The 57671-nt window shown below is 71.0% G+C and carries 46 protein-coding genes (2 of these 46 only partly in view); 28 read left to right on the top strand and 18 right to left on the bottom strand.

Translation table 11 applies throughout. From position 1 onward, the window contains the following. The 3 genes from ACR68M_RS15660 to ACR68M_RS15650 form a co-directional block, all read right to left on the bottom strand. Nucleotides 1–891, bottom strand: the 5' portion of a protein-coding gene (locus tag ACR68M_RS15660; protein WP_441251111.1) for an FAD-dependent oxidoreductase. Its footprint begins 597 nt before the window's first position; only the first 891 of its 1488 coding nucleotides appear in the window; the start codon lies at nt 889–891; its stop codon lies off the left edge, out of view. Between the two features lie 138 nt (nt 892–1029). Then, complete coding sequence (gene paaN, locus ACR68M_RS15655) at nt 1030–2730, bottom strand: phenylacetic acid degradation protein PaaN (RefSeq protein WP_441251110.1); 1701 nt, start codon at nt 2728–2730, stop codon at nt 1030–1032. 107 nt (nt 2731–2837) lie between these two features. Further along, the gene (locus ACR68M_RS15650; protein ID WP_441251109.1) at nt 2838–4103 is read right to left on the bottom strand and encodes a hypothetical protein; all 1266 of its coding nucleotides are present in this window, start codon (nt 4101–4103) and stop codon (nt 2838–2840) included. 173 nt (nt 4104–4276) lie between these two features. On the opposite strand from ACR68M_RS15650, the gene ACR68M_RS15645 reads away from it, so the two are divergent. Continuing rightward, complete coding sequence (locus ACR68M_RS15645) at nt 4277–5281, top strand: glycosyltransferase family 2 protein (protein ID WP_441251108.1); 1005 nt, start codon at nt 4277–4279, stop codon at nt 5279–5281. Between the two features lie 70 nt (nt 5282–5351). Continuing rightward, nucleotides 5352–5936: a TetR/AcrR family transcriptional regulator gene (locus tag ACR68M_RS15640; protein WP_441251107.1), complete on the top strand. Its 585-nt coding sequence runs from the start codon at nt 5352–5354 to the stop codon at nt 5934–5936. Between the two features lie 3 nt (nt 5937–5939). Here ACR68M_RS15640 and ACR68M_RS15635 read toward each other — a convergent pair whose 3' ends face one another. Next, on the bottom strand, nt 5940–6404 hold the full coding sequence (locus ACR68M_RS15635) for an Lrp/AsnC family transcriptional regulator (RefSeq protein ID WP_441251106.1): 465 nt from the start codon (nt 6402–6404) through the stop codon (nt 5940–5942). A gap of 220 nt (nt 6405–6624) precedes the next feature. Here ACR68M_RS15635 and pdhA point away from each other — a divergent pair, with 220 nt between their 5' ends. The 4 genes from pdhA (at nt 6625) to ACR68M_RS15615 (ending at nt 11801) form a co-directional block, all read left to right on the top strand. Further along, on the top strand, nt 6625–7767 hold the full coding sequence (gene pdhA, locus ACR68M_RS15630; protein WP_441251105.1) for a pyruvate dehydrogenase (acetyl-transferring) E1 component subunit alpha: 1143 nt from the start codon (nt 6625–6627) through the stop codon (nt 7765–7767). After that, the gene (locus tag ACR68M_RS15625) at nt 7764–8786 is read left to right on the top strand and encodes an alpha-ketoacid dehydrogenase subunit beta (protein WP_441251104.1); all 1023 of its coding nucleotides are present in this window, start codon (nt 7764–7766) and stop codon (nt 8784–8786) included. The genes pdhA and ACR68M_RS15625 overlap by 4 nt, the downstream gene beginning before the upstream one ends. Beyond that, nucleotides 8786–10078, top strand: a complete 1293-nt coding sequence (locus ACR68M_RS15620; protein WP_441251623.1) for a dihydrolipoamide acetyltransferase family protein — start codon at nt 8786–8788, stop codon at nt 10076–10078. Before ACR68M_RS15625 ends, ACR68M_RS15620 begins: the two co-directional genes overlap by 1 nt. Before the next feature lie 430 nt (nt 10079–10508). Continuing rightward, nucleotides 10509–11801 (top strand): globin domain-containing protein, encoded by a 1293-nt coding sequence (locus ACR68M_RS15615; protein WP_441251103.1) that lies wholly within the window; start codon nt 10509–10511, stop codon nt 11799–11801. Between the two features lie 55 nt (nt 11802–11856). On the opposite strand, the gene ACR68M_RS15610 is transcribed toward ACR68M_RS15615, so the two are convergent. Continuing rightward, nucleotides 11857–12384 carry an NUDIX domain-containing protein gene (locus ACR68M_RS15610; protein ID WP_441251102.1) on the bottom strand — a complete coding sequence of 176 codons (528 nt, stop codon included), beginning with the start codon at nt 12382–12384 and terminating at the stop codon, nt 11857–11859. Nucleotides 12385–12827: 443 nt separating this feature from the next. On the opposite strand from ACR68M_RS15610, the gene ACR68M_RS15605 reads away from it, so the two are divergent. Next, nucleotides 12828–13628 (top strand): IclR family transcriptional regulator, encoded by an 801-nt coding sequence (locus ACR68M_RS15605; RefSeq protein WP_441251101.1) that lies wholly within the window; start codon nt 12828–12830, stop codon nt 13626–13628. 193 nt (nt 13629–13821) lie between these two features. Further along, nucleotides 13822–14247: an SsgA family sporulation/cell division regulator gene (locus tag ACR68M_RS15600; protein WP_441251100.1), complete on the top strand. Its 426-nt coding sequence runs from the start codon at nt 13822–13824 to the stop codon at nt 14245–14247. Between the two features lie 84 nt (nt 14248–14331). Here the strand turns inward: ACR68M_RS15600 and ACR68M_RS15595 are convergent, their stop codons facing one another. Beyond that, nucleotides 14332–14712, bottom strand: coding sequence for a phage holin family protein (locus ACR68M_RS15595; RefSeq protein WP_441251099.1), 381 nt, complete (start codon nt 14710–14712; stop codon nt 14332–14334). Between the two features lie 110 nt (nt 14713–14822). On the opposite strand from ACR68M_RS15595, the gene ACR68M_RS15590 reads away from it, so the two are divergent. The 4 genes from ACR68M_RS15590 to ACR68M_RS15575 all read left to right on the top strand — a co-directional run bounded on the left by ACR68M_RS15590 (nt 14823) and on the right by ACR68M_RS15575 (nt 17125). Then, complete coding sequence (locus tag ACR68M_RS15590; RefSeq protein ID WP_441251098.1) at nt 14823–15140, top strand: cupin domain-containing protein; 318 nt, start codon at nt 14823–14825, stop codon at nt 15138–15140. 58 nt (nt 15141–15198) lie between these two features. Next, nucleotides 15199–15867, top strand: coding sequence for a thiaminase II (gene tenA / locus ACR68M_RS15585; protein ID WP_441251097.1), 669 nt, complete (start codon nt 15199–15201; stop codon nt 15865–15867). Nucleotides 15868–16046: 179 nt separating this feature from the next. Continuing rightward, nucleotides 16047–16247, top strand: a complete 201-nt coding sequence (locus ACR68M_RS15580; RefSeq protein ID WP_441251096.1) for a DUF5326 family protein — start codon at nt 16047–16049, stop codon at nt 16245–16247. Nucleotides 16248–16441: 194 nt separating this feature from the next. Beyond that, complete coding sequence (locus ACR68M_RS15575; RefSeq protein WP_441251095.1) at nt 16442–17125, top strand: VC0807 family protein; 684 nt, start codon at nt 16442–16444, stop codon at nt 17123–17125. 99 nt (nt 17126–17224) lie between these two features. Here the strand turns inward: ACR68M_RS15575 and ACR68M_RS15570 are convergent, their stop codons facing one another. Both ACR68M_RS15570 and ACR68M_RS15565 read right to left on the bottom strand, forming a co-directional pair. Continuing rightward, entirely contained in the window at nt 17225–18682 is a 1458-nt protein-coding gene (locus tag ACR68M_RS15570; RefSeq protein ID WP_441251094.1) for an SPFH domain-containing protein, read from the bottom strand. 141 nt (nt 18683–18823) lie between these two features. Continuing rightward, a complete protein-coding gene (locus tag ACR68M_RS15565) occupies nt 18824–19042 on the bottom strand; it encodes a hypothetical protein (RefSeq protein ID WP_441251093.1) in 219 nt (72 codons plus the stop codon). Between the two features lie 226 nt (nt 19043–19268). On the opposite strand from ACR68M_RS15565, the gene thiC reads away from it, so the two are divergent. Continuing rightward, on the top strand, nt 19269–21092 hold the full coding sequence (gene thiC / locus ACR68M_RS15560) for a phosphomethylpyrimidine synthase ThiC (protein ID WP_441251092.1): 1824 nt from the start codon (nt 19269–19271) through the stop codon (nt 21090–21092). Between the two features lie 117 nt (nt 21093–21209). Beyond that, nucleotides 21210–22085: an acyl-CoA thioester hydrolase/BAAT C-terminal domain-containing protein gene (locus ACR68M_RS15555; protein ID WP_441251091.1), complete on the top strand. Its 876-nt coding sequence runs from the start codon at nt 21210–21212 to the stop codon at nt 22083–22085. Between the two features lie 62 nt (nt 22086–22147). Here ACR68M_RS15555 and ACR68M_RS15550 read toward each other — a convergent pair whose 3' ends face one another. Next, the gene (locus tag ACR68M_RS15550) at nt 22148–23062 is read right to left on the bottom strand and encodes a BRO-N domain-containing protein (protein ID WP_441251090.1); all 915 of its coding nucleotides are present in this window, start codon (nt 23060–23062) and stop codon (nt 22148–22150) included. Nucleotides 23063–23217: 155 nt separating this feature from the next. Here ACR68M_RS15550 and ACR68M_RS15545 point away from each other — a divergent pair, with 155 nt between their 5' ends. Continuing rightward, nucleotides 23218–24894 carry a DUF885 domain-containing protein gene (locus ACR68M_RS15545; RefSeq protein WP_441251089.1) on the top strand — a complete coding sequence of 559 codons (1677 nt, stop codon included), beginning with the start codon at nt 23218–23220 and terminating at the stop codon, nt 24892–24894. A 16-nt stretch (nt 24895–24910) separates the two neighbouring features. Here the strand turns inward: ACR68M_RS15545 and ACR68M_RS15540 are convergent, their stop codons facing one another. The 7 genes from ACR68M_RS15540 to ACR68M_RS15510 all read right to left on the bottom strand — a co-directional run bounded on the left by ACR68M_RS15540 (nt 24911) and on the right by ACR68M_RS15510 (nt 33201). Continuing rightward, nucleotides 24911–26398, bottom strand: coding sequence for an ABC transporter substrate-binding protein (locus tag ACR68M_RS15540; RefSeq protein ID WP_441251088.1), 1488 nt, complete (start codon nt 26396–26398; stop codon nt 24911–24913). Between the two features lie 35 nt (nt 26399–26433). Beyond that, on the bottom strand, nt 26434–28503 hold the full coding sequence (locus ACR68M_RS15535) for a hypothetical protein (RefSeq protein WP_441251087.1): 2070 nt from the start codon (nt 28501–28503) through the stop codon (nt 26434–26436). A 123-nt stretch (nt 28504–28626) separates the two neighbouring features. Beyond that, complete coding sequence (locus ACR68M_RS15530) at nt 28627–29142, bottom strand: Pycsar system effector family protein (protein WP_441251086.1); 516 nt, start codon at nt 29140–29142, stop codon at nt 28627–28629. Between the two features lie 78 nt (nt 29143–29220). Beyond that, nucleotides 29221–29709: a hypothetical protein gene (locus ACR68M_RS15525; protein WP_441251622.1), complete on the bottom strand. Its 489-nt coding sequence runs from the start codon at nt 29707–29709 to the stop codon at nt 29221–29223. Between the two features lie 38 nt (nt 29710–29747). Further along, the gene (locus ACR68M_RS15520) at nt 29748–30584 is read right to left on the bottom strand and encodes a hypothetical protein (RefSeq protein WP_441251085.1); all 837 of its coding nucleotides are present in this window, start codon (nt 30582–30584) and stop codon (nt 29748–29750) included. 178 nt (nt 30585–30762) lie between these two features. Then, complete coding sequence (locus tag ACR68M_RS15515) at nt 30763–31917, bottom strand: metallophosphoesterase (RefSeq protein WP_441251084.1); 1155 nt, start codon at nt 31915–31917, stop codon at nt 30763–30765. A gap of 126 nt (nt 31918–32043) precedes the next feature. After that, a complete protein-coding gene (locus tag ACR68M_RS15510) occupies nt 32044–33201 on the bottom strand; it encodes a LacI family DNA-binding transcriptional regulator (RefSeq protein ID WP_441251083.1) in 1158 nt (385 codons plus the stop codon). A 336-nt stretch (nt 33202–33537) separates the two neighbouring features. Between ACR68M_RS15510 and hisC the strand changes: the two genes are divergently transcribed. Continuing rightward, nucleotides 33538–34617 carry a histidinol-phosphate transaminase gene (gene hisC / locus ACR68M_RS15505; RefSeq protein ID WP_441251082.1) on the top strand — a complete coding sequence of 360 codons (1080 nt, stop codon included), beginning with the start codon at nt 33538–33540 and terminating at the stop codon, nt 34615–34617. Nucleotides 34618–34650: 33 nt separating this feature from the next. On the opposite strand, the gene ACR68M_RS15500 is transcribed toward hisC, so the two are convergent. After that, on the bottom strand, nt 34651–35220 hold the full coding sequence (locus ACR68M_RS15500; RefSeq protein ID WP_441251081.1) for a Uma2 family endonuclease: 570 nt from the start codon (nt 35218–35220) through the stop codon (nt 34651–34653). Between the two features lie 129 nt (nt 35221–35349). Next, entirely contained in the window at nt 35350–39666 is a 4317-nt protein-coding gene (locus ACR68M_RS15495; RefSeq protein ID WP_441251080.1) for a ricin-type beta-trefoil lectin domain protein, read from the bottom strand. A 541-nt stretch (nt 39667–40207) separates the two neighbouring features. Here ACR68M_RS15495 and ACR68M_RS15490 point away from each other — a divergent pair. The 12 genes from ACR68M_RS15490 to cydD form a co-directional block, all read left to right on the top strand. Further along, a complete protein-coding gene (locus tag ACR68M_RS15490; protein ID WP_441251079.1) occupies nt 40208–46732 on the top strand; it encodes a polymorphic toxin-type HINT domain-containing protein in 6525 nt (2174 codons plus the stop codon). Continuing rightward, nucleotides 46732–47112 carry a hypothetical protein gene (locus ACR68M_RS15485; protein WP_441251078.1) on the top strand — a complete coding sequence of 127 codons (381 nt, stop codon included), beginning with the start codon at nt 46732–46734 and terminating at the stop codon, nt 47110–47112. Before ACR68M_RS15490 ends, ACR68M_RS15485 begins: the two co-directional genes overlap by 1 nt. Before the next feature lie 263 nt (nt 47113–47375). Further along, nucleotides 47376–48764, top strand: coding sequence for an efflux RND transporter periplasmic adaptor subunit (locus ACR68M_RS15480; protein ID WP_441251077.1), 1389 nt, complete (start codon nt 47376–47378; stop codon nt 48762–48764). Beyond that, nucleotides 48764–49546, top strand: coding sequence for an ABC transporter ATP-binding protein (locus ACR68M_RS15475; protein ID WP_441251076.1), 783 nt, complete (start codon nt 48764–48766; stop codon nt 49544–49546). The genes ACR68M_RS15480 and ACR68M_RS15475 overlap by 1 nt, the downstream gene beginning before the upstream one ends. Before the next feature lie 11 nt (nt 49547–49557). Further along, nucleotides 49558–50748: an ABC transporter permease gene (locus tag ACR68M_RS15470; RefSeq protein WP_441251075.1), complete on the top strand. Its 1191-nt coding sequence runs from the start codon at nt 49558–49560 to the stop codon at nt 50746–50748. 17 nt (nt 50749–50765) lie between these two features. Beyond that, nucleotides 50766–51392, top strand: coding sequence for a hypothetical protein (locus tag ACR68M_RS15465; RefSeq protein ID WP_441251074.1), 627 nt, complete (start codon nt 50766–50768; stop codon nt 51390–51392). A gap of 148 nt (nt 51393–51540) precedes the next feature. Further along, nucleotides 51541–52227: a VC0807 family protein gene (locus ACR68M_RS15460; RefSeq protein WP_441251073.1), complete on the top strand. Its 687-nt coding sequence runs from the start codon at nt 51541–51543 to the stop codon at nt 52225–52227. A 130-nt stretch (nt 52228–52357) separates the two neighbouring features. Beyond that, on the top strand, nt 52358–53116 hold the full coding sequence (locus ACR68M_RS15455; protein ID WP_441251621.1) for a response regulator transcription factor: 759 nt from the start codon (nt 52358–52360) through the stop codon (nt 53114–53116). Between the two features lie 31 nt (nt 53117–53147). After that, on the top strand, nt 53148–54638 hold the full coding sequence (locus tag ACR68M_RS15450; RefSeq protein ID WP_441251620.1) for a sensor histidine kinase: 1491 nt from the start codon (nt 53148–53150) through the stop codon (nt 54636–54638). Between the two features lie 209 nt (nt 54639–54847). Further along, a complete protein-coding gene (locus ACR68M_RS15445) occupies nt 54848–56389 on the top strand; it encodes a cytochrome ubiquinol oxidase subunit I (protein WP_441251072.1) in 1542 nt (513 codons plus the stop codon). Between the two features lie 11 nt (nt 56390–56400). Continuing rightward, a complete protein-coding gene (gene cydB / locus ACR68M_RS15440; RefSeq protein ID WP_441251071.1) occupies nt 56401–57411 on the top strand; it encodes a cytochrome d ubiquinol oxidase subunit II in 1011 nt (336 codons plus the stop codon). Continuing rightward, on the top strand, nt 57411–57671 hold the start of the coding sequence (gene cydD / locus ACR68M_RS15435) for a thiol reductant ABC exporter subunit CydD (RefSeq protein WP_441251070.1). Its footprint extends 3189 nt past the window's final position; only the first 261 of its 3450 coding nucleotides appear in the window; its start codon is at nt 57411–57413; the stop codon falls past the right edge of the window. Before cydB ends, cydD begins: the two co-directional genes overlap by 1 nt.

The raw sequence follows: 57671 nt of genomic DNA, 5'->3' as shown, positions 1-57671 counted from the left end.
CATGCCCTGGCCGCCCGCCGGGGAGTGGCAGTGCGCGGCGTCGCCCGCGAGCAGGACGCGGCCGGAGCGGTAGGTCGGCACCTGGCGTTCGTCGCTGTGGAAGCGGGACATCCAGCGCGGGTCGTGCAGGCCGTGGTCGACGCCGAGCACCGAGCGGGTGACGTCGACCAGCTCGGAGAGCACCACCGGTGCGCTGTCCGGGAGTTGGCGGTTCCGGTCCCAGGCGATCACCCGGTACCAGCCGTCGCCGAACGGGACGAGGAAGGCGAAGCCGCGCTCGGTGGCGCCGACGGTGAGGGTGTCGGTCGGCGGCCGCTCCAGCCGGACGTCGGCCAGCATCACCGAGCTGATCACCGACTCGCCCGGGTACGGGATGCCGAGCAGGTCGCGGACGGTGCTGCGGACGCCGTCGGCGCCGACGGCGTACCGGGCGCGGTGCGAGGTGAGCCGGCCGTCCACGTCGGCCTCGAGGTCGACGCCCCGGGCGTCCTGCCGCAGGCCGACCAGCCGCGCGCCGCGCAGGATGCTCACGCCCTCCTTCGACGCCCGCTCCTGGAGCAGGCGTTCGGTGTTGGACTGAGGGGTGATCAGCACGAACGGGAAGCGGCTCTGCAACCCGGCGAGCCGCACGTCGAGCTGCCCGAAGAACTGCAGCGAGTCGAGCGCCGTGCCGGTGGCGATCAGGTCGTCGGCCAACCCCCGGGCGTCCAGCGCCTCCAGCGTCCGGGCGTGCACCGCGAACGCCCTGGTCAGGTTGGACTCGGCGGCGCGCTTCTCCAGCACCGTCACCTTCAGCCCGGCGGCCGCGAGGTCACCGGCCAGCAGGAGCCCGGTGGGCCCTGCCCCGACGACCACGACATCGGAGGTCAGCTGCTGCGGCGTCTTGGCCATCGGCCCTCTCCCGGGTGCTCTGCTGGCTTCACCAGGTACGACCCCAGGGGCGCAGTCGCCTGCGCCCCTGGACTGTTCATGGTTGCCCAGCCTGCCATCTTTGAACGCTCACCGGGAGTGTTTGCGCAGGCAGGCGGATCAGTTGTGGCGGCGGACCTCGACCGAGCGGAACCGGCTGGCGACGAACGCGCCGTCGCAGTAGGCGGAGTTGGCGGCCGGGTTGGCGCCGGTGCCGTGCAGGTCGGAGAAGGCGGCGGTCTGGTTGGCGAAGACGCCGCCGGTGAGGTTGAGGGAGAGCGAGACGCCGGCGTCCAGGCAGGCGTCGACCAGGGCGGCCTCGACCTCCTCGGAGATGGTGTAGGCGGCGGCGGTCATCGCGCCCTGCTCCTTGACGGTGCGGCGCAGCAACTCGACGGCGGCCTCGGGGGATTCGACCGCCACCGCGAAGGTGATGGGGCCGAAGCACTCCTCCAGGAAGGCGGCGCGGTCGTCCGGCTTGTCGGAGTCGGCCTTGACCAGGGCGGGGGTGCGGATGACGGCGGCCGGGTACTCGGTCGAGGTGACCACCCGGGGGGCGAGTGCGAGGTCGCCGTACTCGCCGCTCGCGGCGGCGACGGTGCGCTGCAGCACGCCGGGGTTGACGACGGCGCCGAGGATCGCGGAGGCCTTCGCGTCGTCGGCCAGCAGGCCGGAGATCGCGGCGGCGAGGTCGGCGACCACCTCGTCGTAGGTCTTGCTGCCCTCGTCGGTGCGGACGCCGGTGCGGGGGATCAGCAGGTTCTGCGGGGTGGTGCACATCTGGCCGCTGTAGAGGGACAGCGAGAAGGCCAGATTGCCCAGCATGCCGCGGTAGTTGTCGGTGGAGTCGATCACGACCGTGTTGACGCCGGCCTTCTCGGTGTAGACCTGCGCCTGGCGGGCGTTGGTCTCCAGCCAGTCACCGAAGGAGGTCGAGCCGGTGTAGTCGATGATCCGGATTTCGGGCCGGACGGCCAGCGTCGCCGCGACGGTCGAGCCCTCGTGCTCGGCGGCCAGGCAGACCAGGTTCGGGTCGAATCCGGCCTCGGTCAGCACCTCGCGGGCGATCCGCACGGTGAGGGCGAGCGGCAGGGTGGCGCGCGGGTGCGGCTTGACCAGCACCGGGTTGCCGGTGGCGAAGGAGGCGAACAGGCCCGGGTAGCCGTTCCAGGTCGGGAAGGTGTTGCAGCCGATCAGCAGCGCCAGGCCGCGCGGCACGGCGGTGAACTCCTTGACCATGCTCAGCGGGTCACGCTTGCCCTGCGGCTTCGTCCAGCTTGCCTTGCCGGGCAGCCGGGTCTGCTCGGCATACGCGTACGCGACGGCCTCGAGGCCACGGTCCTGCGCGTGCGGGCCACCGGCCTGGAAGGCCATCCCGTACGCCTGGCCGGTGGTGTGCATCACCGCGTGCGCGAACTCGTGGCTGCGGGCGTTGATCCGGGCCAGGATCTCCAGCGAGACGGCCGCGCGGGCGGCGGGCCCGGCGGCGGCCCAGGCGGGCTGGGCGGCCTGCATGGCTGTGATCAGCTGCTGCGGCTCGGCGTGCGGGTAGGTGACGCCCAGCACCGGCCCGTACGGCGAGGTCTCCCCGCCGACGTGCTCGCCGTCGCTCGGCTGCCCGTCGATCGCGAACGGCGAGCCGAGCAGGGCGTCGAAGGCGGCCTTGCCGTCGTCGAGGCCGGTCTCGCCGTACGCCTTCGGGAACTCCGGGTACGGGGACCAGTAGTCGCGGGAGGCGGCGGCGGCGAGTGCGCCGGCCAGCGTCTCCTGGTGACGGTCGATCAGTTCGGCGACGAAGGGGTGGTCGGCCGCTGCAGTCATGGTGCGCTCCTCTAAGGGGCGGACGGGACATACCCCAGCGTAACCGAACGATCGGTCGGTGCAAGACCCTGGGGTGGACCGTTGCGGGCTCACGGGCCGTCGGCGGCTTACGGGATGCCGAGCTCGAAGATGACGTAGCCGGCGTACCAGCCGGAGGCTACGGCGGCGGTGCCCAGGACGGCGACCAGCGAGGGCGTGCTGAGGCGGCGCAGCGCGACGGCGAGCGGGACGAAGAGCGGGAAGGCGGGGAGCAGGTAGCGGGAGGTGTTGCCGAAGATCTGCTGGCTGCCGAGCACCAGGACGGCCGTGACGAGCGTGTAGACGATCAGGAAGGCCGGGACGCGCAGCCGCACCAGCAGGAAGAGCAGCACCGGGAGGGCGGCGACCAGCAGGAGGCCGATCAGGTCCTCGGTGGGGTAGGCGAAGAGGTAGTCGGCATGGCCGAAGAGCAGGCCGCGCAGGACCTCCGTGGTGTGCTGCCCATAGTCGAAGAAGTGCAGCCAGGCGCCGCGCTGGAGGGTGAAGTAGCCGGTGAGGTCGCCCATCCGCCAGCCGACCCAGGCGATGTACCCGAGCAGGCCGAGCGGGGCGAGGACGAGCGCGCCGAGCGGGCGCAGGAGCCCGTCCTGGCGGCGGTACAGGGCGAGCAGCGCGGCGATGCCGAGGGCGGCGACGAGGGCGGTGGCGGTGGGGCGGTTGAGCCCGGCGACCAGGGTGGTCAGCCCGGCGGCGAGCCAGCGGTGGGTGAGCACGGCGTAGCAGGCCCAGGCGGCGAGGGCGACGAAGAGGGAGTCGGAGTAGACGGCCCACTCGGCGCCGGAGCCGGGGAAGACGCCCCAGACCGCCGCGGCGAGGATTCCGGTGCGGTGGTCGGTGAGCCTGGCGGTGACGGCGTGGACCCCGGCGGCGGCGGCGAAGGAGGAGAGGACGGAGACGGCCATCCCGGCGCCGTAGGTGCCGAGGCCGGTGCAGTCGGAGACCAGCCGCATCAAGCCGGGGTAGAGCGGGAAGAAGGCGGCTGAGTTCTGGTCGTGGGTCATCCACTGGCCGGCGGGCAGGGCGACGAGGGCGGGGTGGTAGCCGTTGGTGGCGACCTGCTGGTACCACCAGCCGTCCCAGCTCTGCAGCACGTCCCAGGCGTGGGCGCCGCCGCCGTAGCGGGGCTCCTTGTGCTTGAAGTCGCCGGAGGCGTTGAGGAGGTACATGAAGACGGTGAAGCCGATCAGCTTCACGGCGCCGTACACGGCCAGGGACGGCCCGAACCGGGCCGCGGCCCGGCGTGCCCAGTGGTCTGGACCGGTGCCCGCGGGGGTGCTCCCGTCGTCGCCCGACGGCAGACGTTCATCCACCGGACAACTGGATATCGCGCTCATAGGATCCGATCCCCGCCCGCAGTTGATTTTCTGGACTCGAAGGACGCCGCACCGACCCCCAAGAGCCTAGGTCATCGACCGTCGGAGGGGCCTTCGGCTGTAAGCCCGCCCTCAGATGGCGCGTGTAAAATCCGACCAGCTCATTAACGACGCCTGCGGCGGGGAAAACCCTGATGACTTCAGCACGTACCGAGATCACGCTCTCCGTGGTCATCCCGATGTACAACGAAGAAGAAGCCCTCCCCGCCCTGGTCGCGCGGCTGCGCCCGGCCATGGACGGCATCGGCGTGCCGTACGAGGTCGTCGCGGTCGACGACGGCAGCCGGGACAAGACCGCGGCCGTCCTCAGCGACCTCCGCGACGGCTGGGCCGAGCTGCGGGTGGTCAAGCTGCGCCGCAACTCCGGCCACCAGGCCGCGCTCACCGCCGGCCTGCACAGCTCGCGCGGCGCGTACGTCGCCAGCATCGACGCGGACCTCCAGGACCCGCCGGAGAAGATCGCCGAGATGCTGGAGCTCGCCCAGCGCGACGGCCTCGACATCGTCTACGGCGTCCGCAACGACCGCAGCACCGACACCGGCTTCAAGCGCCGCACCGCCGGTGCCTACTACGGGCTGATGCGCCGCCTCGTCGGCAAGCAGATGCCCTCGCACGCCGGTGACTTCCGGCTGCTCAGCCGGGAGGCCGTCGACGCGCTCAAGGCGCTGCCGGACCAGCAGCAGGTCTACCGCCTGCTGGTGCCGTGGCTGGGCTTCCCGAGCGGCGAGGTCTTCTACCAGCGCGACGAGCGCGTCGCGGGCGAGACCAAGTACCCGCTCAGCAAGATGATCCGGCTCGCCGTCGACAGCATCACCGGCTTCTCGGCCGCACCGCTGCGGATGGCCACCTGGCTCGGGGTGACGAGCTTCTTCGCCTGCATCGGGCTGCTGATCTTCACCGTCGTCGCGTACGTCGCGGGCAAGACCGTCCCGGGCTGGACCTCGCTGTTCGTCGGGATGCTCTTCATCGGGGCCGTCCAGCTGATCTGCGTCGGCCTGCTCGGCGAGTACATCGGCCGGATATACACCGCCGTGCAGCGGCGCCCCACGTACTTCATCGGCTACGACTCGGCGAACGACGCACCGGCCGCCGGCTCGCTGGTCACCCCGCGCGCCGAGAGCGAGCGGGCCTCCGTCTGAGCCCCTCCGTTCCGCCGCATCCCCGGCCCCCGGCTGACGCACAGCCAGGGGGCCGGGGATACTCGGTCGTATGGCCGAGAACACCACCCGCACCGCGTACACCGTCGAGTCGCTGCTCGCCGTGACGGTCGAGGTCTTCAACGAGCGCGGGTACGACGGCACCTCGATGGAGGACCTCTCCCGGGCGGCCGGGATCTCGAAGTCCTCGATCTACCACCACGTGCGCGGCAAGGAGGAGCTGCTCCGGCTCGCCGTGGGCCGGGCGCTCGACGCCCTCTTCGCCACCCTGGACGAGCCCGCCGCCTGCACCGGCCGCCCGGTGGACCGGCTGGAGCACGTCGTCCGCCGGACGACCGAGGTGCTGCTCGCCGAGCTGCCGTACGTCACCCTGCTGCTCCGGGTGCGCGGCAACACCGCGACCGAGCTGTGGGCGCTGGAGCGCCGCCGCGACTTCGACCACCAGGTCTCCGAGCTGCTGCGGGCCGCCGTGACCGCCGGTGAGCTGCGCTCGGACGTCGAGCCGAGGCTCGCCACCCGGCTGCTCTTCGGCATGATCAACTCGATGGTGGAGTGGTACCGCCCCGGCCTGAAGGCCGCCGACGGCGTCGCGCAGGCGGTCGTCCACCTGGCCTTCGACGGCCTCCGGGCCCGGTAGCCGCTACACCGGGGGCACCTGGTCGGTCTCCTCGAAGACCAGCATCGTCTGGGTGGAGAGCACCTCCGGAATGGACTGGATGCGGCCCAGCACCAGCTCCCGCAACGCCTGGTTGTCCGGCGTGTGGACCAGCAGCATGACGTCGAACTCGCCGCCGACCAGCGCGATGTGTGCGACGCCGGGCAGGCCCAGCAGCTGCTCGCGGACCGTCCGCCAGGAGTTCTGCACGATCTTCAGTGTCAGGTACGCCGTGGCGCCCTGACCCGCCCGCTCGTGGTCCACCCGGGCGGTGAAGCCGCGAATGACGCCGTCCTCGACCATCCTGGATATCCGGGCGTACGCGTTCGCCCGGGACACGTGCACCCGCTCGGCGACCGAGCGGATCGAGGCCCGGCCGTCCTGTTGGAGCAACCGAAGGATGGCACGGTCCACCCGGTCCATCCGGTCCACCCGGTCGGACCTGGACATCTGTTCACCTGACATAGTCCCCCACCCTCCGGAAATGGACGTACTGCCACCAGTCGACCGCCGCTCGGGCCGATTGTCCACCACCTCGACGCCACTCTGGTCAGAATGACCAGACGACCGAACAATCGGTAGGGAGGATCGGCCTGGCGACGGCCACCGGCACCCCTCGCCCCACCCACGGCTCCCCTGCCGCACCCCACACCCCCCGGAGGTGCCCGAGATGACCGTCCTCGACCACAGACAGCCGGACACCGTCCCCGGTTGGCTGCCCGGCGCGACCGGACCGCGGACCGACCCCGCCCCGCTGTTGCCGGAGACCTCCCCCCTGCGCATCCTCGGCACCGAGGCGGCCGGCAAGACCGACCCGGCCCTGCTGCGCGAGCTGTACCGCCGCCTGGTCGTCGGCCGTCGCTACAACCAGCAGGCCACCACCCTCACCAAGCAGGGCCGGCTCGCCGTCTACCCCGCCTCCACCGGCCAGGAGGCCTGCCAGGTCGCCGCCGCGCTGGCGCTGCGCCCGCAGGACTGGCTCTTCCCCAGCTACCGCGACACTCTCGCCGTCGTCTCCCGGGGCGTCGACCCGCTCGAGGCGCTCACCCTGCTGCGCGGCAACGCCCACACCGGCTACGACCCCGTCGCCACCCGCACCGCACCGCTCTGCACCCCCCTCGCCACCCAGGCCCCGCACGCCGTCGGCCTGGCCCACGCCGCCCGGCTGCGCGGCGAGCCGGTCGTCGCGCTCGCCATGCTCGGCGACGGCGGCACCAGCGAGGGCGACTTCCACGAGGCGCTCAACTTCGCCGCCGTGCTGCACGCCCCCGTGGTCTTCCTGGTGCAGAACAACGGCTACGCCATCTCCGTCCCGCTCACCCAGCAGTCCGCCGCGCCCAGCCTGGCCCACAAGGCCGTCGGCTACGGCATGCCCGGCCGCCTGGTCGACGGCAACGACGCCGTCGCGATGCACGCGGTGCTCAGCGAGGCTGTCGAGCGCGCCCGCAGCGGCGGCGGCCCGACGCTCATCGAGGCGCTGACGTACCGCGTCGAGGCGCACACCAACGCCGACGACGCCACCCGCTACCGCAAGGCCGACGAGGTCACCGCCTGGCTGGACCACGACCCGATCGTGCTGCTCGACCGCCACCTGCGGGCCGCCGGACTGCTCGACGACGAGCTCGCCCGCTCCGCCTCCGACGAGGCCGAGGCGCTCGCCGCCCGGATGCGCGCCGAGTTCCACGCCGAGCCCGAGCTCGACCCGCAGTCGCTCTTCGCCCACGTCTACGCCGAACCGACCAGCCAACTGCGCGAGCAGTCGGCCCAGTTGGCGGCCGAGCTGGCAGCCGAGCAGGAGGCCGACCAGCGATGAGCTCGCTCACCACCGCATCCTCCGTCGCACCCTCCGTGCGGACCAGCACCATGGCCCAGGCCCTCAACTCCGGCCTGCGGGACGCCATGCGGGCCGACCCGACCGTGCACGTCCTCGGCGAGGACGTCGGCGCACTCGGCGGCGTCTTCCGGATCACCGACGGCCTGACCGCCGAATTCGGCGAGGACCGTTGCCTCAACACCCCGCTCGCCGAGGCGGGCATCCTCGGCACCGCGATCGGCATGGCCATGTACGGACTGCGGCCCGTCGTGGAGATGCAGTTCGACGCCTTCGCCTACCCCGCGATGGAGCAGCTCTTCTCGCACGTCGCGAAGATGCGCAACCGCACCGCGGGCAAGCTGCCGCTGCCGATCACCATCCGCATCCCCTACGGCGGCGGCATCGGCGGTGTCGAGCACCACAGCGACTCCTCCGAGGCGTACTACACCCAGACTCCGGGCCTGCACGTCGTCACCCCCGCCACCGTCGCCGACGCGTACGGGCTGCTGCGCGCCTCCATCGCCTCCGACGACCCGGTCGTCTTCCTGGAGCCCAAGCGGCTCTACTGGGGCAAGGACGCGTGGGACTCTGCCGAGCCGGTCGCACCGATCGGGCGCGCCGAGCTGCGCCGCACCGGCCGGTCCGCCGTCCTGATCACCTACGGCCCCTCGCTGCCGGTCTGCCTCCAGGCCGCCGAGGCCGCGAAGGCCGAGGGCTGGGACCTCGCCGTGCTCGACCTGCGGACGCTGGTGCCCTTCGACGACGAGACGGTCTGCCAGGTCGTCCGCTCGATCGGCCGGGCCGTTGTGGTGCACGAGGCGACCGGCTTCGGCGGGGTCGGCGCGGAGATCGCCGCCCGCGTCACCGAGCGCTGCTTCCACCACCTGGCGGCGCCCGTGCTGCGCGTCGCCGGCTTCGACATCCCGTACCCGCCACCGATGTTGGAGCACCACCACCTGCCCGGCGTGGACCGCATCCTGGACGCCGTCGCCCGGCTCCAGTGGGAGGACGGACGATGATGCCGGTCGTACGGGAGTTCAAGCTGCCCGATCTCGGTGAGGGGCTCACCGGGGCCGAGGTGGTGCGCTGGATGGTCGAGGTCGGCGACGTCATCGCCGTCGACCAGCCGGTGGTCGAGGTCGAGACCGCCAAGGCGGTCGTCGAAGTGCCCTGCCCCTACGGCGGGGTGGTCACCGCGCTGTTCGGCGCGGAGGGCGAGGAGATCGCCGTCGGCGCCCCGCTGGTGACGGTCGCGGTGGCTGGGGCGGCGGGTTCGGCGACGGGCTTGTCGAGCGGCTCGGACGAGCCCGACGCCGCTGTCGAGCGGCCGTTGGTCGGGTACGGCGTCGCGGAGCCCGCGAAGGGCGGGCGGCGTGCCCGGGTCGGGGGCGCCTTGCCTGTGGCGGTCGCTGCTGCTCCGGTTGCGGCTGCTGTTCCGGTGGCTGCCGTGCCGGTGGTCGTACCGGTGATCTCGCCGCTGGTGCGGCGGACGGCCCGGGAGCACGGGATCGACCTGGCGGCGCTCACCGGGAGCGGCCCGGACGGGCTGATCATGCGGGCGGACGTGGAGCGGGCGGTGGCGCTCGCCGACGCCCCTGCCGCTGCGGCGCCGACCGCCGTCGGCGGGGAGGTGGTGCCGCTGCGCGGGCTGCGGCGGACGATCGCCGAGAAGCTCACCCGCAGCCACCAGGAGATCCCCGCCGCGACCTGCTGGGTCGACGCGGACGCGACCGGACTCATGGCACTGCGGGCCCAGTTGAACCGTACGGCCGGCCCGAAGGTGAGCGTGCTGGCGCTGCTCGCCCGGATCTGCACGACCGCGCTGGCGCGCTTCCCCGAGCTGAACTCCAGTGTGGAGCCGGATGGTTCGGGCATCCGGCGGCACGCCGGAGTGAACCTCGGCTTCGCGGCGCAGAGCGACCGTGGACTGGTGGTGCCGGTGGTGCGGGAGGCGCACCTGCTCGGCACCGAGCAACTCTCGGTGGAGCTGGCTAGGTTGACCGAGTCGGCGCGGGCCGGGCGGCTCACCCCGGCCGAGCTGACGGGTGGCACCTTCACGCTCAACAACTACGGCGTCTTCGGTGTCGACGGCTCGACCCCGATCCTCAACCACCCCGAGGCCGCGATGCTCGGCGTCGGCCGGATCGTCGCCAAACCGTGGGTGCACGAGGGTGAGTTGGCCGTCCGGCAGGTGACGCAGCTGTCGTTCACCTTCGACCACCGGGTCTGCGACGGGGGCACGGCCGGTGGCTTCCTGCGGTACGTCGCGGACTGCGTCGAACAGCCCGGGATGCTGCTGCGGCAGCTGTGATCGACCGGCCGTAGCGGAGGCGGTGCGTTCGGTTCCGGCCATGAGTCGGGCGAGCGTAGCGCCTGCGCGGGCCGGGTGTCCGGGCTTCCCGTGATTTGTCGGATCAGCTGTTTGGGCGTGCCACGCTACCGAAGGCGTCGAGCCAGACGTGGTCAACGGGACGACCGGAAGCGAAGCGATTCTCTTGGGCACTCGTCAAGTAGCGGTGAAATCACCATCGTTGAGGGTCCGAGCGGGCCACGGATCGGCTGCGGTGGCGGCGGTTCCCGGGTTGGGGATGCCGGTCGTCGCGCCGCCGGAACCGGCCTCGGTGGAGCCGGAGCCTGTTGCAGTACCGGAGCCGGTACAGGGGGTACAGCCGGTTCAGCCGGCGCTGCCGGTTCCGGTGCAGCAGGAGTTGGTGATCCCGCCCCGGCCGAGCCTGCCTCCGGTGGTGCCCGGACCGCCGATCGAGTCGATGTTCACCACGGCCCCCGGCCTCAACTGGGCCGGGCCCGGCGACCACTGGAGCCGGGCATGGGCCACCGAGACCCTCGGCGGCACAGCTGCACCCCCGGCAGCTGTGTCGTCGAGCCCCGGAAGTGCTCAGGCCCCCACCCCACGCGACATCCAGCTGATCAGGGCCAGCCTGGCCGTGGTGGAGCCGGTCGCGGACCGGGCAACCGCGCACTTCTACGCGCTGATCTTCCTGCACCACCCCGAGGTGCGGGCGCTCTTCCCCGCCGCGATGGACGTGCAGCGGGACCGGCTCTTCCGGGCGCTGCTGGCCGCCGGGCGCAACGCCGACGACCCGGCGGGCCTGACGGAGTACCTCTCCGGGCTCGGCCGGGGCCACCGCAAGTACGGCACGCTCACCGGCCACTACGGCCCGGTCGGGGAGTGTCTGATCGCCGCGCTGGAACGTTTCTGCGGCAGCCGGTGGGACGGTGAGACCGAGCTGGCCTGGCGCCGGGTCTACGGGCTGATCTCGAAGATCATGATCGAGGCGGCCGAGAGCGCGGCGAAGACCTCACCGCCCTGGTGGCAGGCAGAAGTCGTCGAGCATCGGCAGTGCACACCGGAGATCGCCGTGCTGACGCTCCGCCCCGACCAGGCCTACCCCTACCGGGCCGGGCAGTACGCCACCGTCGAGACCCCCTGGTGGCCCCGGGTCTGGCGGCACTTCTCCTTCGCCTCCGCCCCTCGCCCCGACGGGCTGCTGACCTTCCACGTGAAGGCCGTCCCGGCGGGCTGGGTGAGCAACGCCCTGGTGCACCGGGCCGCCCCCGGGGACGTCCTGCGGATCGGCCCGGCGGCCGGCGAGATGGTGGTGGACCACGCGAGCGGGGCCGACCTGCTCTGCCTCGGCGGCGGCACCGGCATCGCACCGATCAGCGCGTTGGTGGAGGAGGTCGCCGAGCACGGTGCGGCCGGCCGCTCGGTCGACGTCTTCTACGGGGCGCGGCGGCGGGGCGAGTTGTACGAGCTGGAGGCGCTGCGGCGGCTCGCCGGGCGCCACCCGTGGCTGTCGGTGCGGGCGATGGTCTCCGAAGAGCGGGTCTCCTCGCCGGAGGCACTGGCCGGAGAGCTGCCCGAGGTGATCGGCTGCCACGGGCCCTGGGCCGGTCGCGCGGCGTACCTGAGCGGGCCGGCGGCGATGGTCCGCCGGGCCTCCGGCGCACTGCTGCGCGCCGGAGTCGCCCGGGAGGCGATCCACCACGACCTGGTGGGGGAGCTGGCCTAGGGCCTGGTCCGACCTGGCTGGTCTGACCGGCGGCGCTCCAGGTCAGCAGCCCAGGTCAGGAGCCCAGGTCGGGGGCGAGGCTGGCCCGGATGCCCTCGATGTTGGCGGCGAGGTAGGCGCGGAGGCTGGGAGGGACGACGTTGACGGCGGTGACGCCTTCCCGGGTGAAGGGGAGCCGGACGATCTCGTACTCGCCCTGGGGCTGGTCGATCTCGGGGCCGTGGCGGCGGGACGGGTCCATCGCGGCGAGGCGGCAGACGAAGAAGTGCTGGATCTTGACGCCGTGCGGGTGCGCGAGGGTGCCGTCCTGGTGGTGGGAGTGCGCGACGGTGTCGACGAAGGCGTGGACGATGTCCTCGACCTTGGCGCCCAGCTCCTCGTCGAGTTCGCGGTGCAGCGCCGCGAGGACGGAGACGTCCTCCGGTTCGACGCCGCCGCCCGGGGTGATCCAGTACGGGTGGGCGCCCGGTCGGGTGCGCTTGATCAGCACGATGTTGGCCGGGGCGTGCGGATCGCCCGGCTCCAGCTCCAGCAGGATCGCCCTGGCCGTCCTTTTGACGACAGGGCGGACGGGGCCGGTCATGGCCACCTCCGGGTCGCGGGCGTTGTGCGGGATTCTCCCGCGCCGGGGACCTGCCGAAACTCCCCCGACCCCTCCCGGAGGGTGGTCCGGCTGGGCCGAACGGCTGATTCGGCGTGTCCCGGTGCGTTGTCGGCCGGTCGGGGGAGGGCAGGTAGTGGATCTTTGATGGAGAGGTGTCGGGCCGCGATAGACGGTAAAGCTATGGAAAAGGAATGGACATGCCTTGGAACTCAAGGTGTTTCGCACAGTGTGCGTGTCTTAATGATTGCGGGCGTCCCTGCCCTGTGCTGCAATGAGCGCCAGTCGGGCTAAATGGAGCGGATTACTCCGAAAGCCCTCTTGTGTGACGACTCGGCTGGGGGCTGGACATCGCCATGGATCGCACTGACCGGACCGTGCAGCGGCAGGACGCGGCGGGTACGCGGCATTCCGGCGCCGAATCCATGGGTATACGAAATGTCCGACCGCCGAGCAGATCCCCGGCCCGGCCGAGCCGGACGCCCGACCGGGAGCCGACGCTGATCACCTCCGTGCAGCGCGCGCTGCGGCTGCTCGAAGCCGTCGGGAGCCAGCAACGCGGCGCCACCGCCAAGCAGTTGGCGCGCACGGCGGGCCTGCCACTGGGCACCACGTACCACCTGCTGCGCACCCTCACCCACGAGGGCTATCTCCGGCGCCTGGAGGGGAAGTTCTACTTCGGGGAGTCGGTCGACGGGATCAGCCGTGCGGACGACCGGCAGGCCGGGCGGGCGGATCTGGCGCGGCGGATGGCGCAGCTGGGTGAGGAGTTGGACGCGCCGGTGTACTTCGCGGTCTACCAGGACGGCGAGGTGCGGGTGGTCGACGTCGCGTCAGGTCCGGGGCGCCCGCCGGTGCCCGAATGGGCAGACTTCCGGGCCACCGCTCATGCCCACGCGATCGGGCTGTGCCTGCTCGCGCAGTTGGGCGAGGAGGGGCGGCGCGACCACCTCGCCCGTCACCCGCCCGAGGGCCTGACCCGCTCGACCTTCACCGACCGTGCGGTGCTGCTGCGGCGGTTGGCCTCGGCGGAGCCCACCAGGCCGGTGCTGGAACAGCAGGAGTACCTGCTCGGGACGGTCTGCGCGGCCGTCCCGATCACCGTCGGGTCGGTGGTCGCGACGATGGCGGTGTCGTTGCCGCTCGCCCAGGCGGCCCGGCTGCCGGACGTCGCCGAGCGGCTGTGGTCGCGGGTCGGGGCGATGGCTCCGGCGTTTGTCCTCTAACGGCGCGCGCGTGTTCGTTCACCATTTGAAAAAGCACACCTTGTCCACTTCGTCCCCAAACGGGGACGATGGTGTCAGAACGGGAAGCATGAACACGCCCGGTGAGGGTGCTGTTCCACTACAGCGAACTGCATGCCCGGCCGCCTGCGACCCTCAGCACGCAACGGCCGGGCAGAACGAGAGGTACTGGCGCATGCACAGCACAGTCCAGGGGCACGTGGTCATGAACCTCGTGGTCTCGAACGAGCTCTCCTTCCGCATCGTGGTCGATCTCGAGTACGACCCGGAGGACCCGTACGCGGTCCGCTTCACCTTCCACCTCCCCGGGGACGCGCCCGTCACCTGGGTCTTCGCGCGCGAGCTGCTGCTCGACGGGATCAGCCGGCCGACGGGCGAGGGTGATGTGCACATCCACCCGGTCGGGGGCGAACTCTCCGACGTCTGCATCGTGCTGCACTCCCCCGACGGGGACGCGCTGCTGCGCGCGTCGGCGCCGCCGCTGATCGCCTTCCTGGCGCGGACGGACCGGCTGGTGCCGATGGGGCAGGAGCTGACCGGCGGCGAGATCGACGCGCAGCTCGCCGACATCCTCAGCCGCGGGTGCGAGAACGCGGGTTGAACTCTCCGGCATGCTGACGGGCCCCCGCCGGGATTCGGCGAGGGCCCGTCAGGTCTGTGCCGGTCAGGTGTTCGGCTGCGGCGGTCAGTCCTTGTCGTCCAGGGCCAGGTGCAGGCCCCAGGAGACCAGGCTGATGATCAGCGAGCCCAGCAGTGCGGGCCAGAAGCCTGTGACGTGGAAGTCCAGGTCGAGCTTGTCGGAGGCCCACGAAGTCAGCCACAGCATCAGCGCGTTGATCACGAAGGTGATCAGCCCGAGGGTGAGGATGAACAGCGGCAGTGAGAACAGCTTCACCACCGGCTTGATCAGCCAGTTCACCACGCCGAAGATCACGGCGACGGCGAGCACGGTGATCGTCTTGTGCTGCCAGGTGTCCTTGCCGGAGATGTCGATGCCGTCGACGATCCAGGCGGCGACCCAGATGGCGGCCGCGTTGATGAGCGTTTTGATGACGAAACTCTTCATATCGCAGATCGTTGCAGCTCAGGTGGGCCCGGGGGAAGTTCTCCGACCGGATGATGTTCAATGTCCGTTGGCCGCCGACGCGGTGACGACGAGGTGGAGGGGAAGCTCCGATGAAGCTCTTCCGGCTTGACCAGCTGGATGCCGAACGGGCCGCCAACCAGGGCGCCTATCTGCGTTTCCTCAAGGAGCGGCAGATGTCGGCGGGCCTCTACGCGCTCGCGCCGGGGGAGACCGACACCCAGTCGCCGCACGCCCAGGACGAGATCTACCAGATCATCAGCGGCCGGGCGGAGTTGACCGTCGGCGACGACACGGCGACGGTCGGGCGGGGCTGCGTGGTGTACGTACCGGCGGGGGTGCCGCACCGCTTCCACCACGTCACCGAGGAGCTGCGGGTGCTGGTGATCTTCTCCCCGCCGGAGGACTGACCGGAGCCCGGCGGGTACGGTCGGCTGCGGCACACCGCTACCCGGAGGGACCTCACCCATGGCCGTACGTCTGACCGAAGAGCTCTGGGCCGCCGCCGAGCCGATCTACACCGAGATCCTCGCCCACCCCTTCATCGGCGGCCTGACCGACGGCACCCTGCCGCACCGGGCCTTCCGCCACTTCGTCGTCCAGGACTCGCACTACCTGCGCGACTACGCCCGCGCCCTCGCCGTCTGCGCCGCCAAGGCCCCCGGCGAGGAGGACGTCCGGGCTTTCGCCGACGACGCCGTCGGCGCCCTCGCCGCCGAGCAGGGCATGCACGCCGAGTTCCTGACGGCCTTCGGCGGGACGGCCGCCGAGGCCGCCGCCGAACCGGTGCTGCCCACCACCCGCGCCTACACCAGCTACCTGCTCGCCACCGTGTACGGCGGCTCGTTCGCGGAGGCCGTCGCGGCGGTGCTGCCCTGCTACTGGATCTACGCCCGGGTCGGCGAGCAGCTGCTCGCCGAGTCCTCCCCCGACCCGCTCTACGCGAAGTGGATCGCCACCTACGGCGACGAGAACTTCCAGTCCGTGGTGCGGCGGGTGCTGGCGCTCACCGACCGCCTCGGCGAGGAGATCTCCCCCACCGAGCGCCGCCGGGCGGTCGAGCACTTCACCACCACCTCGCGCTACGAGTGGATGTTCTGGGACGCCGCCTGGCGTGGGGAGACCTGGCCGGTCTGAGGCTGCTGAGGACCCTGGTCCGGGTTGTCCCCGGGGCTGCGTCTAGGGGGGATCTCCGGGTTCTCTCGGGGGCCGGAACCCTCGTTTGCCAGGCACGACGCCCGTACGATCGAAGTATCGAAAGCAACGGGACGCGGCGGAGAAGCCGGCGCTAGCCCGAGGGGAGAGAAGGAACCGACATGGCTGAGCTCTGGAAGTCGCTGCCCTCCTGGGTGCGCAACATCGTGGTCCCGATTCTGGTGCTGGTCCTGGCCTGGAACCTGATCTGGTTCGTGGTCGGCGTCGTCAGCACGCTGCTCGGGATGCTGATCAAGGCGCTGGTGGTGGTCGGCGTGGTCGCCGCCGTGGTGATCCTGGTGAAGAAGGCCGCGAAGAGCTGACGCTCCGCCGCCCGCCGAAGCCCCGTTCTCCCTTCCGGGAGGGCGGGGCTTCGGCGTGCGACGGCCGTCCGGAGTGCGTCCGGGTATGACATCCGTCAGGCGGGTTGGTGGACGGCAGACACTGCTGCCGGGGCGGTGCCGCGCGGGAGAGTGAGGTCAACGGCAGGCAAGCGGATCCGAAGGGGCGGGACACCATGGCAGTCATCACTCGCAAGGCGGCGGTTCGGAACTCGGGCGACGGCCGGGCAGCGGCGCTCCGTCCACTGGCCGTCGACGTGGCGCTCCCGGTGGCGACGTACTGGGCGGCGCACTCGCTGCTCGGGCTGAGCCTGGTGGTCTCGCTGGGGCTGGGCAGCGTCGTCCCGGCGGTGCGGACGGCGCAGCAGTTGCTGCGCTCGCGGTCGGTCAACGGGCTGGCGCTGCTGATGCTCGTGGTGAACCTCGCCGGGGCCGGGCTCTCGCTGCTCTCCGGCGACCCCCGGCTGATGATCGCCAAGGATGCTGTGGTCAGCAGCGTGATCGGTCTCGGCATGTTGGTGTCGGCCTTCACGGGTCGGCCGATCATGTCGGCCGGGATGCGGCCGTTCATCGTGAAGGGGAAGGCGGCACGGGACGCCGCCTGGGACCGGCTGGCTTCCGGCTCGGCTGCCGGGTCGGTGGCCTTCCGGCGGCACGAGCGGAACTTCACGCTGGTCTGGGGCACGGTGCTGGCCGCCGAGTGCGTGGTGAAGGCGGTCGCGGCGTACACCCTGCCGGTGGAGACCATGGCGTGGCTCGGGACGGTCATGCTGGCCGGGGCGGTCGTGCTGGGGATCTCGTTCGGGAACCCGTTCGCCGGCCGGGTCGCCGAGCTGGTGGTCCGCGAGGCGGCCGAGTAGCTCGGCCGGACAGGTCGGTCGGCTACCGAGCCAGGGGCGCGGAGAGCTGCGCGGAGGGAGCCCCCCTTCGCGCAGTTCCCCGCGCCCCTGGTGGTGCAACTAGCCCTGGACGGGGATGTGCTGGGCCACGGGCTCGGTCGCAGCCTCGGCCGGGGCATCCGCCGGGGCGGTGTTCATCGAGCTGAGGAGCTGGCGGGCCAGGCCGAGGCCGGTGCCGCCCATCGTCAGGGCCTTGGCGAACATCTCGCCCATGCCCTCCGCGCCGTTCAGCAGGACCATGTGCTCGACGTTGCCGAAGGCCTCGGCGCCGGCCCGGACGATCTCCGGCCAGTTCTCGGCGAGCTGCTGGGCGACGACGGCCTCCTGGTTCTCCGCCAGGGCGGCCGCACGGGCCTTGATCGCCTCGGCCTCGGCCAGACCCAGCGCGCGGGCCGCCTCGGCCGTCGCCAGACCCTTGGCCTCGGCCGCTGCCGCCTCGGCCAGACCGGTGGCCTTGGTCGCCTCGGCGCCGGCCAGACCCCGGGCCCGGGTGGACTCGGCGTCGGCCGCCGCCGCGATCTTCACCCGGTTCGCCTCGGCGATCGCCTTGAGCTCGGTCTCCCGGGCCTGGGCCTCCGCCGCCGAGATCCGGGCGTCGCGGTCGGCCTCGGCCTTCGTCCGGGTCTCGTACGCACGGGCGTCGGCCGGCTTGCGGACGTCGACCTGGAGCTGCTGCTCCTTGCGGTGCGCCTCCAGCTCGGCGACCTTCGTCTCCTGGACGACGACCTCCTGCCGCGCGGCGGCCTGGGCCAGCGGCCCCGCCTGCATCGCGCGGGCCGTCGCGGTCTCCATCTCGGCCTGGTAACCGGCCTGCTGGATACCGGAGTTACGCGTCGCCTGGGCCTTGCGGGCGTACGACTCCTGCTCGGCCTCGGTGGCGTGGCGGTCCGCCTCGGCGGCCGCGATGCGGGCGTCCCGCTGGACGGCGGCGGCGTGCGGCGCGGCGAGGTTCTGGATGTAGCCGGTCGGGTCCAGGATCTCCTGGATCTGCAGCGAGTCGATGATCAGCCCGAGCTTCTCCATCTCGGTGCCGGAGGCCGACCGGGTCTCGCCCGTCAGCCGCTCGCGGTCGCGGATCATGTCCTCGACCGTCAGACTGCCGACGATGGACCGGAGATGACCGGCGAAGACGTTGTGGACGCGCGGGCCCATCATCTGCTGCTGGCCGAGGAAGCGGCGGGCGGCGTTGGCGATCGACACCATGTCGTCGCCCACCTTGAAGATGACAACTCCCTTGACGTGCACGGGAATTCCCTGCGAGGTCACGCACTCGACGTCCAGGTCGGCCTCGTTGAGGTCGAGCGAGAGTCGGCGGACCACCTGCAGGCCCGGGGTCACGAGGGTGCCGCGCCCGGTGACGATGCGGAATCCGAGCCCCTCGCCGACACCCTCGGTGCGGTGCTTGGAGCCGGAGATGATGAGTGCCTCGTCGGGCTCGGCGACACGCCACATCATCTTGAACAGCAGGACAGCGAAGACGAGGGCGGCCAGAGCGGCGCCCGCGATGCCGATGAACATCGGCTGATTCCCCCTTCAGGGCACGCCGCGTCCCGTGGCTGCGCTCGGTTGTGCAGGATGGCGCGGAAAGCGGCGGCAGAGCGAGATTCTGCGCCTGTCCGGCGCTCTTGTGAAGTCCATTCCGGGAAGTGCCGCTCCGGCTCAGCCCAGCAGTGGCGCTACGTACACGGTGCGTGGCGGTTGGTACTCGACCACGACCACCTGCGAGCCCACCGGCAGCGGATCGCCCGGCACCGCGAGGTACGCGAGGAACGCCTCCGTCCCCTGCCGCTCGCGGACGTGCACGAGCACCTCACCGACCAACCCCGCGCCGGTCTTCCCCGTCACCCGGCCGGTACTGCCCACCAAGCTCCCCGTCATACCCAGGAGTCTGCCACCTGCTCACTGGCTGGAACCCTGCTGGACCAGCACGGCCGGGCCCGCTACGGTGTTGGACGTCTTGTCGCAGGCAAATCCGCCTGCCGACACGGGAGCTCGGAGCACCGGGCTGAGAGGGCGCTGAAAGGTACGTGTGCCACGTACCGACCGCTGCGCCGACCGCAGGAACCTGACCGGGTAATGCCGGCGTAGGGAGATAGAGGGTCAGATGACCACGTTCGACGCACCGCACACCCCTGCCCTGAACGGCTCGGAGACCGTCACCAGCGCCTCCTCCGGCTACCCCACCCCCGCCTGGCGCAAGGCCTACCGCGAGGGCTCCCGGCCCGACCTGCGTGTCCCCTACCGCGAGGTGCAGCTCACCAACGGCAAGGTCGTGCCGCTGTACGACACCTCCGGCCCGTACACCGACGCCGAGTTCGAGGCGGATGTCCGGCGCGGCCTGCCGCCGCTGCGCGACTCCTGGATCCGCCAGCGCGGCGACGTCGAGGAGTACGACGGCCGCGAGGCCCGCCCCGAGGACGACGGGATCAAGCACACCTCGCCGCGCGGCGGGAACCTGCGCAACCTGGACGCCGTCTTCCCCGGCCGCCCGCGCCGCCCCCTGCGCGGACGTGACGGAGTCGCCGTCACGCAGCTCGCGTACGCCCGGCAGGGCGTCGTGACGCCCGAGATGGAGTTCATCGCGCTGCGCGAGGGGCTGGACGCGGAGTTCGTCCGCAGTGAGGTCGCCGCCGGCCGGGCCGTCATCCCGCTGAACGTGAACCACCCCGAGGTCGAACCGGCCATCATCGGCACGAACTTCCTCGTCAAGATCAACGCGAACATCGGCAACTCCGCCGTCACCTCCTCGATCGAGGAGGAGGTCGAGAAGATGACCTGGGCCACCCGCTGGGGCGCCGACACCGTCATGGACCTCTCGACCGGCCGCAACATCCACACCACCCGCGAGTGGATCCTGCGCAACTCCCCCGTGCCGATCGGCACCGTGCCGCTCTACCAGGCCCTGGAGAAGGTGGACGGCCGTGCGGAGGACCTGAGTTGGGAGGTCTACCGCGACACCATCATCGAGCAGTGCGAGCAGGGCGTCGACTACATGACGGTGCACGCCGGCGTGCTGCTCCGGTACGTGCCGATGACGGCCCGCCGCAAGACCGGCATCGTCTCGCGCGGCGGCTCGATCATGGCGGCCTGGTGCCTGGCGCACCACCAGGAGAACTTCCTCTACACGAACTTCGAGGAGCTCTGCGACATCCTCGCCGCCTACGACGTCACCTTCTCGCTCGGTGACGGCCTGCGGCCCGGCTCCATCGCGGACGCCAACGACGAGGCCCAGTTCGCCGAGCTCCAGACGCTGGGCGAGCTCGGGCGGATCGCCCGTTCGCGCGGCGTCCAGGTGATGATCGAGGGCCCCGGCCACGTCCCGATGAACAAGATCAAGGAGAACATGGATCTCCAGAAGGAGATCTGCGACGAGGCGCCCTTCTACACCCTCGGCCCGCTCACCACGGACGTCGCGCCCGGCTACGACCACATCACCTCCGGCATCGGCGCCGCGATGATCGCCTGGTGGGGCACCGCGATGCTCTGCTACGTCACGCCCAAGGAGCACCTGGGCCTGCCGAACCGGGACGACGTCAAGACCGGCGTCATCACGTACAAGATCGCCGCCCACGCCGCCGACCTCGCCAAGGGCCACCCCGGCGCCCAGGCCTGGGACGACGCCCTCTCGGACGCCCGCTTCGAGTTCCGCTGGCAGGACCAGTTCGACCTGGCCCTCGACCCGGAGACGGCCCGCGCCTTCCACGACGAGACGCTCCCCGCCGAGCCCGCCAAGACCGCGCACTTCTGCTCCATGTGCGGTCCGAAGTTCTGTTCGATGAAGATCTCCCAGAAGATCCGCGACGAGCACGGCGACGGCTCCACCGCCGTCGCCACCGAGTTCGACGCGGAGGCGGTGGCCGGCATGGCCGCCAAGTCCGAGGAGTTCGCCGCTTCGGGCAACCGCGTCTACCTCCCGCTGGCCGACTGACGGCCCCTGTGACCGCGCTGCTCCGGGAGACGGAGGGGGATTCCCGGGGCAGCGCACCGGCACGCGCGACTTCGTGCCGTCGACGTTCGAACGGTCCCCCGCAGAGGGGTTGACGCCATGGCCACCGAGATCACCGAGTGCGAGCTCAGCGGCCCCTGGGAGGGCTTCCTCGCCGAACCGGCCACGGACAGCACCGGTGCAGGCGTCCTCGTACTGTCCGGATCCAGCGGCCGGATCGAGCGGGAGCGGTGCCGGCTCCTCGCCCGTGCCGGGGTGACCGCAGTGTCCGTCCGGTGGTTCGGCGGGTCAGGGCAGCCACCGGGCATCTGCGAGGTCCCGCTGGAGACCTTCGTCGCCGCGACCGGGCTGCTGCGCGAGCGCGGCGTCGAGCGGGTCAGCATTCTCGGCGTCTCCAAGGGTGCCGAAGCCGCGCTGTTGGTGTCCGCTCTCCCGGCCTGCGCCGACGCCGTGATCGCAGTCGCCCCGACATCGGTCGTCTGGGCCAACGTCGGCCCCGGGCACGACGGTCGGCAGCAGCCGTACCGCTCCAGCTGGACCTGGCAGGGGCAGCCGCTGCCCTTCGTCCCCTACGACGACTCCTGGACCCAGGCTGAGCCGGAAGGTGCTCCGGTCGCCGTGCTCGGCTGGTACGAGCGCAGCCTTGCGACGTACGCCGACCGGCTCGCCGCCGCGACCATCCCCGTGGAGCGGGCAGCTGCCGACCTGGTCCTGATCGCGGGCGGCGCGGACCGGATGTGGCCGTCCCTGCGCTTCGCCCGCGAACTCGCGGACCGCCGCACGGCGGTCGGCCGCAGCACAGCTGTGATCACCCAGGCCGACGCGGGCCACCGGATCGTCTTCCCGGGCGAGCTGGCACCGTCCCCGTCCACCACCTTCGACCACGGCGGCACCCCGGAGGCCGACGCGGAGCTCGGCGCGGCCGCCTGGCCGCATGTGCTGGCAGCCGTCCACGGTTGTACGACGAGCACGTGACGGCTCCACCGGCACGGCCGCTGCCGGATACCGCGCCTCGGTAGCACGCGCGAGGTTGTCGGCTACAGCGCGCCGCGTTCGATGTCCTGCGCGACCAACTGGCGCATGATCATGACGCCTTGGGGCAGGACGAGTGGCTGGTAGTGGTGAGTGCAGGGCCAACCCTGTGCGGCGCCGCCGATGCGGCGGACCATGAAGAGACCCGACAGTCGCGGGTCGGTGAGCGTGTTGCCGCTGTACGGTGCGGTCAGCTGTCGCAGCAGCCGGGCGTCGCGGGCGATCGCGAAGAGCTGGTCGCGGCTGATCCCGGGCCGGTCGAACTCGCAGCTGAGGATTTCCGCCAGAGCGCAGAAGGGGATGGCGTTCTCGGGGATGCGCGGGTGCCAGAGCGGTTCCGGGGCTGCCCGTTGCGAGGGGACTTCGGGGGGCGCGGGTGGCTCGGGATCGGGGCCGAGCAGAAGACTCGACGCGATGGTTGCTGCCTGGCCGCCACCCGCCTGGTGCAGCGCCTCGGCGATGACGGTGGCCGCGTCGCGAGAGTCGGCGCGGGCCAGGGCGAGAAGTGCCTCCAGGCCGGCGCGGGCTACGGATCTGAAGACTGTGGCGGTCTCGGAGGGCAGAGCCGAAGCGGTGTGATCTTCGACTGCGTACCGGCCGGTCTTCCGGATGGTGGGGAGCACCTCGTGGGTGACCCAGCGGCGGAACCTCTTGGCGTCGGGCTTCCGCGAGCGAAGCACCAACGAGTAGAGACCGGACTCGCTGATGATGGAAAGCTGCTGGTCACCGCCAAGGGTGCGCATAGTATGCGCACCCTTTTCGTCGTCGTCGAGCCCGCGCACCGCACTGTGCACACGCGCGATCTGGAGCACCGCGGCGACATCTGCGGCCACCCACCAGGGCTCCCCGTCGATGGTGATCACACGGACCTGGTGACCTTGGAAATCGAACTGGGCAAGGGCGCTGCTTCGTATCGTCATGCCCCGTCCAACGAGTCACCCGGGTGGTGGATACGGCTGCGTAATTTCACTCGTACGCGGGACTTCTGGTGACTGCGGACGCGTCGGCTCGTACAGCTCCGGGCGGGTCCGTGAGAACGTCCGCGCGGTAGCCGAAGGTCCGTCAGGATGACGGTATGGATCACGAATCGACCACTCCGCGCGGCATAGCCGACGGCCACCTCGACCAGGTCGCCGTACTTAGCCCGCTGTACGCCGCCTGGCTCGGCCTGAACCCGGGTGACGACGCGCAGTCGGATCTCTCCCCCGAGGGCTTCGAGGCGCAGGCCGAGCTCGCCCGCCGGACGCTCGCCACGCTCGCCGCCGCCCCTGCCACGAGCGACCCCGTGGACCGGGCCTGCGCCGGGCTGCTGCGCGAGCGCCTCACCGCCGAACTCGTCGTGCACGAGAGTGGGGAGAACTACCGTCAGCTGCGCAGCATCAGCGGGCACGTGCACCAGGTGCGGGACATCTTCGCCTTGATGCCGACCGCGACGGACGAGGACTGGGCAGCTGTCGCCGGGCGGCTGCGCAACATCCCGGCTGCACTGGACGGTTACCGGACGACGTTGCAGGAGGGGATCGCCCGCGGTCTGCTCGCCGCGCCGCGGCAGGTCGGTGTGGTGGCCGGTCAGCTCGGGGTCTGGTCGGGGCAGGAGGCCGGCGGCGCGAGCTGGTTCGCGGGCTTCGTCGCAGAGGGGCCGGAGAAGCTGCGGCCCGAGCTGGACGCGGCTGCCCGGCAGGCCGCCGACGCCGCCGCCGGGCTCCGGGGTTGGCTGCGCGAGGTGTACGGGCCCGCCGCCGAGGGGACCCCGGACGGGGTCGGTCGGGAGCGCTACCAGCTGGCGGCCGGCCACCTCACGGGCGCCGACCTCGACCTGGACGAGGCGTACGCCTGGGGCTGGAGCGAGTTCCACCGGACGCTGGGCGAGATGCGGGTCGAGGCGGGGCGGGTGCTGCCGGGGGCCACGCCGATGCAGGCGATGCACCACCTCGAACTGCACGGCCACGCGGTCAAGGGCGCGGAGGGCATCCGGGACTGGTTGCAGCAGCTCATGGAGGAGGCGATCGAGGCCCTCGACGGCCGCCACTTCGACATCTCCGGCCCGCTGCGCAAGGTCGAGGCGGCGATCGCGCCGGCCGGCAGCTCCGGGGGGCCGTACTACTCGGGCCCGAGCTTGGACTTCTCCCGCCCTGGGCGCACCTATCTGCCCGCTCTGGGCCGGGAGTCCTTCCCGACCTGGCAGCTCGTCAGCACCTGGTACCACGAGGGCGTGCCCGGCCACCACCTCCAGCTCGCCGGCTGGGTGAGCGTCGCCGACCGGCTGAGCCGCTACCAGGCCACGCTCGGGATGGTCAGCGCCAACGTCGAGGGGTGGGCGCTCTACGCCGAGCGGTTCATGGACGAGCTGGGGTTCTTCGCCGATCCGGCCCGCCGACTCGGCTTCCTGGATGAGCAGATGCTCCGGATCATCCGGGTCATCATCGACATCGGCATGCACCTCGGCCTGGCCATCCCCGCCGACTCGGGCTTTCACCCGGGCGAGCGGTGGACCCCGGCGCTGGCCGTCGAGTTCATGGCCGCCTACAACGGCAGCCCGGCCGAGGAGCAGCACGAGCAGATCGACCGCTACCTGGGCTGGCCGGCCCAGGCCATCGGGTACAAGCTCGGTGAGCGGGTCTGGCTGGAGGGCCGGGAGGCCGCGAAGCGCCGCCGGGGCGCCGCCTTCGACCTGAAGGCGTGGCACACGAAGGCGCTCGCGCAGGGCTCCCTCGGGCTCGCCGACCTGGCGGACAACCTGGCGTCGCTGTAACAGGGTCGGCGCCGGGTCACTTCTCCTCCGGGATGGTGCAGTCCTTGTTGGGCGGGGCCTTCTCGGGCCAGGCGAGGCCGTCGAACCGGATGCTCCGGTGCTTCGGGTCGAGCTCGACGACGGCCAGCGCCTTGTCGTACGGGTTGCCGTAGTTGTCCAGGCAGATCCAGCCGGTCGCGCCGGCGATCCTCCCGGAGCCGTGCAGGCGCTGCCAGGCATCGGCGACCTGGGCCAGGGGCGGTACCGGGGTCTCCTTCGACGTGTTGTTGCGGATCGCGGTGATCGCCGTCCAGAAGGCGTCGTGGACCACCATCGTCCGCGAGTCGCTCAGGTCGACCGCCCCGATCGGGCCGACCGGGCCCTTCGAGGCCTGGTCGGTCAGGTCGGCCAGACCCCGGAAGTCCTCCTGCGCGCCGCCGGTGGTGGCCTTGGCCCACATGTCCGGGTGGCCGAGGGAGGAGTACCGGAGGGTGATGCCGCCCTCGAGCGCCTTCCAGTCGACCTCCGGGTCCGAGGCGAGCGTGTTGGCGGCGGAGCCGGTGACCACGGTGTACGCCTTGTCCTTGCAGCCCCGGGCACCGAGGGCGTTGATGAACAGCCGCAGTTGGGTGTAGCGCCCGGCGAAGTAGATCAGCTTCGCGGTGGGGGATTCACAGATGTTGTGCACCAACTGCTGGAACTCGTTGGCGACATAGCCCGCCGAGTGGACGTCCGCCGGGGAGTGGAAGAGCTCGGGGGCCGTCCCGCTGAGGGACTTGAAGGCTTCCTTGAGGTTGTTGAGGTAGTTGTCGTCGTCGCGGACGTCCTCGACCACCAGGGTCTGGTCGGGCGTCACCGACTTCTCGTACGAGGCCAGCGCCGCAGCCTCCCCGCTGGTGGTGGGGGCGACCCGGGCCAGGCCGGGGTAGGCGTTGGCCTTGTTGTTGGCGATGTCGGAGGCGGTGATCGCGCCGCCGACCACGGGGATGTGCAGGCTCGTGGTGAGGTACGTGATGGTGTCCTGGGTGCTGCGGACACTGCTGTCGAACCCGGCGACCACCCGCAGGTTGTCGGTCTTCGACGCAGCCATGGTGGCGAGTTGGTCGGCGACCGGACGCCACCGGGAGCTGTCCGAGCCGGGGTTGGCGAGGACGAGGCGGATTGCCGGGGCCAGTGCGGTGGTCGAGTGGTTGGCGCGGTACTGGGCCAGGTAGGCGCCCTGGACCTCGCGCAGGATGCGGGCCTGCTCGACCGGGTTGGGGGAGGTGAGCGGGATCATCAGCGCCACGGTGACGTGCAACTGCCCGGTGATGCGGTCGTTCTCCGCCTTGACCCGCTCGCTGACCTGGTCGAGCGCCGGGGCGAAGCTGTACCCGCCGTCGCTCACGCCGGTGCACTCCTTTGCGGGGCCCTGCTGCTGCACGCCGGTGGCGCAGACGGTGTCGCTGCGCAGCAGCTCGCACACGAACCAGCCGGCGACGGCGACCAGGAGCACGGCGACGGCCAGCGCGATGAGCCTGGTCATCGGGCCGGAGCCTCGGATCAAGTTCCCTGTGCGACTCATGCGTTGAACCCTCCGGTGATCGGCAGATCAGGAGCCTGGACGCCGTCCCGCAGCCGCTTGGGCCACTCGCGGTGGGCGCGGAGCAGTGCGTCGTTCTCGTCGACGTGGTCGTAGAGGGTGTTCAGGGCCGTGGCAACCCGCTCGATCTGGTCCTCCCGGGGGACGGAGAGCGGGGCGGACTGCCACCACAGGGCGTGCACCAGGCGGTTCACCGCCCGGTGCACGGGGACGGCGGCCGGGTCGGTGCAGGCCGCACAGTCGGAGAGCGCGAGCGGTTGGGTGAGGGTGTCGGTGCTCTGCGGGGGGCGTTCGCCCGGCGGGCGCGGCGCGGCGCAGATGAGGTTCACGGTGGCGAGCCAGTCACCGGGCGCGTCCGCTCCGAAGCGCTCGTGCAGCATCCGGACTACCTGCTCGGTCTCGCCGAGGGCGAGGCTGTGGTGCAGGTAGCGCGCGTCCTGCGGCCCGGAGGCGGAGCCGCGGTTGGCCGGGTCGTAGCCGGCCCGCAGGCGCCGGTGCACCCGGGCCCAGCGTTCGCCGCCGGACTCCAGGCGCAGCTGCCGCAGCAGCAGGGCGCGCAGCCCGCGGTCGGCGATGAAGGGCGCCGTGCCGCCGAGCAGCGGCCAGGGCCGGAGGTGCCAGCGGGTCTTGTCCAGGTGCTCCCTGGCCTGCGCGATGTGTTCGCCGGCGTTCTCCTCCGGGTGGAAGGCCCGCCAGAGGTAGCGGGCGGCAGTGTCGTCCAGCGCGGGCGAGAGCAGGGTCAGCCGCTCGCGCAGCTCGGCGGAGGGGAGGAGCCGGGCCAGCAGTCGGGCGGTGGTGCCGGTGCTGGAAGCCTGGTCGAAGAGGGCCAGGAAGTCGTCCATCGGCAGGCTCTCCCCGGTGGCGGGCAGCTCCTTCGCGTCCTGCACCAGTAGACGGGCGGTGCTGGGTCTGCCGCCGCTGAGCCGCTCGATCAGCAGCGGCAGGTGCTGCGGGTAGTCGAGCGGGCTGAGCATCGCCATGATGTCGTCGCGCCGGATCGGTGGCAGGCCGAGCCGGAGCAGCCGTGACGGGGTGGCGTTCAGGCTCTCCACGGCTTCGGTGAGCGGGGTGAGCGGGCCGGGGTCGCCGAGCGAGGTGGCGACGATCACCGGGCGGGTGGCGTGCTCCTGGCGGTCGTATGCGGTCCGCAGCCGTTCGAAGAAACGATCCCCCGCCGGGCTGTCGACGTTGTCGAGCAGGATCAGGGGGCGCGGGGTCTGGTTGGCCCGGTGCCAGCGGCCGTAGTTCTCGTCGAGGTCGGCGAGCAGTGCCGCGATCAGCAGCACCTCGGCGCCCGCCCGGCTGTCGTCGAGCCGGCGGAAGTCGCGGACGAAGGAGAACAGCCGCTGCAGGCCGTCGCCCTGGGCCATCGGCAGCTGCTCCCGCCACCACTGGAGCACGCCCCGGTCGGGGTGGGGGGCGAGCAGGAGCTCGCGGGCGGTGGTGGCGACGGTGCGGAACATGCCGTCGAGGCCGGTCGGTACGCCGATGGCGGTGCTCACCGGTGCGATCAGCGCGTCCAGCCACTGCCGCAGGGTCTCCTTGCGTCGCCGCTGGTCCGGGTCCTCGACGGAGAGGATCTCGCGGAGCTGGCGTTCCGCGTCCCGTAGGCCGGGCGGGCGGTTGTCGGTGCCGGCGGCCGGCTGCCAGGTGCTGATCACCAGGAGGCCGACGGACAGCCGCCGGAACTTCAGCTCGCGTCGTAAGCTGCCCAGCCGCAGGCCCAGTTGGTCCGACAGCAGGTAGAGCAGGGTGGTGACGGGCGACGAGTTCGGAGTGTCCTGGGCCGCCAGCTCGGCCAGGCCGGCCTCGCCGAAGCCGGGTGCCCCGAGATCCCGCTCGGCGAGCGGGACACGGTTGCGGTAGCTCTCGGACAGTGCGTGCAGCAGGGCGGACTTGCCGCTGCCCCGGCCGCCGACGACCTGGAGGATCGGTTCGCGGCCCCGGGCCGGAGAGGAGGAGCGGTGCTCCCGGGTGCGTTCGAGGCCGAGCAGGGAGGGCACCAGCTCGTCGAGCAACTTGCCCTGGCCGTACAGGCTTTCGCCCATTGCTCTCCTCGCGGGCTCAGGCGGATTCGTCGGGGCGGGTGGTGTAGGAAGGATAGGGAGAATCGCGCACACGTGCGCGCGGTTTCAGGGATGTGACGGTGAGTTCAGGGCCGTGCAGGCGGTTCAGGCCGAGTGGCCGGTCAGGATGCCCGCGAGGATGAGTGGGAGGGCGAGTGCGGCGGCGGTCATGGAGCTGCTGATCCGGGCGTACTTGGTGGCCACGACGGGTGCCAGCAGGGCGAGTTGGGTTATGTCGCGGGCCACCGGGTCGGTTGCGGCGAGCCGGGTGCGGATCTGTTCGGGGGAGAGCCTGCGGTCGGCGAGGTCTCCGAAGTAGCGGATCGCGTCGTTGCGGGGCGGTTCGAGGCGCGGGCGGACGGCGTCGGCGAGCAGGGCCAGCGAGGTGGTGGTGGCCAGGCAGCCGCCCCAGAAGAGGAGTTGGCCGAGGATGCCGTAGCCGGTCGGCCGGGTGTCGGCGGAGGCGACGGCCCCGGCGACGGAGGCGACGGCCACGCCGAGGGCGGCCAGCAGCAGGCTGGCCTTCTGGTCGGCCTTGGCGAGCTCCTCGCGGGTCTCCAGCAGCAGGGTGCGGGCCAGGGCCGGCGTGGTGTCGGCCGGCGTCGGAAGGTGAGCGGTCATCTGGGCCCCCGGGGTGAGCGCGTGCGGTGGTGGGACGTGGAGCGGGACGGTCAGAAGGATGCCGCAGGGCGCGCGGGTTCAACCGTCGGAGCTGCGGCGGGTGCCCGTCGGCCAGAGCACGTCCACCGGGCACCTGGCCGCGCGGGCGGCGCGGACCATGTCGGCGGTGCCGCCGAGCCCGGGGGCGGGCCGGCCGTCCCAGACGGCGACCAGCCGGTCGGCGCGGCGCAGGAGTTCGTCGTTGGCGGCCCGGAAGGCGGGGCGGTCGGCGTGGGCGTACGGCATGACGAGGACTTCGGCCGCGGCGTGCAGGAGGCGGTCGAAGTCGGCGGCGTAGGCGGGGGTGACCTGGGTGGTCCGGTAGTCGGCGGCGGGCAGGACGGCGACCAGGCGGCCGCCGAGGGTCAGCACGGTGTCGGCGAACAGCGCGTCGGCGCCCGGGGCCAGGCAGGAGACGCCGGTGAGCGCGGCGGCGTACGGCTTCAGCAGCGCGACGAGCGCCGCCCGCAGGGGCGGCAGGCTCGGCGGGGTGAGGTCGAGGTGGCCGGTCACGGCGATGACCGTCAGGGGTGGGCCTTCCGCGGGGTCTCGGACGTGGAGGGGGCTCAGACCTCGTCGGGGCCGGTGAAGTCGGGTGAGCTGTATCCCGGGCTGCTGAATTCGGCGGCGCGGGGCTCGCGCCCGTCCGGGTCGGTGATGCCCTCGGAGCCGGGGCTGCTGAACCCCGGGCTGCTCCAGGTCGCGCTGCGGTAGCCGGGGCTGGTGTAGCCCGGCGGGGCCGGGCGGGCGGCGGGCAGGACACCGGGCTGGGCGGAGAGTGCGGGCTCGGAGGTCAGGTTGGCGTGCAGGTACGGCAGGATGCCGTGCTCGCGCAGCGCCCGGAGCCAGACCCGGCGGGCCTCGGCGACGTCCTCGCGCAGTTGCGGGTCCTGGCCGTCGGGCGGTGCGGAGCCGTCCCGCAGGGCGGTGAGCAGCAGCCCGACGGTGCCGACCACGAGAGCGGCGGCGCCGATCGCGAGCAGCAGCCAACCGGCCGTCAGCAGGGCCTGCCCGAGCGCGAGATCGGGGCTGCTCGCGCGCAGCCCGTACCCGATCAGGAGCAGGATGGCGGCCGCGGCCCAGGCGAGGACGGGGGTGAGCACGGTGAGCACCGGGAAGAACCCGGCGCCGTCCTCGGAGCGGAGCCGGGTGGAGAGGCCGGGCCGGCGGTCGGCGGGCTCCCGGAGGGCGGTGCGCAGGGCGGTGTAGTGCTGGTGCTCGTCGGCGGCGACGGCGGCGATCTCGTCGGCCGCGAGCAGGGTCTTGGTGTGCAGCTGCTCGGAGTTGAGGTGCGGCCCGGAGGCGCTCAGGGCGTCGAGTACGGCTCGGTCACGCAGTGCTTCGTCGAGGGCCCGTTGGAAATCCGGGCGGTCCTCGGCGGGCAGGTGCGGGGTGTCTGTCATGGGTACCCCGTTCCGCTTGGTCACGGAGGTGGATTGGACGGATGGCACGGGTGGGTGAGTTGATGGTAGGGGCGGTCACCGACCGGGTGACAGTCGGTTTCCGGATTTTCAGTGTTGTCAGGCCCCGTGCAGCTTCTGGCAGTTGTTCAGTTGTTCGCCCGGTCGTCGAATTGCTCGTTCAGTTGAGCGGCAGTCGGGCGACCAGCAGGCGGCCCTCCATGGTGACGCCGCCGTCCATGGCGATGGCCAGCTCGTCCGCGTAGATGTACGGGCCGGGCACGTGCGGCGGGGTGCCGTCGTCCAGGTGCGTCGAGCCGGTGAGGTACGGGATCGGGCTGTGACCGTGCACGACCCGGCGGCCGCCGTACGCGCCGAGCAGCTCGTGGACGGCCGTCGGGCCCGCGTCGCCGCGGAAGGCGAAGCGCTTGGTGAAGCGGCGGAAGCAGTCCCACCACTCGTCGGCGCCCTCGTCGGCCAGCAGGTGGTGGACGGCGTCGTTGACCTCGGCGATGGACGCGCCGTACTCCAGGTAGGCGGTGGTGTCCGAGTGCAGCAGCAGGTGGTCGTCCTCCAGGGCGATCGCGGGCAGCCGGGAGAGCCAGCTGACGTGGTGCGTCTCCAGGCGTTCGAGATCCTGCTGCTGGCCGCCGTTGAGGCGCCAGGCGGCGAGGAAGGAGGCGGTGCCCGCGGTGGACTGGACGGGCTCGTCGCCGTACCGGGCGGCGCCCAGGAAGAGCAGTTCGTGATTGCCCATCAGGGCGCGGCAGTAGCCCCCGGCGGCGGCGGCCTCGGCGGCGAGCTGCATCACCAGGTCGATCACGCCGATGCCGTCCGGGCCCCGGTCGGTGAAGTCGCCGAGGAACCAGAGCCGCGAGCGCCCGGCGGACCAGTGGCCCTCGGCGTCGATCAGGCCCTGCTGGTGCAGCGCGGCGAGCAGCTCGTCGAGGTACCCGTGCACGTCGCCGACCACGTAGAGCGGGCCGGGCGCCTCGCCGGGCTCGGGCTGCGGGTACGGGTAGTTCAGCTCCTCGGCGAGCTCGCCGAGGGTGGGGCCGAGCTCGATGGTCGGCGGGTCCTCGGCGGAGGGCCGGTGCGGGGCGGGCTGGGACGGCTCGGGGGCGGGCTCGGGCGCGAGCTCGGGCTGACTGGCCGTCGGCCAGTGCTGCTCCAGGAAGCGCGCGCCGCCGTACCCGCTGGTGGTGGTGTAGCCGTACCCGGGGTCGGGCTCGGGGGGGTCGTAGTAGGAGCCGTACGGGAGCACGTCGAGGTCCTGCTGGTGGCGGGGGCCTGAGTCGGGCAGTTCAGGCCCGGGGAAGCGGTCCTCGGGTGTCATTCGCCCATCATAGGAAGACCACTCTCCCGGCGTCCTCACCTGGTCGGTATCCAATCGTCGGGAGAGTCACCGGGAGCCCTGGTCAAGGGTGCGGTTTTGCACCGGTCTGTCCCGGCATGGGGTGGTCTAGACCTCGCCCGGAGGGCGGGGCGGGCTGACGGTCGTTCGGGGGCTGCGGCGTTGCGAGGACGCCCGGACGATCAGCTCCGTCGGCATCAGGGTGCCCGGTGGCGGCCCCGTCCCGGCGGTGCGGAAGCGGGCCGGGAAGAGCCGCCCGACGTCGACGCCGGTGCCGGAGTCGACTCCCTCGATGGCGTCGATGAGCAGGTTGACGACGGTGGTGCCGATCCGCCGGGGCTTGAGCGAGAGGGTGGTGATCGGGGGCTCGGTGGTGGCGTACACGTCGCTCTCGCTGCAGCAGACCAGCAGCAGGTCGTCGGGCACCCGCAGCCCGTACCGGCGGGCGGCGGCGAGCAGGTCGGTGCCGTTCGGGTCGAACAGCCCGTACACCGCGTCCGGACGGTCCGGGCGGGCGAGCAGGCGGTCGGCGGCGACGGCTCCGGCGGCGGGGTCGTGCGCCGGGTAGGTCTCGTAGACCGGCTCCTGGCCGACCCGGCGGCACCAGCCGAGGTAGGCGTCGGTGGAGAGCCGGGTGTAGGTGTCGGTGGAGGTGCCGGTGAGCAGGCCGATCCGGCGAGCCCCGGCTTCGGAGAGGTGGTCGAGGATGCCGAGCACGGCGGCCTCGTGGTCGTTGTCGACCCAGGCGGTGACCGGGCAGTTGCCCGGCTTGCCGTCGCTGACCACCGGCACGCCGGACCGGTAGAGCTCGCTGACCAGCGGATCCTGGTCGGGCGGGTCGATGACGACGGTGCCGTCCAGGGCGATGTTGCTCCAGACGTCGTGCCGGGACGACGCGGGGAGCACCACCAGGGCGTACCCCCGGCTGAGGGCCGCGCTGGTCGCGGCGCGCGCCATCTCGGCGAAGTAGGCGAACTCGGTGAAGGTGAACGGCTCCTCGCCGTAGGTGGTGACGGTCAGTCCGATCAGCCCGGACCGTCCGGTGCGCAGGGTCCGGGCGGCGGCGGACGGGCGGTAGCCGAGGCGCTCCGCTACCTCGCGCACTCGGCTTCTGGTCTCGTCGGGAAGGCGTCCCTTACCGTTCAGGGCGTCCGAGACCGTGGTGATCGACACTCCGGCGGCTGCTGCCACATCCCGGATGCCGGCCCGCTCCAGACGCCGCGAGGTGGTGGGTCGTCGACCGCTCTGGTTGGCTGCTGCTGTCATGGCGGACCGATCGTATGGCGCATGGCGGCTCTCTGTGACCGGGGCGTACCGAGACGGAGAAGAACCGTTTCTCCGTGAGCCGACCGCGAGAGGTTCCTTGGATACCCGCCTCGATTCGGCCTTATTACCTCTGACATGTGCCATAGGAACCCGGCAGAATGGCTGATCTGCACCTGTGACCCGGACGAGCATCTCACCCCTACGGGTGAGGGCGGCCAGTATCGTTCGGGGCACCCGACCGGGGTGGTCACGGGTGCCGCGGCCTCGGGCTCGGTACGGCGGAGACCCCGGCGTCACCGATGCGCCGAACGACAAGAACCACAGAAGGAGTGCACCGTGAGCGGTACGGCAGCGCAGGGTCCCCGCCTCAGGCCGACCCTGGACGGCATCCCGACCTACCGGCCCGGCAAGCCGGCCAGCGCCGACTCGTACAAGCTGTCCTCCAACGAGAACCCGTACGAGCCGCTGCCCGGCGTCCTCGACGCGGCCATCGGCGCGGCGGGCTCGTTCAACCGCTACCCCGACATGGCGGCCACCGAGCTGGTCGCCGAGCTGGCCGCGCGGTTCGGCGTCCCCGCCGAGCACGTCGCCGTCGGGACCGGCTCGGTCAGCGTGGCGCAGTCCCTGGTGCTCTCCACGGCGGGCCCGGGGGACGAGGTGATCTTCGCCTGGCGCTCCTTCGAGGCGTACCCGATCATCACCCAGGTCGCCGGCGCCACCCCCGTGCCCGTGCCGCTCACCGCCGGTGAGGCGCACGACCTCGACGCGATGCTGGCCGCCGTCACCGACCGGACCCGGCTGATCTTCGTCTGCAACCCCAACAACCCCACCGGCGTCGCGATCCACCGCGCCGAGCTGGAGCGCTTCCTCGACGCCGTCCCCGGCGACGTGCTGGTCGTGCTGGACGAGGCATACCGCGAGTTCATCCGCGACGCCGACGTGCCGGACGGCGTCGAGATCTACCGCGACCGGCCGAACGTCTGCGTGCTGCGCACCTTCTCCAAGGCGTACGGCCTGGCCGGCCTGCGGGTCGGCTTCGCGATCGGCCACGAGCCCGTCGCGACCGCGCTGCGCAAGACCGCCATCCCGTTCGGCGTGAGCCAGCTCGCCCAGGACGCGGCCGTCGCCTCGCTGCGGGCCGAGGACGCCCTGCTGGTGCGCGTCGAGGCGCTGGTCGAGGAGCGCACCCGGGTCGCCGCCGAGCTGACCCGGCAGGGCTGGGAGCTCGCCGACTCGCAGGCCAACTTCGTCTGGCTGCGGCTGGGCGAGCGCACCATGGACTTCGCGGCGGCCTGCGGCGCGGCCGGGGTCGTCGTCCGCCCGTTCGCGGGCGAGGGCGTCCGCGTGACGATCGGCGAGGTCGCGGGCAACGACCTCTTCCTCGCGGCGGCGGAGACCTTCCGCAAGGAGCTGTAGGGCTGTGGTGGGGCCCGCTCGGGCGGGCCCCACCTACAGACCGCTGGTGTCGAGGGCGAGCCCGAAGGGGTCCGGCAGGTGGATGACCACGCCGAACGGGTGCGGTCCTTCGGCCCGGGTGTAACCGAGCCGGCCCGGCTGGGAGAACAACGTGCAGGTCTGCTCCTGGCGGTCCACCAGGAGGTACAGCGGTGCGCCGTACTGGGCGTAGCGACGGCGCTTGACCGTCCGGTCGGTATCGCCGTTGGACGGTGAGGTCACCTCGACCACCAGCAGGGTCTGGTCGGGGAGGAGCGGCCCTTCGGTCCTGGCCAGAGCGGCCGGGACGACCGCGAGGTCGGGAATGTAGTAGTTCTCACTGCCGGGCAGGTCGAGGTTGCCGGATCCGGCGCGGTAGTCGAGTTCGCGCATGCGGGGCCCGAGCTGCTCGCGGATCAGGTCGGCCGCGTTCTCGTGGGCCCAGCTCGGTGACATGGGGGTGATGACTCCCTCGATGATCTCGGCGCGCTCCCCGGACAGGTGCTGGATGGCGTACTTCAGTGCCAGCTCCGGGTTCTCCACATGCTCGTAGTCGGCAGGCCCGCTGTGCGGGGAGGTACTCATGCGGGCCACGCTATCCGGCTCCGGGAACGGCCGCTGTCACCTGATGGTGTGACGCAGGGCGGGAAACCAGGAGGGGCGCGGGGACCAGGTGATGGTCGCCGCGCCCCTCCTGGGGTTGGTCCTCGGTGATCAGTTCACCGGGGTGAAGACCCACTTCTGGGCCGGGGTGCCGTTGCACTCGTAGAGCTGCGGGCGGGTGCCGCTGGTGACGTTGGCGTTCGGCATGTCCAGGCACTTGCCGGACTGCGGGTTGACGATGGAGCCGTCACCGCGCGGGAGCCACTTCTGGGCGGGCGAGCCGGTGCACGTCCAGAGCTGGATGATCGTGCCGTTGGCGGTGCCCGAGTTCGAGTCGTCCAGGCAGTGGCCGAGGACCTGGATGGAGCCGTCGGTGCCCGCCGTCCAGGTCTGGGCGTTGGTGGAGTTGCAGTCCCAGATCTGGACCGGGTTGCCGTCGGTGATCACGGCCTTGTTGTCGTCCAGGCAGCGGCCGGCCTGGACGCCCGAGGTGATGGCGCTCGGCGAGGAGCCGGGCACCGTCGGGGTGTTGTAGACCGCGACGTCGCTGATGCTGCCGCTGTAGAACGAGTTGCCCGCACCCTGGTACTTGTACCGGCCCAGGACGACCGGGCCGGTGATGCCCGACTGGGTGGTGTGGAAGCCGGTGCCCGCCAGGATGCCGTTGACGAAGAGGCTGGTCTGGCCGGTCGCGGAGTTGTAGCTCGCGGTCAGCTTGGTCCAGACACCGGTCTGGGCGTGGGCGGCCGGGCTGCGGTAGTCGGTCTGGTCGTAGTTCCACCCGTTGTCGTCGCTGCGGCCCATGCCGAAGCGCCAGGTGGAGTCGCCGCCTTCGGGCCAGATCGCGAAGCCGCTGGCGCTGGTGCCGTCCTGGCTGATCACCGGGCTGCCCAGGGCGCTCGGCTTGACCCAGAGCGAGACGGTGAAGGACTGCCGGGTGTCGACCGACATGCCGGCGGTGTCGATCTCGGCGGCGCCGCCCGCGAGCGCGGCCACGGTGGTGCTGCGCCCGGCGACGGTGTCGGTCGGGAAGGTGACGCCGCCCTTGACGGTGCCCGGGTGCTGGCCCGTGGCGTCCGGGGTGATGCTCGGGGCGCTGGTGCCGTTCAGGCGCCACTGGTCGGTGGCGACGTTGGTGCTGCCGATGCCGTACGGGGCGTTGAAGTCCGTCACGGCCTTCGTACCGGCGGCGGAGTGACCGGGCCAGATGGTCAGGCCGTTGGTGGCGTCGAGCGCCCAGAGGTCGACCAGGCCGTCGCCGCTGAGGTCGCCCTCGGAGCCGATCACGGACCAGGGGCTGGCCGGCAGGTTGCCGAGCTTGAGACCTGTGTCGATCTTGGTGACGGTGTTCCAGGTGACGCTGGAGCCGGAGAAGTCGTCGACGAAGCTGTCCGACCCCGTGGTGAAGGTGTAGCCGAGGATGTCACCGGTCGTGCGGTTGCGGGACCACAGACCGGGGTGGCCGACGGCGTTCCAGTCCCCGGGGGAGATCAGGTCGCGGTTCGCCCAGCCCGTGCCGGCCAGCTTGACCGGGCGGCCCAGGGTGTTGTCGCTGATCATCGGGAAGTACCAGAGCGCCGCGTCGCCCGAGCCCACGTTCTCGGTGGTCAACAGGCCGGTGCGGTCCTGGAAGGCACCCGCCTGGCCCAGGTTGCTGTGCATCGGGTCGCCGAGGGCGGCGATCTGGGTGACGCCCGCCCAGGTGCCGGCGTAGCCGGTGCAGTCCGGGTTGTTGGTGGTGACGACGCAGTCGGGGCGGGTCAGCGGCACGCTGCTGTTGATCCGGCCGACGGGCGCGTTGTTGCCCGGGTTCAGGTAGGCGACCAGCGAGGCGTCGCCGTTCTTGTGCACGATGACGTCGTCGACGTTCTTGCTGCCCCGGACGCTGCCGCGGTGGGTGATCTGGTAGTTCGCCCAGGAGTCCTTGCCGGGGGAGTCGGCGGGCAGCGCGGAGAGGGTGACCGCGGCGCTGCCGGCCTGGGTGCCGGCCGGGGCGTTGTGGGTGTAGAGGCCGCCGTCCGGGTGGCGCACCAGGATGTCCGGCGAGCTGTCACCCGTCATGTCGCCGAAGGCCGGTGCCGGACCGTTCGGGTTCCAGGGGGCGTAGAAGGCGTACGAGGAGACCTGCGAGAGGTTGCCCGCGTTGTCCTCGGCCTGCACGTACAGGAGGTTGGTGCCCCAGCGGGTCGGGGTGACGGAGATGCCGCCGGAGGGGATGGCGCCGCCGCACTGCCAGGCCGCGCCGGTCAGCTGCGGGTCGAAGCTCCAGCGCAGGCAGGCCAGGCCGGAGGTCTGCAGGCCCGAGGGGTTCGGGTCGGTGGCGGTGAACGGGATGGTGCCGGTCTGGCCCGCGTACAGGCCGGGGACCTGGCCGTTGCCGGACATCGGGAACTGCTTGGTCGGGTCCGCGACGGTGGCCGGGAAGGTCACGGTCGGCGGGGTGCGGTCGACGCGGAAGTGGCAGTCGCCGTTCATCTGGACCCAGCTGACGCCGGGCAGGGTGTCGTTGGCGAAGCCGCCCCAGCCGTACCAGTGGCCGTCCTGGAGGGAGTTCGCGGGCAGCTGCCAGGAGGCGTCCGAGCCGCTGTTGACCAGGCCGGTGGTGCCGGAGCTGATGTCGGGCGAGCCGCTCTGCGCGAAGTCCCAGATGTGCACCCAGGCGGCCAGCTGACCCTGGGTCGGGCTGGAGACGTTGAGGTTCAGGCTGGCGGTGTCGCTGTTGATCCAGCTCCAGCTGCTCAGCGCGTTGCCGTTGCAGGTCTCGCTGGAGCCGGCCGGGTTGGCGGTGTGCGGGGAGACCGGGCCTAGGTGCGGGTTGGTCGGCACGTTCGGGGCGCGGTCGTACTCGATGGAGAGCGAGGCGTTGTAGTCGAAGCGCTTGAAGGCGTTCCGGTTGCTCTCGTCACCCTGGAGCGTGAAGGCGGCGAGGTTCCACCCGGCGGCGGTGCCGTTCTTGATGACCGTGGTGGCGTCCCAGGTGACGGGGACGTTGTTGTAGCAGCCGTTCTGGCCGGAGCCGGGGACCTGCGGGGAGCCCAGCCAGTCGTACCGGGCGGGCGAGTGGTTCCACGTCGTGCTGCCGTCGAACGCTGCCGAGAGGTAGGCGCCGACGCCGTAGGTGTTGCTGCAGGACCAGTCCGAGGAGATGTACTCGTCGGCCCGCAGCGTCGCCTTGTTGATCACGACGCCCTTGTAGCCCGAGACGTCGAACTGGTAGTACGCCCGCTCGATGCCGTACGGGGAGCTCCAGCCCTGGTAGCCGACGCCGGGGTGGTCGATGTCGGCGCTGGAGGACTTGTTGAAGTTGCTGGTGTTGGGGAAGGCCTGCTGCGTCCAGGTGTAGGACTGCTTGCCCATGTTGGCGGGCACCCAGGACGGGTCGATGTAGACCGGGAACTTGGTGTTCGGGTCGGTCAGGATCGACTGGTCGGCCGTCAGGCCGACGGTCGCGCCGCTGGCGCTGACGGGCATCTGGGCCAGCTTGGCGCCGGTGCCGGGGCCGTCGGGGGTGCTCGCGGCGTTCTTCCCCGAAGCCGGGGCGGCCGGGGTACCGGGCGCTGCCGGGGCAGCCATGCTGCGGGCCATCGGTGCGGCGGCGGTCTTCGGCGCGGCAGCGGTGCTCGCGGTGCTGGTGCTCGGGGTGCTGGTGCTCGGGGTGCTGGTGGAGTCCCACATCAGCGGGGCCGGGGCGGTGAAGACTGGCTGGCCCTTGCTGTCGGTGGCCTTGAGGTTGCCGCCCGTGTCGGCGGCGACGGTGACGCCCTTGGTGGCGGTGGTGAACTTGAGGTTCTTGACCACCGGGTTGGCCGCGGCCTGCGGGGTCTTGACGATCAGCACGGTGGAGAAGCCACCCTGCTTGCTGACCGAGACGCGCAGGTCGGTGTCGGGGGCGACGTCCGGGTAGAGCGCGGTGCTGTCGCTGAGGACGGGCACGGGCAGCGAGGCGAACGGCGCGCTGATGGCGAGCTGCTTGCCGTCGGCGGAGGTCATGGTGGCGAGCGGGCCGCTGCCGCCGCCGGAGAGGGTGAGGCCGGAGGCGGCGGTCTTCGGCGCGACGGTGCCGCCGGGGCCGGTGGCCAGGGTGGCGTCCAGCTCCTGCCAGGCACCGCCCTTCTTCACCCGCTGCTGGAGCGGGTGCTGGGTCTGGCTCAGGTGCCCGGCCGCCGTGGCGACGGTCTCGGTGAACTCGGTGGTCAGCGACGGGACCGGCACGTCCTTGCCGGTGGCCTTCGCCTGCGCGAGCGCCTGGGCGGTCGCGTCACCGCTGACCTGCTTGAAGCTGTCGGCTCCGGTGGGCGGCGTGTCCTTCGCGTGCGCGGCGTCGGCGGCGGCGATCGCCGCGTCCGGATCGGCCGGGCCCGAGGCCCAGGCGGCCGGAGCAGCAGCCAGCAGCCCGGTGGAGAGCGCGAAGGCTGCCAGCACAGCCATAGGACGCAGGCGACTGCGTCGGGAAAATATCGGAAATTGACTCGACGTCAGTTTTTGCACTGTCGTTCCAAGGTTCGTGTACCGGCGGTTTTGACTCAGAGATCGAGGACGACAATGAGGTTTTCCTTAATGTTCCGTCAAGGCAGAAACCAAGATCGATGTCCACTTTGGGTGATCAAGGAATGCTTTGACTGCGGTGTGTGATGCGTCACTTTCCGTGCATTCATGATCATGTTGACGTGCTCGTATGTGATCAACATAAGGTTCGCGGGATTCGCGCGCGCGCGAATCGTCAGAACTGAAATTGAGCACGGGAGTTCGTATGGCTAGGACGTTGGGTGGTGCGAGACTTCCGGATTTCCGGCGGTCCCGAAATCGATCAAGAACATCGGCGATAGGCGTTCTGGCGGTCCTCGCCTCGCTGCTTTCGCCGGCTGTTCCGGCGCTGGCGGCCACGGCCGATCCGCACAAGATCTGGAGCCCGGCCGACACCGCGCTGCCAAAGACCAAGGCGGTCAAGGGCAAGCCGGCACCCAAGGCGGTGGCGGCCAAGCCGCACTACCAGGTGCCCGCCGAGTGGGCGCCGTCCAAGGCGACGGCCTCGCCCTCACCGACGGCCAAGGCCGGTTCGGTGACTCCGCGTCTGTTCGCGGCAGCCGCCGCAACGGGTGGCGGCTCGGCCGGTGGTGACGGTACGTACAGCGCCACCAGCCTCGCCCCGAGCGGCAGCTGGACGGCTGGCAACGCCAGCGGATCGTTCACCTACAACTACACCGTTCAGGTGCCGCCCGCCCTCGGCGGCAATGCGCCGACCATCGGCCTCGGCTACGACTCGGCGTCGGTGGACGGGCGTACGTCGTCGACGAACTCCCAGTCCTCGTGGATCGGTGACGGCTGGGACTACAACCCCGGCTTCATCGAGCGTTCCTACTTCGGCTGCGACAAGCACGGCATCACCGGCTCCGCCGACCAGTGCTGGGCGGGCGACAATGCCAGCCTCTCGCTGGCCGGGCACTCCGGCGAGCTGGTCAAGGACGATTCCTCGGGTGTCTGGCACCTGAAGAACGACGACGGCACCAAGATCGAATTCCTGACCGGCGCCAGCAACGGCGCCAACAACGGCGAGTACGTCAAGGTCAGCGACAACGACGGCAACGCCTTCTACTTCGGCCTCAACCATCTACCCGGCGGTGACAAGACCGACCCCGCCACCAACTCCGCCTGGTCCGTCCCCGTCTACTCCCCGACGGCCGGTCAGCCCTGCTACGACTCCGCCAAGGGCGCGGCGTCCTGGTGCAACCAGGCCTGGCGGTGGAACCTCGACTACGCGGTCGACAGCCACGGCAACCTGACGACGTACAACTACGCCGCAGAGGCCAACTACTACCAGCGCGGCGGCGGCCAGAACAACGGCAACGGCACGCTCACGGCCTACACCCGCGGCGGTTCGCTGGTGTCCGTCGCCTACGGCCAGCGCCTCTCCGACCAGGTCGCGGCCAAGGGCGCCAACAAGCCCGCCGCCAAGGTGCTCTTCAACTCCGCACCCGAGGGCCGCTGCTCCACCGCCGGCGGGTTCACCTGCGCCGGCGCGACGATCAGCACAGCCAACGCCTCGCACTGGCCCGACGTCCCGTACGACCAGAACTGCGCCTCCACCGGCACCTGCACCAACGTCGGCCCGTCGTACTGGTCCAACACCCGCCTCGCGTCGATCTCCACCCAGATCCTCTCCGGCGGCACGTACAAGAACGTCGACAGCTACGCGCTGAACCACTCCTTCCCGGACCCGGGGGACGGCACCAAGCCCTCGCTGTTCCTGTCGAGCATCCAGCGAACCGGCCAGGACGGCACGCCGATCACCATGCCCGCGACGAGCTTCACCTCCGTGATGCTCCCCAACCGGGTCGACGGCACCAACCTCGTCCCCGCCCCGCAGGCGTACAACCGGCCGCGCATCCAGATGCTCACCACCGAGACCGGTGAGCAGACCAACGTCGACTACAACCTGCCCGCCTGCTCCCGGCTGAACCACGTGATGCCGACCTCGGCCGACAGCAACACCACCACCTGCTACAACGTCAAGTGGTACCCGCCGGGTTCGGCCTCCGGCGCCGACCCCGTCGACGACTGGTTCAACCGGTACACCGTCAAGGACATCACCGAGAACGACCTGGTCGGCGGCTCCCCGCAGAAGATCACCAACTACAGCTACGGCCCCGCCGCCTGGCACCGCAACGACTCCGCGCTCGCCGACACCAAGACCCGCACCTGGGACCAGTTCCGCGGCTTCGCAGGCGTCACCACCACCACCGGCGACGGCAACGACGGCCCCAAGGGCCAGAGCCGCACCGTCTACCTCCAGGGCATGAACGGCGACGTGCTCGCCTCCGGCTCCACCCGCAGCATCACCGTCGCGGACAGCCTCGGCGAGAACGTCACCGACGACGACTGGCTCGGCGGCCAGACGCTGGAGGCGGACAGCTACACGCAGGCCGGCGGCACCCTGACCGGGTACACCGTCAACCGCGCCACCGGCCCGTCCACCACCGCCACCCACGTGCGCGGCTCCGGCCTGCCCAACCTCGTGGCCCGCTTCGCGGCGACCACGACCACCAGCACCAGCAAGGGTCTCAAGGCCGACGGCAGCTGGCGCACCACGGCCACCACCGTCACCTCCGACCCGGCCAACGGCAACCGGCCCGTCACTTCCGACGACACCGCCGACGGCCTGCCCGAGCTCTGCACCAACACCAAGTACGCCACCAGCACCAACCCCCAACTGCGCAGCCTGGTCAGCGAGAAGGTCACCCTCTCCGGCCGGTGCTCGCAGACCCCCGGTGCGGCGAACACGGTGGCGGGCCAGCGCAGCCTGTACGACGGCCAGCCGTTCGGCCAGGCCGGTGCGGCGGGCGACCTGACCACCGGTCAGCTGCTCGACCACTACGACGGCACGGGCACCGCCCAGTACGCCACCCGGGGCAGCAGCGGCTACGACGCCTACGGCCGGGCGACCTCCGCCACCGACCCGAACGTGACCGACACCCAGCACCCGAGCGGCGCGACCACCACCACGGTCTACACCCCGGCCAACGCCGGTGAGCTGCCGAGCAGCGTTTCGGTCACCTCCCCGGCACCAGGCTCGACCACGGACTGGACGGCCACCACCACGCTCGACCCGGCCCGCGCCCTGGCCCTGGCCAGCACGGACCTCAACGGCAAGACCACCACCCAGGCGTACGACGCGCTCGGCCGGCTCACCGCCGTCTGGCTCCCGGGCCAGCCGACCACCAGTCCGGCGAACAAGACCTACAGCTACGCCATCAACGGCACCAGCAGGCCGACCACCGTCACCAGCGCGGTACTGGGCTCCAAGGGCACCTACGGCACCACCACGGTCCAGCTCTACGACGGGCTCGCCCGGCTGCGGCAGACCCAGGCCACCCCGGGTCTCTCCTCGTACCACGGCCGGATGATCTCGGACGCCTACTACGACTCGCACGGCTGGGCGGTCAAGTCGAACCCGGCTTGGTACAACGACGACACCGGCCCGAACGTGACCCTGTTCACCACCACCGACGCCCAGGTGCCGAACCAGGACCGGACCGTCTTCGACGGCCAGGGCCGCCCGACCGCCAAGGTCTTCCTCTCACTGGGCCAGGAGCAGTGGCGGAGCACCGCCGTGTACGCGGGTGTCGACCGGGTCGACAACAATCCCGTCCAGGGCGGCAGCGCGACCTCGACCGTCACCGACGCGCGCGGCCGCACCACCCAGCTGTGGCAGTACCGCACGGCGACCGCCACCGGCAACGCCGCCGACGCGGACATCACCACCACCAGCTACACCGACGGCGGTCTGACCGCCTCCCGCACTGACTCCACCGGCAAGAACACCTGGACGTACTCCTACGACCTGCGTGGTCGTCAGATTGCCACCACCGACCCGGATTCGGGTGCGGGCACGGCGAGCTACGACGCGGACGGCCGCCTGCTCACCTCGGTCGACGGCCGTGGCACCACGCTCAGCCGCAGCTACGACCTGATCGGCCGCCAGACCGGGCTGTTCGCGGGGACGTCGACGACCGACTCGACCAAGCAGCAGGCAGGCTGGACGTACGACTCGATCGCGAACGGCAAGGGCAAGCCCGCCACCACCACCCGGTACGTCGGCGGCACCGCCGGTGACGCCTACACCTTCAAGGTGTTCGGCTACGACAACGGCTACCGCTCCACCGGCACGACCGTGACCATCCCGGGCAAGGAGGTCGGCCAGACCGCCGCCTTCACCTACAACACCCGGGCGCTGTACGACCCGAACACCGGTGGCCTGACCAAGTCGTCCACCTTCGCGGTGGCCGACCAGGCGGCGGAGGTCCTCAACTACTCGTACGACGACAACGGTCCGATGCGCACCTTCGGCTCGGCCTCGACCACGTACGACCTGCAGACTGACTACGACGCCTACGGGCGTGCGGTCCGCACCACGGTCAACCCGTGGGGGACCCAGATCGTCTCGACGGTCAACTACGACGACGCCACCGGCCGTGTCCTGTCGCAGTACATCGACAAGCAGACCGCCTCGACGGGAGCCACCCAGCAGACCAGCTACACCTACAACCAGGTCGGCCACGTCACGTCGATCAAGAACGTGCCGGACAACCTCCCGGCCCAGACCGACCTGCAGTGCTTCAGCTACGACTACCTGGGCCGGCTCTCCACGGCCTGGTCGGACAACGGCTCGGTGACCACCAAGCCGCAGCCGTCCATCGCCGCCCAGGGCGGGTGCACCAACACCAGCCCGACCAGCGGCGTGGTCGCCCCCTCCAAGACGACCGTCGGCGGCCCAGCCCCGTACTGGCAGAGCTACACCTACGACGGCACCGGCAACCGGACCGGCCTCGTCCAGCACGACCCGGCGGGCAACACCGCCAACGACATCACCATCACCCAGTCGTTCCCCGCCGCCGGACAGACCAACCAGAAGACCACCGCCCCGAACACGGGCGGCGGCACCGGCGGTCCGCACGCACTGCTCGGCAGCACCTCCACCGGCACCAACAACCCCGGCGCGACCTCGTACCAGTACGACGCCGATGGCAACACCACCTCCATCACCAACCGGGCCGGCACCTCCACGCTGTCCTACGACCTCGAGGGCCGACTGGCCTCGCTCACCAGCAGTGGCACGACCGGTCCCACCGGCTACATCTACGGTGCGGACGGTTCGCTGCTGGTGCGGCACAGCCCCGGTAAGACCACCATCTTCCTGGGCGCGGACGAGGTCAGTTACGACACCAACACCAAGGCACTGACGGACACCCGTTACTACGGGCTGCCGGACGGGCTGACCGCTGTCCGGGCCGGTACGGCCATGACCTTCCAGGTCGCGGACCCGCACGGCAGCAACACCCTGGCGCTCGACGCCACGACGCTGACCGAGACCCGCCGCCCGATGGACCCGTTCGGCAACCCGCGCGGCAGTCAGCCCTCCACCTGGGCGGGTGACAAGGGCTTCGTCGGCGGGATCAAGGACGACACCACCGGCCTGACCAACCTCGGGGCCCGCGAGTACCAGCCGGCCACCGGCCGGTTCATCAACCCCGACCCGCTGCTCGTCCCCACGGACCCGCAGCAGTGGAACGGCTACGCCTACTCCGACAACGCCCCGACCTACCTCAGCGACCCGACTGGCACCCGCCCGCTCGGGGCGTGCGATGGCCCGTGCAACGACGGCCGCATCGAGCTCTGGAGCGGTGGCCCCGGGGACTGGACGTACACCCAGATCTTCCAGCCCGACTCCAACGGGGACGCGAAGGTCGACCACATCGAGTTCAACCAGCACCCGCACATCTTCAGCTTCAAGGTCCACGTCAAGGCGGCACCTCCGAAGCCCGCGGCCAAGCCGGCCGAGCGCAAGTGCTACTACGCGATGGGAGCGAACTACTGCGAGGGCGACTCGCTGCCCCCGGTGCCGACCGGCTCCGGCAAGGACATGCTCTGGGGCATGCCCAGGTTCGTCCCGTCGACGCTGGACTTCATCTCCAAGGTGGGTCCGGGCTGCTGGTTCCAGGAGGACGCCTGCGCCGCGCACCTCGCGGAGAAGTGGGACAAGTACGCCGCGTCCCACGGCGCCGACATCCACAGCGACATGTACGGCGACGGTGAGACGCTGGCCAGCCTGGTCACTCTCGCCGTCGGTGCGGAGGGAGCGATCGTCAAGGGCCTGCGGGAGCTCGATGCCGCAGTGGTGGCGGAGGACGCCGCGACCGCGTGCATCACGCACAGCTTCCCGGCCGGGACGCTCGTCCTGCTCGGGGACGGCTCCACTAAGGCGATCCAGCAGGTCAAGGTCGGAGACACCGTCCAGGCGGCCGACCCGCAGACCGGTGCCACCGGGGCAAAGAAGGTCACAGACGTCATCGTCACCCTTGACGACAAGGACTTCACGGACCTGACCCTCCAGGGTGCCGCGGCCATCACCACGACCCAGCACCACCCGTTCTGGAGTGAGACCACCCACCGCTGGACCGACGCGGCCGACCTGCGGGTCGGGGAGAAGCTGCGCACCTCCGCCGGCGACACCGTCACGCTGGCCGCTGTCCGGAGCTACCACCAGCAGGTCGTCACCTACAACCTGACCGTCGACGATCTCCACACGTACTATGTGGTCGCGGGTTCCACCGCTGTGCTGGTGCACAACTCCGGTGCCTGCCCGCTCATCGGCAGCGTGGACGCGATCTCCGAGAACCTCGGGGACAGCACGCTCTTCCACTACACCGACGAGGCCGGCTTCAACGAGTCGGTGGGCGACCAGGGCGTGACCCTCCGGGCGAACGCACGTGGGAAGGTGTTCGCGACGCAGGACATCCAGTCCCCTGCCGAGGCGGAGCAGAACCTCTTCATCGGCAACCCCAAGTACGCGGGCAAGGGTGATTACGTCATCGTCTTCAAGAACCCCGAAGGCACCAACTTCGTCCAGGGTGAGCAGCCGAACGAGCTGATCAACCTGGGGACGGTGCGAGTCCCGTCGTCCAACATCATCTACGCAGGGCCGAACCCATTCCAATGATGCCAACAGCGCAGTTCAACACCGTCCAGGAGCTCGAAACAGCTCTCCGTGCCCTCGTCGTCTTCAAGTTCGGCGGCGAGGAGGAAGCCGACGTCTACCTCGGAAGCCCCGTCCTGGCGAATGCCATGAACAGCCTGCTCGCTGCGGTCGAGACCTACTGGATCTCGGCGGGGGACCAGGCACGGGCCGACAGGTGGCGCGAGCTGTACCGCATCTCGAAGGCGGAGCGCCACGTCGCGATGCTGAGCAGCTATGCGGTGACGCACCCGAAGTGGCGGACCATGTCCGCTGCCGAGCGGCTCGACTGGCTGAAGGTGCTGGCAGCGCCCTACCGGATCGATGACGAAGGGCTGCCGCTCTTCGCCGCCCTGATCGGGTAGCCGGCGGCACCACCCGCAAGGCCCTGTGCCTCCCCCACCGGATTCCGGTCGGTGGAGGCACAGGGCCTTTCCCGTTGCTGGGTCAGAACCGCACCCGGATGTGCTGGGAAGTCCCTGGGAGTTGGATCAACGGTTGGCCAGTGGAAGGTAGAGGGCTTGGCGTCGAGGTCCGGCTTTGGTTGGAGATGTCCGGATTGCTGGGCTCAGGTGGCTCACAGGCGGGGCACAGGAGTTGGCAAGAGCGCCGGGTCAGGCTGTGCGGCATGAAGGTACTTCCGCGACGGCGTGGTGCCGTCCTGGTCAACTCCGCGCTCGGCGTGGCCCTGCTGGCCGGGGCGGCGCTGGCGTACACCACACTGGACAGCGGGACGAGTTCGGCTGTCGGCAAGACTCAGATTCGCAGTGCCACGGTCACCAAGGGGACCGTGCTGGCCACCGTGTCCGGTTCGGGCACGCTCTCGTCGCCCAGCGACGCCGGGCAGGACTTCGTCACCGGCGGGAAGCTGACGGCCGTCAAGGTCGCGGTCGGGGACGCGGTGAAGAAGGGGCAGGTGCTGGCCACCGTCGACCCGACGGCGGCTCAGCAGCAGGTGGACGCGGCGCAGTCCGCGCTCACGGCGGCCGACGCCAACCTCACCAAGGCCGAGGCCGGGGTGACCACCACGACGACCAGTCAGATCCCCGGCAGCGGGAGCGGTGGCAGTGGTGGCAGCGGCAGCGGTGGCGGCACCAGGGGCCAGACCCAGACGCCCACCCCGCAGACCACCACCGTCACCACCACCAAGGTGGACGACGCCCAGGTCGCCCAGGCCCAGCAGCAGGTCGGCACCGCGAAGACCGCCCTGGCGAACGCCGAGACGGCGCTGACCGGCACGACGCTGTACGCGTCCGCCGACGGCACGGTCGCCTCGGTCTCCGGCAAGGTCGGCGACACGGTGGGCAGCACCTCGGGCGCCAGCACCGGCAGCACCGGCAGCGGCTCCAAGTCCTCCTCCGGGAGCGGCTCCACGTCGAGCAGCAGCGGGTCGGCGCTCAGCGGTTTCATCGTGCTGACCAACCCGACCGGGATGCAGGTCAGCGCGGCGTTCTCCGAGCTGGACTCGCTCAAGCTGAAGAAGGGCGAGGCGGCCACCGTCACGCTCAACGCGCAGTCCGACACCAAGCTCAACGCGACCGTGCTGTCGGTGAGTTCGCTGCCGACGACGAGCGGCAGCGGCTCCTCCGGCGCGGTGCAGTACGGCGCGCTGCTGCAGATCACCGGCGACACCAGCAAGCTGCGCACCGGCCTGAGCGCCACCATCTCGGTGGTCACGGGTGAGGCGGACAACGCCCTCTCGGTGCCGACGGCCGGGCTGGCCGGGACGGGCAGCAGCCGGACGGCCACGCTCGTCCACGACGACGGCACCACCGAGCGGGTGGACGTCACCGTCGGTGTCGAGGGCGACTCGACCGTGCAGGTCGTCTCCGGGCTGCAGGCGGGCGACAAGGTGCAGCTCGCCTCCACCACGGCGGGGACGGGGAACGGCTTCCCCAGCGGCAACTTCCCCGGTCTGACCGGCGGCCTCGGCGGCGGTACTGGCGGTGGTGGCGGCGGCGGCCGTACCGGCGGTGGCGGCGGCGGTAACGGTGGCGGCGGCGGGGGCCGGGGCTGATGCCGGGTCAGCAGCCCCCCGTCATCCAGATCCGCAGCGTCACCAAGTCCTACGGCCACGGGGACGCGACGGTGCACGCGCTGCGCGGCCCGGACGACCCGGTGACGGGTGGCCCGGCGGGCGTGACCCTGGATGTCGAGCAGGGTGACTTCGTGGCGGTGATGGGCAGTTCGGGCTCCGGCAAGTCGACGCTGATGAACATCCTCGGCTGCCTGGACGTACCGACGGCCGGCCGCTACCTGCTGGACGGCATCGACGTCGGGCACCTGGACGAGGGGCAGCTCTCGCTGGTCCGCAACAGGAAGATCGGATTCATCTTCCAGTCGTTCAACCTGGTGCCGCGCACCACCGCACTTGCCCAGGTCGAGCTGCCGCTCGCCTACGCGGGTGTCCGCTCCGCCGAGCGGCGGGAGCGGGCGATGGCCGCCCTCACCCTGGTCGGGCTGGCGGGCAGGGCCGGGCACAAGCCGAACGAACTCTCCGGTGGCCAGCAGCAACGTGTCGCTGTGGCACGGGCGTTGGTCACCGCCCCGGCGATGCTGCTGGCGGACGAACCGACCGGGAACCTGGACAGCCGCTCGACCGAGGAGGTGCTGTCGATCATCGACAACCTCAACGCGACCGGCCGCACCGTCGTCCTGATCACCCATGAGGACGAAGTCGCCCGGCATGCCAAGCGGGTGATCCGCCTGATGGACGGCGCGATCATCCACGACGTACGACAGGGCCCGGTAGGCGGGCCGCCGCCCGCTCTGGCCCGGCGTGTGGGAGTGCGCACATGATCCTCTGGCAGATGATCCGCTTCGCAGTCGGCGGCCTGGCCGCCAACAAGGTGCGCTCGGCGCTCACCATGCTCGGTGTGCTGATCGGTGTCGCCTCGGTGATCCTGCTGCTGGCGGTCGGCAACGGCTCCTCGGCGGCGGTCAAGAACTCGATCACCTCACTTGGCACCAACTCGCTGACGATATCCTCCAGTTCGGCGCGCGGCTCGGGTGCGGCGATGGTGCCGAAGAAGCTCACCGTCGCGGACGCCAAGGCGCTCGCGGCCGGGAACGCACCCGCGATCAAGTCCGTCGCCCCGGTCGTCACCACCACCGCGGCCGCGCTGTACGGCAACATCTCGTACACGCCGGGCTCGGTCATCGGCACCTACCCGGCGTACTTCGAGACGGCCAACCAGAAGGTCACGAAGGGCGACTACTTCAGCAACGACGACGTGCTGAACTCCCGCAAGGTCGCGGTGATCGGCTCGACCACCGCCACCCAGCTCTTCGACACCGAGGACCCGGTCGGCAAGAAGGTCGTCATCGGTGGCACCCCCTTCACCGTCGTCGGCGTGCTGCAGACCAAGGGCAGCACCGGCTTCAACGACCCGGACGACGTGGTGATCGCGCCGCTGCCGACCGTGCAGAACGCCTTCACCGGCTTCGGCTCCGTCAACCAGATCCTGGTGCAGGCGAGTTCGGCCGACACCACGGCGGACGCGCAGAGCGACATCACCCGCATCCTGATGGGCACCCATGCGCTCGCCGACCCGACCAAGCTCGACTTCCGGGTCAGCAACCAGGCCTCGCTGCTGACGGCCAGGGAGAGCACCACCAAGACCTTCACGGTGCTGCTCGGCGCGGTGGCGGCGATCTCGCTGCTGGTCGGCGGGATCGGCATCACCAACATCATGCTGGTCACCGTCACCGAACGGACCAGGGAGATCGGCATCCGGAAGGCCCTCGGCGCGCCCAAAGGCGTCATCCTCGGGCAGTTCCTCACCGAGTCGACGCTGCTGTCGGTGATCGGTGCGGGGCTCGGGGTGATCGCCGGGATCGCCGGCTCGCACTTCAGCATCGTCGGCATCAAGCCGGTGGTCATCCCGGAGTCCGTGCTCGGGGCCTTCGCCATCGCGGTGGCCATCGGGCTGTTCTTCGGCAGCTACCCCGCCAACCGGGCCGCCTCGCTGCGCCCGATCGACGCCCTCCGGCACGAGTGAACCAGGAGCACCCAGACATGCCCGCAGAGAAGGAACCGCAGCTGGAGCTGCTGGCCGCCGCGCCGGACGCCCGCGACATCACCGCCGAGCTCGCCGCGCCGCCGCGTCGAAAGCTGCCCTGGCTGACGCTGGTGCTGGCCGGTGCCGTCGTCGCCACCGTCTCCTTCGCCGGGGGCGTCTGGTACGAGCAGGGCAACGGCAAGAGCGCCACCAGCACCCGCGCCTCGGGCCAGACCCGTGGCCAGGGCGGCCAGGGCGGGGCCAACGCCCAGGGCGGCTACGGCCAGCGCCGCGGCGGCGGGGCCGGCGGCAACGGCCAGGGCGGTGGCCAGGGCGGCTTCACCCGTGGCACGGTCAAGACCGTCGACGGGAACACCGTCTACCTCACCGACGCCAACGGCAACACCGTCAAGGTGACCACCGGTGACGCGACCAAGGTGCAGCTCAACAAGGAGGGCAAGGTCTCCGACCTCCAGCCCGGCCAGAGCGTCGTCGTGGTCGGCACCCCCGACGCGTCGGGCGGCTACAACGCCACCCAGCTCACCGAGGGCGGCGCCGCCGGTGGCTTCGGCGGCGGCGGGTTCGGCGGTGGTGGCGGCGGAAACGGTGGCGGCAACGGCGGTGGCGGGGCCCCGCGCGGCTAGCCGTCCCAGAGCTGTGGCCACCCCGGGGGTGCGGTCCCCCCTTGTCCCCCGGGGTGGTCACTTGTCCGCGTACGCCCGGTCATGGCGCGACTGACGGGCCGTCCGCTACTGTCCGATCCGACCAATCAGATCACTGTCGGGGGACACCATGTCGGATCTTGCTCCGGCCCGCAAGGGCAGCTCCACCGCGCTCGGTTGGGCGCTCACCGTCGGCTGCAACATGATCGCCCCGGTGGTGACGTACGGTCAGCTGACCGACCACGGCTACGGCGAGTTCACCGCTCTGCTGGCCTCGATGGTCTGGCCGGTGATCGACCTCGCCATCCACCTGGCCTGGCGCCGCCGGGTCGACGAGTTCGCCGTGCTGAGCCTGATCTTCCTCGCCCTCACCGTCGTCGTGACGCTGGTCGGCCCGCACTCCGCCCGGCTGCTGCTGATCAAGGACTCCGCCGTCACCGGCCTCTTCGGCCTGGTCTGCCTGGCGACGCTGGCCGCCCCGCGCCCGCTGATGTTCTACTTCGGCCGCAAGTTCGCCACCGACGGCACCGTCGAGGGCGCCGCCCGCTGGAACGACCTCTGGCAGTACCCCACCTTCCGCACCGTGCAGCGCAACCTCACCATCGGCTGGGGCCTCGCGTACGTCGCCGAGGCGGTGGCGCGGATCGGCCTCTCGTACACCCTGGACACCGGCCAGATGGTGACGCTGAACTCGGTCCTCAGCTACGGCGTGACCGGGCTGCTGGTGCTCTGGACGATCACCTACGCCAAGCGGGCCAAGGCCAGGGGCGCCGCCGCAACGGCCGCCGCAGCCGCAGCGGCCGTCGGCGCAGCGTGATCGCAGGCGTACGGCGGGGCTCCTCGCGAGCCCTCTAATCCAGCCTTCATCAACCCGGATTAGCCTCCCCGAGCTATCGTCCTTCGAGGATGGGAACGAACGACCGGGAGGCGGAGCAGCCGTGCAAGGGATTTTGTCGACCGGCCAACAGGCGGCGGCGGGCAGCCCCGCGAGCGGCGAGGCGTTCCTGCTGGTCGTGGACGACGAGCCGAACATCCGGGAGCTGCTCTCCGCGTCGCTGCGGTTCTCCGGGTTCCGGGTCGCCTCCGCGGCGACCGGGGAGGAAGCGCTCGCGGCCGTGGCCAGCGAGCGGCCCGACCTCGTCGTGCTCGACGTGATGCTGCCCGACCTGGACGGCTTCACCGTCGTCGAGCGGCTGCGCGAGCAGGCCCAGTGGCCGCAGCCGGCCGAGCACGTGCCGGTGCTGCTGCTCACCGCCAAGGACGGCACCGGTGACAAGGTGCAGGGCCTGGCGGCCGGGGCGGACGACTACGTGACCAAGCCGTTCAGTCTGGAGGAGCTGATCGCCCGCATCCGGGCGATCCTCCGCCGGGCGGGCGGCCCGGCCGAGGACGGCCGGCTCACGGTCGGCGACCTGACCCTCGACCCGCTCGCCCACGAGGTGACGCGGGCCGGGCAGTCCGTCGCGCTCTCGCCGACCGAGTTCAAGCTGCTGCACTACCTGATGGCCAACGTCGGCCGGGTGGTCTCGAAGGCGCAGATCCTCGACCACGTGTGGGCGTACGACTTCGGCGGCGACCTCTCGATCGTCGAGTCGTACATCTCCTACCTGCGCCGCAAGCTCGACTCCGGCGCCGCCCACGGGCCGAAGCTGATTCACACCGTCCGGGGCATCGGCTACGCGCTGCGCCGGCCGCCGCAGGGCTGACGCCAAGAGGAACGTGACCGGAGACGTGACCATGTGGCGCCGCTTCTCGCCCACCCGCTTCTCGCTGCGGGCCCGGCTGCTCGTCCTCGCCCTGGTGCTGGTCACCACCGGCCTGGCGGTCAGTGACTGCGTCGTCCTGGGCACCGTGCGCGGGCAGCTGGTGGAGCGGGCCGACCAGCAGCTGCGGCGCTTCGCCGAGCAGGTCGCGCACCGCCCGCCGGGGGCCTCGCGCGCCCAGGGGCAGGGGCCGAACGTCAAGCGGACCGGCCAGTTCCTGCCCAGCCAGTACGTGGTGCAGTACCTGGGCTCGGACGGTCGCGTCCGGCAGACGATGCGCCAGCCGATCACCGACAGCGACCCGGCGCCGGAGCTGGACGACCTCACCCCGGAGCTGCTCTCCGCCCGCCAGAACACCAGCTTCGACGTCTCGGACGAGCACGGCCCCGGCACCTGGCGGGTGGTCGTGCTGCCGCTGGCCCGGTCGGCGTTCAGCTCCGACTCGGCCGCCCCGTCGTACCTGCTGGCGGCAGTCTCGCTGGACGACGTCGAGGCCACCGTCGGCAAGCTGCGGGCCGCCTTCCTGGCGATCGGCGGCGCGGTGCTGGTGCTCATCGCGGCGCTCGGCTTCTTCGCCGTCCGGGCCGGGCTGCGGCCGCTGGCCCGGATCGGGCAGGACGCCGAGCTGATCGCCGCCGGCCGGCTCTCGCACCGGATGCCAGAGCTGGCGCCGGGCACCGAGATCGGGCGGCTGTCCGGCTCGCTGAACGAGATGCTCACCCAGATCGAGGCGGCCTTCGCGGCCCGCGCCGAGTCCGAGGCCCGGATGCGGCGGTTCGTCGCGGACGCCTCGCACGAGCTGCGTACGCCGCTCGCGGGCATCCGGGGCTTCGCCGAGCTGTACCGGATGGGTGCGCTGGCCGGGCCCACCGACGTCGAGCGGACGATGCACCGGATCGAGAGCGAGGCCGTCCGGATGGGCGGCCTGGTCGAGGACCTGCTGCTGCTGGCCCGGCTGGACGAGGAGCGCCCGCTCGACCTCGCCCCGATGGACCTGCGCACGCTGGCCGCCGACGCCCTGCACGACCTGACCGCGCTCGACCCGGGCCGCCCGGTGGTGCTCACCGGCCCGGCCGGTGCGGGGGCGCCGCAGCCCGCACCGGTGCTCGGGGACGAGTCGCGGCTGCGCCAGGTGGTCACCAACCTGGTCGGCAACGCGGTCAAGCACACCCCGCCGGGCACGGCCGTCCGGATCGGGGTCGGGGCGGCCCCCGGCGGCTGCCTGCTGGAGGTCGCCGACGCGGGGCCGGGCCTCACCGAGGCCCAGGCCGCCCAGGTCTTCGAGCGGTTCTACCGGGTCGACGCCTCGCGCAGCCGCCGGGAGGGCGGCGGCGCCGGGCTGGGTCTGGCGATCGCCTCGGCGCTCGTCCAGGCGCACGGTGGCACCCTCACCCTGGAGACCGCCCCGGGGAGCGGCGCGGCGTTCCGCGTCCTTATCCCGACGGCCCGTCGGGCGATCGGCTGAACCCCGGCTGAACCAGCTCTGACCTGCACTTCTGTCTCATCGTTCGAGACATTCTGCCCCCGGTGTTCGAGGCTCCGGGGGCATGGTGTTTACTGCCCTTGTGAATGTATTCACGTTCACAAGCGGACAAGCTTGAGACGTTCTGCGGTGGTCTCATGCTAAAGATTCTGATTGTCCGACATAGGTGAGATGAGCGGAGAGAGGGCGCAGTGGAGCTAGCAGTCGCTCACGAGACGATCGCGCGATGGCAGTTCGGGATCACCACCGTCTACCACTTCCTCTTCGTACCGTTGACGATCAGTCTGGCCGCGATCGTGGCCGGGCTGGAGACGGCCTGGGTGCGGACGGGCAAGGAGAAGTACTTCCACGCCACCAAGTTCTGGGGCAAGCTCTTCCTGATCAACATCGCGATGGGCGTCGTCACCGGCATCGTCCAGGAGTTCCAGTTCGGGATGAACTGGTCGGACTACTCGCGCTTCGTCGGCGACGTCTTCGGAGCGCCGCTCGCGATGGAGGCGCTGATCGCCTTCTTCTTCGAGTCGACCTTCATCGGCCTGTGGATCTTCGGCTGGGACAAGCTGCCGAAGAAGATCCACTGCGCCTGCATCTGGATGGTCGCCCTCGGCACCGTGCTCTCGGCGTACTTCATCCTGGCCGCCAACTCCTGGATGCAGCACCCCGTCGGGTACCACGTCGACCCCGCGACGGGGAAGGCGCAGCTCACCGACATCGGCGCGGTGCTCTTCCAGAACACCACCCTGGTCGTCGTCTTCCACACCCTGACCGCCGCCTTCCTCACCGGCGCCGCCTTCATGGTCGGCATCTCCTCGCTGCACCTCTGGCGGGGGAAGAAGAACGGCACCGACGACCCGAAGAAGACCGCCTCGATGCTCACCTCGCTGCGCGTCGGCCTGGTCATCGCCGTCGTCGCCGGGCTCGGCACCGCGATCAGCGGCGACAGCCTCGCCAAGGTGATGTTCGAGCAGCAGCCGATGAAGATGGCCGCCGCCGAGGCGCTCTGGGACACCCAGAGCCCGGCGCCGTTCTCGATCTTCGCCGTCGGCAACGTCAATGAGGGCCACAACTCGGTGGAGTTGGAGATCCCCGGGATACTGTCCTTCCTCGCCAAGAGCGACTTCAGCTCGCCCGTCCCCGGCATCAACGACACCGCCGCCGCCGAGGCCGCGAAGTTCGGCGGGCAGCCGACCGACTACATCCCGAACATCTTCGTCACGTACTGGGGCTTCCGCCTCATGATCGGCTTCGGGATGACCTCCTTCGTCGCCGCGCTGATCGGGCTCTGGACGACCAGGCGGAAGTTCTGGCTGGCCCCCGAACACCGGGTCGGCGAGGGGGAGGTGCCGAAGCTGATGCTCACCAAGAACCGCGAGATGAGCATCTTCTTCACCCGGTGGAGCTGGCGGATCGGCATCCTGACCATGGGATTCCCGCTGATCGCCAACAGCTTCGGCTGGGTCTTCACCGAGATGGGCCGTCAGCCCTGGGCCGTCTTCGGCCTGATGACGACCGCCCACGCCGTCTCGCCGAACGTCAGCGTCACCACCCAGCTGATCGCGCTCAGCACCTTCACCGCGCTCTACGCCGTCCTCGCCGTGATCGAGGTGAGGCTGCTGGCCAAGTACGCGAACGCCGGGCCCGTCACCTCCGAGCAGCCCCCGGCGAAGGACCCGACCCTGCGCGGGCCGTCCTCCGACGAGGACGCCGACAAGCCACTCGCCTTCGCCTACTGAGGACAGAGAGCATGCAACTCCACGACGTCTGGTTCGTCCTGATCGCCGTCCTCTGGATCGGCTACTTCTTCCTCGAGGGCTTCGACTTCGGCATCGGCGTACTCACCAAGCTGCTCGCCCGTGACCGCGCCGAGCGCCGCGTCCTGATCAACACCATCGGCCCGGTCTGGGACGGCAACGAGGTCTGGCTGCTCACCGCCGGTGGCGCGACCTTCGCCGCCTTCCCCGACTGGTACGCGACGCTGTTCAGCGGCTTCTACCTGCCGCTGCTGATCATCCTGGTCTGTCTGATCGTGCGCGGCGTCGCCTTCGAGTACCGCGCGAAGCGTAACGGCGAACGCTGGCAGCGGAACTGGGAGCAGGCGATCTTCTGGACCTCGCTGCTGCCGGCCTTCCTCTGGGGCGTCGCCTTCGCCAACATCGTGCACGGCGTCGACATCGACAAGGACAAGAACTACGTCGGCAGCTTCTGGGACCTGCTGAACCCGTACGCCATCCTCGGCGGGCTCGTCACCCTCAGCCTCTTCACCTTCCACGGCGCCGTCTTCGCCTCGCTCAAGACCGCCGGTGACATCCGGCTGCGGGCCCGCGCCGTCGCGCTCCAACTCGGCCTCGTCACAGCAGTGTTGGCGCTGGTCTTCCTGAGCTGGACGCAGGCCCACCAGGGCGACGGCTGGAGCCTGGCCGCCATGGTGATCGCCGTGCTGGCCCTGGTCGCCGCCCTGGTGGCCAACCAACTCGGCAGGGAGGGCTGGGCGTTCACCTTCTCCGGGCTGACGATCGTGGCCGCCGTGGCGATGCTCTTCCTCTCGCTCTTCCCCGACGTGATGCCCTCGACCCTCAACCCCGACTGGTCGCTGACGGCCGCCAACGCCGCCTCCTCCCCGTACACGCTCAAGCTGATGACCGTCGTCGCAGCGGTCTTCACCCCGCTCGTGCTGCTCTACCAGGGCTGGACGTACTGGGTGTTCCGCCGCCGGATCGGCGTCCAGCACATCCCGGCCGTCCCTGCTGACCACTGATGCGGCCCGTCGACCCCCGGCTGCTGCGCTACGCCGGAGCCACCCGTGCCTTCCTCGCCGCGTCCGTGCTGCTCGGCGGGGCGGGCGCGGCCCTGGTCGTCGCGCAGGCGAGCCTGATCGCCGAGCTCGTCGTCCGGGCCTTCCAGCAGCAGGCGTACGACCTGACCGGCCCGCTGCTCCTGCTGGCCGCCACCGCGCTCGGCCGGGCCCTCGTCGCCTGGCTCACCGAGCTGACGGCGCACCGCTCCGTCGCCCGGGTC

It is taken from the genome of Kitasatospora sp. McL0602, from assembly GCF_052076145.1.
GTDB lineage: Bacteria > Actinomycetota > Actinomycetes > Streptomycetales > Streptomycetaceae > Kitasatospora.
Note: the sequence above shows the minus strand (reverse complement) of the source record. Positions and strands in the feature narration are given on the sequence as shown.

Bases quoted from the DNA above. Each gene is read 5' to 3' on its own strand.
- ACR68M_RS15565 (WP_441251093.1), bottom strand. From the start codon at position 19,042: ATGACGGGGAGCTTGGTGGGCAGTACCGGCCGGGTGACGGGGAAGACC.
- ACR68M_RS15610 (WP_441251102.1), bottom strand. From the start codon at position 12,384: ATGACCGGCCCCGTCCGCCCTGTCGTCAAAAGGACGGCCAGGGCGATC.
- ACR68M_RS15480 (WP_441251077.1), top strand. From the start codon at position 47,376: ATGAAGGTACTTCCGCGACGGCGTGGTGCCGTCCTGGTCAACTCCGCG.
- ACR68M_RS15465 (WP_441251074.1), top strand. From the start codon at position 50,766: ATGCCCGCAGAGAAGGAACCGCAGCTGGAGCTGCTGGCCGCCGCGCCG.
- ACR68M_RS15635 (WP_441251106.1), bottom strand. From the start codon at position 6,404: ATGTCCAGGTCCGACCGGGTGGACCGGATGGACCGGGTGGACCGTGCC.
- ACR68M_RS15570 (WP_441251094.1), bottom strand. From the start codon at position 18,682: ATGTTCATCGGCATCGCGGGCGCCGCTCTGGCCGCCCTCGTCTTCGCT.
- ACR68M_RS15555 (WP_441251091.1), top strand. From the start codon at position 21,210: ATGGCCACCGAGATCACCGAGTGCGAGCTCAGCGGCCCCTGGGAGGGC.
- ACR68M_RS15450 (WP_441251620.1), top strand. From the start codon at position 53,148: ATGTGGCGCCGCTTCTCGCCCACCCGCTTCTCGCTGCGGGCCCGGCTG.
- ACR68M_RS15645 (WP_441251108.1), top strand. From the start codon at position 4,277: ATGACTTCAGCACGTACCGAGATCACGCTCTCCGTGGTCATCCCGATG.
- ACR68M_RS15580 (WP_441251096.1), top strand. From the start codon at position 16,047: ATGGCTGAGCTCTGGAAGTCGCTGCCCTCCTGGGTGCGCAACATCGTG.
- ACR68M_RS15640 (WP_441251107.1), top strand. From the start codon at position 5,352: ATGGCCGAGAACACCACCCGCACCGCGTACACCGTCGAGTCGCTGCTC.
- ACR68M_RS15550 (WP_441251090.1), bottom strand. From the start codon at position 23,062: ATGACGATACGAAGCAGCGCCCTTGCCCAGTTCGATTTCCAAGGTCAC.
- ACR68M_RS15510 (WP_441251083.1), bottom strand. From the start codon at position 33,201: ATGACAGCAGCAGCCAACCAGAGCGGTCGACGACCCACCACCTCGCGG.
- ACR68M_RS15530 (WP_441251086.1), bottom strand. From the start codon at position 29,142: ATGACCGCTCACCTTCCGACGCCGGCCGACACCACGCCGGCCCTGGCC.
- ACR68M_RS15520 (WP_441251085.1), bottom strand. From the start codon at position 30,584: ATGACAGACACCCCGCACCTGCCCGCCGAGGACCGCCCGGATTTCCAA.
- ACR68M_RS15595 (WP_441251099.1), bottom strand. From the start codon at position 14,712: ATGAAGAGTTTCGTCATCAAAACGCTCATCAACGCGGCCGCCATCTGG.
- ACR68M_RS15605 (WP_441251101.1), top strand. From the start codon at position 12,828: ATGGGTATACGAAATGTCCGACCGCCGAGCAGATCCCCGGCCCGGCCG.
- ACR68M_RS15600 (WP_441251100.1), top strand. From the start codon at position 13,822: ATGCACAGCACAGTCCAGGGGCACGTGGTCATGAACCTCGTGGTCTCG.
- ACR68M_RS15515 (WP_441251084.1), bottom strand. From the start codon at position 31,917: ATGACACCCGAGGACCGCTTCCCCGGGCCTGAACTGCCCGACTCAGGC.
- ACR68M_RS15545 (WP_441251089.1), top strand. From the start codon at position 23,218: ATGGATCACGAATCGACCACTCCGCGCGGCATAGCCGACGGCCACCTC.
- ACR68M_RS15590 (WP_441251098.1), top strand. From the start codon at position 14,823: ATGAAGCTCTTCCGGCTTGACCAGCTGGATGCCGAACGGGCCGCCAAC.
- cydB (WP_441251071.1), top strand. From the start codon at position 56,401: ATGCAACTCCACGACGTCTGGTTCGTCCTGATCGCCGTCCTCTGGATC.
- tenA (WP_441251097.1), top strand. From the start codon at position 15,199: ATGGCCGTACGTCTGACCGAAGAGCTCTGGGCCGCCGCCGAGCCGATC.
- ACR68M_RS15650 (WP_441251109.1), bottom strand. From the start codon at position 4,103: ATGAGCGCGATATCCAGTTGTCCGGTGGATGAACGTCTGCCGTCGGGC.
- ACR68M_RS15470 (WP_441251075.1), top strand. From the start codon at position 49,558: ATGATCCGCTTCGCAGTCGGCGGCCTGGCCGCCAACAAGGTGCGCTCG.
- thiC (WP_441251092.1), top strand. From the start codon at position 19,269: ATGACCACGTTCGACGCACCGCACACCCCTGCCCTGAACGGCTCGGAG.
- ACR68M_RS15625 (WP_441251104.1), top strand. From the start codon at position 7,764: ATGAGCTCGCTCACCACCGCATCCTCCGTCGCACCCTCCGTGCGGACC.
- ACR68M_RS15495 (WP_441251080.1), bottom strand. From the start codon at position 39,666: ATGGCTGTGCTGGCAGCCTTCGCGCTCTCCACCGGGCTGCTGGCTGCT.
- ACR68M_RS15485 (WP_441251078.1), top strand. From the start codon at position 46,732: ATGCCAACAGCGCAGTTCAACACCGTCCAGGAGCTCGAAACAGCTCTC.
- ACR68M_RS15535 (WP_441251087.1), bottom strand. From the start codon at position 28,503: ATGGGCGAAAGCCTGTACGGCCAGGGCAAGTTGCTCGACGAGCTGGTG.
- ACR68M_RS15575 (WP_441251095.1), top strand. From the start codon at position 16,442: ATGGCAGTCATCACTCGCAAGGCGGCGGTTCGGAACTCGGGCGACGGC.
- paaN (WP_441251110.1), bottom strand. From the start codon at position 2,730: ATGACTGCAGCGGCCGACCACCCCTTCGTCGCCGAACTGATCGACCGT.
- ACR68M_RS15540 (WP_441251088.1), bottom strand. From the start codon at position 26,398: ATGACCAGGCTCATCGCGCTGGCCGTCGCCGTGCTCCTGGTCGCCGTC.
- pdhA (WP_441251105.1), top strand. From the start codon at position 6,625: ATGACCGTCCTCGACCACAGACAGCCGGACACCGTCCCCGGTTGGCTG.
- ACR68M_RS15460 (WP_441251073.1), top strand. From the start codon at position 51,541: ATGTCGGATCTTGCTCCGGCCCGCAAGGGCAGCTCCACCGCGCTCGGT.
- ACR68M_RS15620 (WP_441251623.1), top strand. From the start codon at position 8,786: ATGCCGGTCGTACGGGAGTTCAAGCTGCCCGATCTCGGTGAGGGGCTC.
- ACR68M_RS15475 (WP_441251076.1), top strand. From the start codon at position 48,764: ATGCCGGGTCAGCAGCCCCCCGTCATCCAGATCCGCAGCGTCACCAAG.
- ACR68M_RS15500 (WP_441251081.1), bottom strand. From the start codon at position 35,220: ATGAGTACCTCCCCGCACAGCGGGCCTGCCGACTACGAGCATGTGGAG.